Annotated in this window: 49 protein-coding genes and 1 pseudogene (1 of these 50 cut by a window edge); 17 read left to right on the top strand and 33 right to left on the bottom strand. The window is 71.5% G+C overall.

Annotated elements, in window-relative coordinates:
- Window positions 1–258, bottom strand: partial view of an alpha/beta fold hydrolase gene (locus tag NUM_RS04385; protein WP_207123238.1) — the 5' portion only. It extends 564 nt beyond the left edge of the window; the window shows 258 of its 822 coding nt (coding positions 1–258); the start codon lies at window positions 256–258; the stop codon falls past the left edge of the window.
- A gap of 215 nt (window positions 259–473) precedes the next feature.
- On the opposite strand from NUM_RS04385, the gene NUM_RS04380 reads away from it, so the two are divergent.
- From NUM_RS04380 to NUM_RS04340, 9 genes are all read left to right on the top strand, one after another.
- Window positions 474–1,271, top strand: a complete 798-nt coding sequence (locus tag NUM_RS04380) for a helix-turn-helix domain-containing protein (RefSeq protein ID WP_207123237.1) — start codon at window positions 474–476, stop codon at window positions 1,269–1,271.
- 222 nt (window positions 1,272–1,493) lie between these two features.
- Complete coding sequence (locus NUM_RS04375) at window positions 1,494–1,748, top strand: Scr1 family TA system antitoxin-like transcriptional regulator (RefSeq protein WP_207123236.1); 255 nt, start codon at window positions 1,494–1,496, stop codon at window positions 1,746–1,748.
- A 16-nt stretch (window positions 1,749–1,764) separates the two neighbouring features.
- On the top strand, window positions 1,765–2,028 hold the full coding sequence (locus NUM_RS04370) for a DUF397 domain-containing protein (protein ID WP_207123235.1): 264 nt from the start codon (window positions 1,765–1,767) through the stop codon (window positions 2,026–2,028).
- Window positions 2,029–2,137: 109 nt separating this feature from the next.
- Window positions 2,138–3,637: an Hsp70 family protein gene (locus tag NUM_RS04365; protein ID WP_207123234.1), complete on the top strand. Its 1,500-nt coding sequence runs from the start codon at window positions 2,138–2,140 to the stop codon at window positions 3,635–3,637.
- 93 nt (window positions 3,638–3,730) lie between these two features.
- Window positions 3,731–4,204, top strand: a complete 474-nt coding sequence (locus tag NUM_RS04360) for a hypothetical protein (protein WP_207123233.1) — start codon at window positions 3,731–3,733, stop codon at window positions 4,202–4,204.
- 11 nt (window positions 4,205–4,215) lie between these two features.
- Entirely contained in the window at window positions 4,216–5,580 is a 1,365-nt protein-coding gene (locus NUM_RS04355; protein ID WP_207123232.1) for a WXG100 family type VII secretion target, read from the top strand.
- A gap of 10 nt (window positions 5,581–5,590) precedes the next feature.
- Window positions 5,591–7,063: a type VII secretion-associated serine protease mycosin gene (mycP, locus tag NUM_RS04350; protein ID WP_207123231.1), complete on the top strand. Its 1,473-nt coding sequence runs from the start codon at window positions 5,591–5,593 to the stop codon at window positions 7,061–7,063.
- A 126-nt stretch (window positions 7,064–7,189) separates the two neighbouring features.
- Window positions 7,190–8,113, top strand: a complete 924-nt coding sequence (rarD, locus tag NUM_RS04345) for an EamA family transporter RarD (RefSeq protein ID WP_207123230.1) — start codon at window positions 7,190–7,192, stop codon at window positions 8,111–8,113.
- Between the two features lie 77 nt (window positions 8,114–8,190).
- Entirely contained in the window at window positions 8,191–8,583 is a 393-nt protein-coding gene (locus NUM_RS04340) for a VOC family protein (protein ID WP_207123229.1), read from the top strand.
- A gap of 270 nt (window positions 8,584–8,853) precedes the next feature.
- Here NUM_RS04340 and NUM_RS04335 read toward each other — a convergent pair whose 3' ends face one another.
- Together NUM_RS04335 and NUM_RS04330 are read right to left on the bottom strand one after the other, a co-directional pair.
- Window positions 8,854–9,603 (bottom strand): DUF2127 domain-containing protein, encoded by a 750-nt coding sequence (locus NUM_RS04335; protein ID WP_207123228.1) that lies wholly within the window; start codon window positions 9,601–9,603, stop codon window positions 8,854–8,856.
- Window positions 9,604–9,941: 338 nt separating this feature from the next.
- Window positions 9,942–10,625 (bottom strand): alpha/beta fold hydrolase, encoded by a 684-nt coding sequence (locus tag NUM_RS04330; RefSeq protein WP_207123227.1) that lies wholly within the window; start codon window positions 10,623–10,625, stop codon window positions 9,942–9,944.
- 106 nt (window positions 10,626–10,731) lie between these two features.
- On the opposite strand from NUM_RS04330, the gene NUM_RS04325 reads away from it, so the two are divergent.
- On the top strand, window positions 10,732–11,517 hold the full coding sequence (locus tag NUM_RS04325) for a hypothetical protein (protein WP_225918322.1): 786 nt from the start codon (window positions 10,732–10,734) through the stop codon (window positions 11,515–11,517).
- Between the two features lie 73 nt (window positions 11,518–11,590).
- On the opposite strand, the gene NUM_RS04320 is transcribed toward NUM_RS04325, so the two are convergent.
- The 23 genes and pseudogenes from NUM_RS04320 to NUM_RS04210 all read right to left on the bottom strand — a co-directional run bounded on the left by NUM_RS04320 (window position 11,591) and on the right by NUM_RS04210 (window position 40,139).
- Window positions 11,591–12,577 carry a polyprenyl synthetase family protein gene (locus NUM_RS04320; protein WP_207123226.1) on the bottom strand — a complete coding sequence of 329 codons (987 nt, stop codon included), beginning with the start codon at window positions 12,575–12,577 and terminating at the stop codon, window positions 11,591–11,593.
- A gap of 272 nt (window positions 12,578–12,849) precedes the next feature.
- Window positions 12,850–14,418: an NADH-quinone oxidoreductase subunit NuoN gene (nuoN, locus tag NUM_RS04315; RefSeq protein WP_225918321.1), complete on the bottom strand. Its 1,569-nt coding sequence runs from the start codon at window positions 14,416–14,418 to the stop codon at window positions 12,850–12,852.
- A complete protein-coding gene (locus tag NUM_RS04310; protein WP_207123225.1) occupies window positions 14,415–15,974 on the bottom strand; it encodes an NADH-quinone oxidoreductase subunit M in 1,560 nt (519 codons plus the stop codon). The genes nuoN and NUM_RS04310 overlap by 4 nt, the downstream gene beginning before the upstream one ends.
- A gap of 52 nt (window positions 15,975–16,026) precedes the next feature.
- Complete coding sequence (nuoL, locus tag NUM_RS04305; protein WP_207123224.1) at window positions 16,027–17,958, bottom strand: NADH-quinone oxidoreductase subunit L; 1,932 nt, start codon at window positions 17,956–17,958, stop codon at window positions 16,027–16,029.
- Between the two features lie 9 nt (window positions 17,959–17,967).
- Window positions 17,968–18,267 carry an NADH-quinone oxidoreductase subunit NuoK gene (gene nuoK, locus NUM_RS04300; RefSeq protein ID WP_207123223.1) on the bottom strand — a complete coding sequence of 100 codons (300 nt, stop codon included), beginning with the start codon at window positions 18,265–18,267 and terminating at the stop codon, window positions 17,968–17,970.
- Window positions 18,264–19,076 (bottom strand): NADH-quinone oxidoreductase subunit J, encoded by an 813-nt coding sequence (locus NUM_RS04295; RefSeq protein WP_207123222.1) that lies wholly within the window; start codon window positions 19,074–19,076, stop codon window positions 18,264–18,266. The genes nuoK and NUM_RS04295 overlap by 4 nt, the downstream gene beginning before the upstream one ends.
- Window positions 19,073–19,657: an NADH-quinone oxidoreductase subunit NuoI gene (gene nuoI / locus NUM_RS04290; RefSeq protein ID WP_263975103.1), complete on the bottom strand. Its 585-nt coding sequence runs from the start codon at window positions 19,655–19,657 to the stop codon at window positions 19,073–19,075. The genes NUM_RS04295 and nuoI overlap by 4 nt, the downstream gene beginning before the upstream one ends.
- 3 nt (window positions 19,658–19,660) lie before the next feature.
- Entirely contained in the window at window positions 19,661–21,046 is a 1,386-nt protein-coding gene (gene nuoH, locus NUM_RS04285; RefSeq protein WP_225918320.1) for an NADH-quinone oxidoreductase subunit NuoH, read from the bottom strand.
- Window positions 21,043–23,637 carry an NADH-quinone oxidoreductase subunit G gene (locus NUM_RS04280; protein ID WP_207123221.1) on the bottom strand — a complete coding sequence of 865 codons (2,595 nt, stop codon included), beginning with the start codon at window positions 23,635–23,637 and terminating at the stop codon, window positions 21,043–21,045. Before NUM_RS04280 ends, nuoH begins: the two co-directional genes overlap by 4 nt.
- Window position 23,638: 1 nt before the next feature.
- The gene (nuoF, locus tag NUM_RS04275) at window positions 23,639–24,952 is read right to left on the bottom strand and encodes an NADH-quinone oxidoreductase subunit NuoF (protein ID WP_207123220.1); all 1,314 of its coding nucleotides are present in this window, start codon (window positions 24,950–24,952) and stop codon (window positions 23,639–23,641) included.
- Window positions 24,953–24,966: 14 nt separating this feature from the next.
- Window positions 24,967–25,656: pseudogene (gene nuoE, locus NUM_RS04270) on the bottom strand (NADH-quinone oxidoreductase subunit NuoE); the annotation flags it as partial.
- Window positions 25,656–27,008 carry an NADH-quinone oxidoreductase subunit D gene (locus NUM_RS04265; protein ID WP_207123218.1) on the bottom strand — a complete coding sequence of 451 codons (1,353 nt, stop codon included), beginning with the start codon at window positions 27,006–27,008 and terminating at the stop codon, window positions 25,656–25,658. The gene NUM_RS04265 and the pseudogene nuoE, both read right to left, overlap by 1 nt.
- Window positions 27,005–27,670, bottom strand: coding sequence for an NADH-quinone oxidoreductase subunit C (locus NUM_RS04260; protein ID WP_207123268.1), 666 nt, complete (start codon window positions 27,668–27,670; stop codon window positions 27,005–27,007). Before NUM_RS04260 ends, NUM_RS04265 begins: the two co-directional genes overlap by 4 nt.
- Before the next feature lie 221 nt (window positions 27,671–27,891).
- On the bottom strand, window positions 27,892–28,575 hold the full coding sequence (locus NUM_RS04255) for a NuoB/complex I 20 kDa subunit family protein (RefSeq protein ID WP_030446642.1): 684 nt from the start codon (window positions 28,573–28,575) through the stop codon (window positions 27,892–27,894).
- A gap of 14 nt (window positions 28,576–28,589) precedes the next feature.
- A complete protein-coding gene (locus NUM_RS04250; RefSeq protein WP_030446641.1) occupies window positions 28,590–28,949 on the bottom strand; it encodes an NADH-quinone oxidoreductase subunit A in 360 nt (119 codons plus the stop codon).
- Between the two features lie 135 nt (window positions 28,950–29,084).
- Window positions 29,085–30,404, bottom strand: coding sequence for a geranylgeranyl reductase family protein (locus tag NUM_RS04245; RefSeq protein WP_207123267.1), 1,320 nt, complete (start codon window positions 30,402–30,404; stop codon window positions 29,085–29,087).
- 388 nt (window positions 30,405–30,792) lie between these two features.
- On the bottom strand, window positions 30,793–31,500 hold the full coding sequence (locus NUM_RS04240; protein ID WP_370466922.1) for a demethylmenaquinone methyltransferase: 708 nt from the start codon (window positions 31,498–31,500) through the stop codon (window positions 30,793–30,795).
- Window positions 31,501–31,706: 206 nt separating this feature from the next.
- Entirely contained in the window at window positions 31,707–32,960 is a 1,254-nt protein-coding gene (locus NUM_RS04235) for an SGNH/GDSL hydrolase family protein (RefSeq protein WP_207123217.1), read from the bottom strand.
- 229 nt (window positions 32,961–33,189) lie between these two features.
- On the bottom strand, window positions 33,190–34,512 hold the full coding sequence (locus NUM_RS04230; RefSeq protein WP_207123216.1) for an SGNH/GDSL hydrolase family protein: 1,323 nt from the start codon (window positions 34,510–34,512) through the stop codon (window positions 33,190–33,192).
- 348 nt (window positions 34,513–34,860) lie between these two features.
- Complete coding sequence (locus NUM_RS04225) at window positions 34,861–35,595, bottom strand: dienelactone hydrolase family protein (protein ID WP_207123215.1); 735 nt, start codon at window positions 35,593–35,595, stop codon at window positions 34,861–34,863.
- Between the two features lie 327 nt (window positions 35,596–35,922).
- Window positions 35,923–37,800, bottom strand: coding sequence for a glycoside hydrolase family 15 protein (locus NUM_RS04220; RefSeq protein WP_207123214.1), 1,878 nt, complete (start codon window positions 37,798–37,800; stop codon window positions 35,923–35,925).
- A 122-nt stretch (window positions 37,801–37,922) separates the two neighbouring features.
- On the bottom strand, window positions 37,923–39,110 hold the full coding sequence (mqnC, locus tag NUM_RS04215; protein WP_207123213.1) for a cyclic dehypoxanthinyl futalosine synthase: 1,188 nt from the start codon (window positions 39,108–39,110) through the stop codon (window positions 37,923–37,925).
- A gap of 111 nt (window positions 39,111–39,221) precedes the next feature.
- On the bottom strand, window positions 39,222–40,139 hold the full coding sequence (locus tag NUM_RS04210; RefSeq protein WP_207123212.1) for an NAD(+)/NADH kinase: 918 nt from the start codon (window positions 40,137–40,139) through the stop codon (window positions 39,222–39,224).
- A gap of 223 nt (window positions 40,140–40,362) precedes the next feature.
- On the opposite strand from NUM_RS04210, the gene NUM_RS04205 reads away from it, so the two are divergent.
- Complete coding sequence (locus NUM_RS04205; protein ID WP_207123211.1) at window positions 40,363–41,019, top strand: hypothetical protein; 657 nt, start codon at window positions 40,363–40,365, stop codon at window positions 41,017–41,019.
- A gap of 49 nt (window positions 41,020–41,068) precedes the next feature.
- On the opposite strand, the gene NUM_RS04200 is transcribed toward NUM_RS04205, so the two are convergent.
- Both NUM_RS04200 and NUM_RS04195 read right to left on the bottom strand, forming a co-directional pair.
- Window positions 41,069–42,418, bottom strand: a complete 1,350-nt coding sequence (locus tag NUM_RS04200) for a carbohydrate-binding protein (RefSeq protein WP_207123210.1) — start codon at window positions 42,416–42,418, stop codon at window positions 41,069–41,071.
- Between the two features lie 252 nt (window positions 42,419–42,670).
- A complete protein-coding gene (locus NUM_RS04195; RefSeq protein WP_207123209.1) occupies window positions 42,671–43,744 on the bottom strand; it encodes a trypsin-like serine peptidase in 1,074 nt (357 codons plus the stop codon).
- A gap of 132 nt (window positions 43,745–43,876) precedes the next feature.
- On the opposite strand from NUM_RS04195, the gene NUM_RS04190 reads away from it, so the two are divergent.
- The gene (locus NUM_RS04190) at window positions 43,877–44,611 is read left to right on the top strand and encodes a class I SAM-dependent methyltransferase (protein WP_207123208.1); all 735 of its coding nucleotides are present in this window, start codon (window positions 43,877–43,879) and stop codon (window positions 44,609–44,611) included.
- Between the two features lie 120 nt (window positions 44,612–44,731).
- Here NUM_RS04190 and NUM_RS04185 read toward each other — a convergent pair whose 3' ends face one another.
- Window positions 44,732–45,916: an NAD(P)/FAD-dependent oxidoreductase gene (locus NUM_RS04185; protein ID WP_207123207.1), complete on the bottom strand. Its 1,185-nt coding sequence runs from the start codon at window positions 45,914–45,916 to the stop codon at window positions 44,732–44,734.
- Between the two features lie 282 nt (window positions 45,917–46,198).
- Between NUM_RS04185 and paaA the strand changes: the two genes are divergently transcribed.
- The gene (paaA, locus tag NUM_RS04180) at window positions 46,199–47,248 is read left to right on the top strand and encodes a 1,2-phenylacetyl-CoA epoxidase subunit PaaA (RefSeq protein ID WP_207123206.1); all 1,050 of its coding nucleotides are present in this window, start codon (window positions 46,199–46,201) and stop codon (window positions 47,246–47,248) included.
- Between the two features lie 7 nt (window positions 47,249–47,255).
- Here the strand turns inward: paaA and NUM_RS04175 are convergent, their stop codons facing one another.
- The 4 genes from NUM_RS04175 to NUM_RS04160 form a co-directional block, all read right to left on the bottom strand.
- Window positions 47,256–48,422 (bottom strand): NAD(P)/FAD-dependent oxidoreductase, encoded by a 1,167-nt coding sequence (locus tag NUM_RS04175; RefSeq protein WP_207123205.1) that lies wholly within the window; start codon window positions 48,420–48,422, stop codon window positions 47,256–47,258.
- Entirely contained in the window at window positions 48,415–49,530 is a 1,116-nt protein-coding gene (locus tag NUM_RS04170) for a monodechloroaminopyrrolnitrin synthase PrnB family protein (RefSeq protein WP_207123204.1), read from the bottom strand. The genes NUM_RS04175 and NUM_RS04170 overlap by 8 nt, the downstream gene beginning before the upstream one ends.
- 7 nt (window positions 49,531–49,537) lie before the next feature.
- Window positions 49,538–50,743 carry an ABC transporter substrate-binding protein gene (locus NUM_RS04165; protein WP_207123203.1) on the bottom strand — a complete coding sequence of 402 codons (1,206 nt, stop codon included), beginning with the start codon at window positions 50,741–50,743 and terminating at the stop codon, window positions 49,538–49,540.
- A 76-nt stretch (window positions 50,744–50,819) separates the two neighbouring features.
- On the bottom strand, window positions 50,820–51,548 hold the full coding sequence (locus NUM_RS04160; protein WP_207123202.1) for an alpha/beta hydrolase: 729 nt from the start codon (window positions 51,546–51,548) through the stop codon (window positions 50,820–50,822).
- Between the two features lie 199 nt (window positions 51,549–51,747).
- Between NUM_RS04160 and NUM_RS04155 the strand changes: the two genes are divergently transcribed.
- The 4 genes from NUM_RS04155 to NUM_RS04140 all read left to right on the top strand — a co-directional run bounded on the left by NUM_RS04155 (window position 51,748) and on the right by NUM_RS04140 (window position 57,537).
- Window positions 51,748–52,200, top strand: coding sequence for a PaaI family thioesterase (locus NUM_RS04155; RefSeq protein ID WP_225918319.1), 453 nt, complete (start codon window positions 51,748–51,750; stop codon window positions 52,198–52,200).
- 144 nt (window positions 52,201–52,344) lie between these two features.
- Window positions 52,345–53,157, top strand: coding sequence for a class I SAM-dependent methyltransferase (locus NUM_RS04150; RefSeq protein ID WP_207123201.1), 813 nt, complete (start codon window positions 52,345–52,347; stop codon window positions 53,155–53,157).
- Window positions 53,157–54,785: an AMP-dependent synthetase/ligase gene (locus tag NUM_RS04145; RefSeq protein ID WP_207123200.1), complete on the top strand. Its 1,629-nt coding sequence runs from the start codon at window positions 53,157–53,159 to the stop codon at window positions 54,783–54,785. Before NUM_RS04150 ends, NUM_RS04145 begins: the two co-directional genes overlap by 1 nt.
- Window positions 54,786–54,942: 157 nt before the next feature.
- Complete coding sequence (locus tag NUM_RS04140; RefSeq protein ID WP_207123199.1) at window positions 54,943–57,537, top strand: sensor histidine kinase; 2,595 nt, start codon at window positions 54,943–54,945, stop codon at window positions 57,535–57,537.
- Window positions 57,538–57,671: the final 134 nt, after the last annotated feature.

Here is a 57,671-nt window from a genome sequence, read left to right as displayed (position 1 = left end):
CAGATCCAGCTCGGTGAGCAGGCTGTGGATGTCGTCGGAGAGCGTGTCCAGGTCGTACCCGCCGGACGGCCGCTCGGACCGGGCGTGGCCGCGGCGATCCAGCATGACGCAGCGGTACCCCTCGGCGACGAACCGCGGCACCTGGTGCTCCCACATGTCGGCCGACAGCGACCAGCCGGCGATGAACACGATCGGCGCGCCCACGCCGTACTCCTCGTAGGCGAGGCGGGTGCCGTCGGTGGCGGTCACGGAAGCCATCTCGTACTCCTCGGATCGGACCGGCCGGTGGTTCCGGCTCGGTGCTGCCACCACTGTGGTCGAGCCGCCGCATGACGTCGATGACCTCCGAGGTCATGTCCCCGCGCCACCACCGCTCGCATCGCTCCGGCACGGCGTGGCGATGCGCTGCGACGCGAGCCGTCGATCTCCGCGGACATGGCGGGCGCGACGACGCCTCGCCTACCGTGGCGGCCATGACCACGAACGTCCTAGACCGGCCGGCGCCGGTCGGCAGCCTGCTGCGCGAGTGGCGGCAACGCCGCCGGCTCAGCCAGCTGGAACTGTCGCTGTCCGCCGACGTCTCGACCCGCCACCTCAGCTACGTGGAGACCGGCCGGTCCCGGCCGACCAGCCAGATGATCCTCAAACTGGCCGAACGGCTGGAGGTACCGCTGCGCGAGCGCAACGCGCTGCTGCTCGCCGGCGGCTACGCCCCCGCGTACCCGGAGCACGACCTGAACTCGCCGGACCTCGGTTCGGTGTGCTCGGCGCTGCGGCAGGTGCTGGCCGGACACCGGCCGTACCCGGCGGTCGTCGTCGACCGGACCTGGACGCTGATCGACGCCAACCCGGCGATCGAGATCTTCACCGACGGCGTCGCCGCGCACCTGCTGGAACCGCCCGCCAACGCGCTGCGGCTCACGCTGCACCCGGACGGGATGGCGCCGCGCATCGCGAACCTCGGCCAGTGGCGCGCCCACCTGCTCGGCCGGCTCCGGCACCAGGCCGAGGCCACCGCCGACGTCGCCCTCGCCGAGCTGTACCGCGAACTCGCCGACTACCCCTGCGCCGACCCGGAACCGGAGATCGACATGGCCGGGCCGGGCAGCGTCGTCGTCCCGCTGCGCTACCGCTACCGCGACGTCGAGCTGTCCTTCTTCTCCACCACCGCGGTCTTCGGCACCCCGCTCGACGTCACCGTCGCCGAACTCGCCATCGAGTCCTTCTACCCCGCCGACGACCCCACCGCCACCTACCTCCGCAACCGCTGACCAGCCCACCATCGACCGGGTTCCGCGGTACACCGGCGGGTAGCCTCGGTCACGGCGCCGCCCGGTATCTCCAAGGCCGGGCGGCACCGCGGGGCGCGGCACGGGCTACCAACTCCATCGCCGCGCCCCGCTCCACCAGCGCCGAGGCGCCGACAGGCTCGCCGGACGGGCGCGCTCACAGCCAGGTGAGGCGCAGCGGGCAGAGCATCGACCAGCGGTCCAGTGCGCCTCATTCAGATCGTCCCGTTCGAGCACGGCGGCTACCCCGGGACCCGCGGTTCGTTCGTGATCTTCGAATTCCCAGAAGATCTGCACAGCCCCGTCGTCTACATCGAGGGACAGGGCGGCAACCTCTACTTGGAGAAGAGCAACGATCTCCGTCGTTGTAGCCTGAGCTTTCAACACCTCCTTGGCGCCGCGCTGAGCCGGCAGAAGTCCGTTGCTCTCCTCAAGGAGGTTGCCCGGCACCGCGAGTGACTAGGAGCCGCCCACAATGATCCCGGACCTCAGCAACGCCAGATGGCGGAAGAGCAGCCGATCTCAGAACGGCGGCAACTGCGTCGAGGTCTCGACGGTTCCGGTGGCATGGCGCAAGAGCGCTCGCTCTCAGACGGGCGGCAACTGCGTCGAGGTGGCGGATGCGGGGACCGCCGTCGCGGTGCGGGACTCCAAGGACCCTGATGGCTCCGTGCTCGTGGTCGGGCCGTCGGCGTGGGCCGCCTTCACCGCCGCGATGAGGTGCGACACCCTGGCCTGAGAAGCGCCGCCGAAACCGGTTCGTGACCGGGACGTGCGGCCGTGTCGGGTGACCGCCCGGCGATGGCGACGCTCTGCGTTGTTGTGGTTGCGCCCTAGGATGCGGGATCGTGTCTGCCGGTGAAGTGATTCTGAGCGTCGACTACGGCACCTCCAACACGGTCGCCGTGGTGCAGGTCGGCAGCGGCCGGGCCGAACCGTTGCTGTTCGACGGGACGCCGCTGCTGCCGTCCGCGGTGTGGTTGGACGACGCCGGCCGCCTGCTGACCGGCCGGGACTCATTGCACACGGCACGGCTCGATCCGACCCGGTTCGAGCCGAACCCGAAGCGCCGCGTCGACGAGCAGGTGCTGCTGCTCGGCTCGACCGAGGTACCGGTCGTGGACGCCATCACTGCGGTGCTGTCCCGGGTGTCCGCCGAGGCGGTCCGCACCGCAGGCGCGCCGCCGGACCGGCTGCGCATGACGCACCCGGCGCAGTGGAGCTCGGTACGCAAGCAGGTGCTGCTCGACGCCGCGGGCAAGGCTTGCCTCCCGACGCCCGAACTGGTCGCTGAACCGGTCGCCGCCGCCATCTACTACACCCAGGTACTGCAGAGCCCGATCAACCCCAGCTGCCACATCGTGGTGTTCGACTTCGGCGGCGGCACGCTCGACGTCGCAATCGTCGCCCGTAGCCCCAACGGATTCGACGTCGTCGCCGTCGACGGGCGCGACGACCTGGGCGGCCTCGACATCGACGCGATGGTCGTCGAGTGCATCGCCGACGGGCTGCCACACGACGTGCAGGACGCGTGGCAGCAACTGGTGGCACCGAGCACCCCTCAGCAGCGCCGCGCGGCCCGCATGTTGTGGGAGGACGCCCGTACGGCCAAGGAGATGCTGTCCCGACAGGCCACCGCACCGGTGCAGGTACCGCTGCTCGACCGCGACGTGCACGTCACCCGCGGCGAGCTGGAAACCAAGGCTCGGCCCCGCCTCACCGAAGCGGCCACGCTCACCGCCGAGCTGATGCGCCGCGCCGGCATCGGCCCGTACGGCACCGGGCTGTTCCTGGTAGGCGGCGCCTCCCGCATCCCGTTGGTGGCAACGACCCTGCTCCGCGCCACCCACGTCAACCCCACCGCCCTCGACCGCCCCGAACTGGTAGTAGCCACCGGCGCCCTCACCCCGATCGCCCCGATTACCAACACCGTCGTCGCCGCGCCCAGCCTCGGCACCCTCCCCCCGCCAACTACGTTCCCCAGCACGTCCCCGAACGCCGCGCCCGTCTTCGGTGGCACATCCGGTGTGCCATCGAACGCCAGACTCGAAACGATGCCCTCGCCGCCCCTCCGTGCCCTCGCGGCTCGGGGCGAACCTGCACCATGGCCGGCTGCGCTGTCGGGCGACGGCTCTCCGGAGCAGCAGGTACCTGCCAAACGGGCTCCCAGTGGGCCGCCACGAGCACCCCACAAGGACACGCCTCGGCTCCCTTCCTGGTGGGCCCTCGACGTACAGCGTGCGAATCGGCGGCGAGAAGTGCGCAACATCGGCCTCGGCCTGCTGATCGTCGTCGCCGGCATGGGGCTCTTCGGCGTCCTCGTCAGCCTGTTGTCCTCAGGGTCCTAGCGATCACTTCGTTCGAGCCGGGCCGCGGCGCGTGGTTGTGCGAGTGCGATACGTTGCCTTCCGGCTCGGCCTGACGGTTTCGGGAGGTTTCCAGTGGGCGACGGCGCACAACAGGTCTACCCGGCGGACCTGCGGCGAGCCGCGGAACAGGTCCGCACCGCGATCAAGCATCTCACCAGCGGTATGGACGAGTTTCGGGACGGGATGCGTAACTACTCGATGGCCACCATCGACAAGGTGACGACCGAACGCGGTAAACGCATCCGCGGCGAGGACTACGACAAGTCGATCGCGGAGCAGGACGGGTTGCAGCATTCGGGCGCGACGTCCGACTGGCTCAACCCGTTCGGCCGCTTCACCGAGGCAGACCGTCTGCAGTACCACGTCGACGACGTACACCAGTCGGCCCTCAACGACGGCAAGTCGCTGGCCGACGCGCTGAAGCGGCTGTCCGGCGCGCTCGACAGAGCGGCCGACTTCTATGAGCAGAACGAGGGCAAGAACTCCGCCCTGTCCAAGAAGATGATGCAACAACTCCTCACCGGCACTGCCAGTACGAAGGCGTAGGAGGGCCTGTCATGGAAGCAGCCGCGACCGACGGCGGCGCCGGGCCAACCGGCGAGTATCTGCCATGGGAACGTCCGATCCGCCAGATCACCCTCGCTGCCAGGGCTGACGTCCTGGACGACATGGCACATCCATGGAAGAAGTACATGGAGGCGCTCGACGACTGCCGCACCCAGCTCGGCGATATCTGGGACAAGGTCCTCGACAAAAACTGGAAGGGCGACGCGGCGGAGGCTTGCCATCGATACTGGGCAACGCTGCAGCAGGAGATTTCGGGCTTCCGGGAAAACTATGACGTCATGGCCGACAAGCTGACCTCAACCGGTGTCGCCATCAGGGAAGCAACGCACACCATCCCGATACCGGTTTTCACCGGCAATAGCCTTCCTGGCGAGAACGGAACCGGCGGCGACGGAGCAAACGTCGACGGAAACATGCTCTACGACGACTACCAAAACTACCGCGGCGGCTATGCGGATTACGCTTTCCTGAACAAGGCACTTGAGGAGCATGTCAACCCGAGCGGCGAGCGGACATACTCCAAGGCGAGCGGCTACAGCACGCAACGCAACGACGACAAGAACTATTCTGCCCACGACGAAGCAGTCCGCAACGCCGCCATCGAAGACTGGTACAACAAGAACCAACAGACCGCCAGCAAAGCCCACGACAAACTAGCGACGGACTACACCGTCCTGATTCAGGACTTGCCGAAGCCGTATGGGAAATTTCACGATCCAACCGGTTCGGACGGAGATGGAAAGCATACCGGAGACGGCCAACATCCCGGGGGTGGTGGCGATGGTTCTGACCTGAGTTATGGAGCTGGATCATTCGGTGCGGTGGGCGGCGCCGGTTTGGGCGCGAGCGCCGTCCACGCCACACTGCCAGCGACGAGGCATGTAGCAATGCCATCGCCGCCATCCTCAGTCACCGACGGAATCCGATTGGCCGGCGACGGGGATCCGAGCAGCGCGGGGTCAGTCGGCGGCAGCAGCCTATCTGGCGGCAATGGGTCGCGGCTCCCCATCTCATGGTCGACCGCAGGCGGCTCTGGCGGGGCAGGGGGCTTCGGCGCGGTTGGCACCGGCGGTGGGTTCGGAGGCTCCAGTGTGCCGGCAACCGCAGTGCCAGAGGATGGCTGGTGGAACCGCCCTTCCGCCGGCCCGGTAGGGCCAGCCGCTCCGACTCCGACAGCGAAGTTGGCGGCTGCGCGGCCGGGCGCCACCGGAGCGAGCGGAAGCAACGGCGTCGGGATGATGCCGCACGGCGGCAACGGAACCAGCCGCCAGCGTGATGAGCGCCAGACGTGGCTGACCGAGGACGATGAGGATATCTTCCGGGCGAAACCGGCCACCCCCGGCCTCATCGAATAGGGTGGCGGACGTGTTCGCACACACCCCCCCGGGCAAGGCGTACCGACGTCGCGCCGCGTTGGCAGCCACGAGCGTTGGCTGCTTGGTGGCCCTCGGCAGCGCCATGCCAGCGAACGCGGCGCCGGACGGGCAGTGGTACCTCGAAGCCTTGCAGGCACATCAGGCTCAGAGGATCAGCACCGGCACTGGCGTCACGATCGCAGTCATCGACTCTGGCATCGACAGCAGCCGTCCCGCATTGAAGGATCAGCTGGTCGCGGGCAAATGCTTCGGCACTGCTCAAGACATCGAACCAACGTGGGACCCAAATGGGCATGGCACCGCCATGGCCGGTTTGATCGCGGGTAACGGGAAGGACCCTCGCCATATCCTCGGCGTCGCACCTGGCGCTAAGCTGATGCCACTGTGCGTGAGCGGGGAAAACGTAACCGACAACACTCTATTCAAAGACATCACCCCTGCTATCCGTTATGCGGTCGATCACGGCGCCAAAGTCATCAATCTGTCACTCGGCGCCGATGAATCTCGCGCCGACCGTGGCACCGTCGCGAAACTGCATGCCGCGATCTCGTATGCCGAACACCACGATGTCGTGGTCGTCGCAGCGGCAGGCAACACGGGTCAGGATGAAAAGACACCAAGCCCTGCACGTTTACCCGGCGTGGTCGCAGTCGGTGGATCGACTCAGTCAGGCGCACATTGGAAGGGTTCGGTTCCGGGTACCGAAATAGCGTTGACTGCACCGGCTGAGAACCTACTCACCACCGACACGAAAACCGTCGAGGACCCGGAGAAGGGACCGCGCGATACAACCGGGTACAAGACGGCTGGCGGTACAAGTAGTGCGACGGCGCTGGTATCGGGGGCGGCGGCGTTGGTGCGGGCGAAGTATCCGACGTTGGATGCGGCGAACGTGATCAACCGGCTGATCAAGACCGCCGATCACAAGGGAGCGCCGGGGCGGAACCCGCAGTACGGGTACGGGATCGTCGATCCGGTCAAGGCGCTCACCGCGCACGTCGACCCGGTGAAGAGCAATCCGCTGGGGCAGCTCGACGCGCCGGCCGCCGGCAGCAGTTCGTCGAAGGCGGCCGCGGCACCCGCCGAGACAAGCAGCAGCGGCAACGTCGGTGTCTGGATCGCGGTCGGTGCCGCCGTACTGGCGATCATCATCGTCCTGATCATCGTGCTCGCCGTCCGCGCCCGCCGCCGCAAGGCCGTCGCGCAGGATGGCTGGCAGCCCGGCAGTCAGCCCACGCGCGGACCAGGCCAGACGCCGAGCGCAAGCCTGGACGGCAGCGCAGCGGCGTCTCCCGGACAGCCGTCGAACGGTCCACCGGGCGTACCTGCTCGTCCGGTGCAGGCCACGCCGCTGACCGGCGCGCCGCCGGCGACAGGCTCCACGCAGCCGGCCCAGCCGGGTCAGCCGAGTGGGCTGGAGGGGCCGCCGGGGCAGTACGAGATTCGGTGGCGTGAGCCGTGAGCCTCGACGGCCATCCGGCGCCTTCCTGTCAGGACCGCTGAGGCTCGTCCCGAGGGGTGGTACGGGGCGGGTGAGGTCGGGCACACGGTCAGGGCCGGGAAGCGTTGTGGTGCTTACGGTGTGCGCGTGGACGAGACGCGGCGCGGATACCTGTACGGGCTGGTCGCGTACGGGTTGTGGGGGCTGTTCCCGATCTACTGGAAGCTGCTGCGACCGGCCGGCGCGGTCGAGATCCTGGCGAACCGGATCCTGTGGTCGGCGGTCTGCTGCGCGCTGCTGCTGGTGATCCTGCGGCAGTGGCGGTGGATCGCCGGGGTGCTGCGCCGTCCGCGTACCGTGGCGAAGCTGGTCGCGGCGGCGGGGCTGATCGCGGTCAACTGGGGCACGTACATCTACGGCGTCAACTCGGGGCACGTGGTCGAGACCGCGCTCGGGTACTTCATCAATCCGCTGGTGTCGATCCTGCTCGGCGTCGCGATCCTGCGGGAGCGGTTGCGGCGGCTGCAGTGGGTGGCGATCGTGTTCGGGCTGGCCGCGGTCGTGGTGATCACCGTCGACTACGGCCGGCCGCCGTGGATCGCGCTGACCCTGGCCGCGTCGTTCGGGCTGTACGGGTTGACGAAGAAGACGTTGCGGCTGCCGGCGGCGCGCGGCCTGTTCGCCGAGTCGGCGCTACTGGCGCTGCCCGCCGCCGGTTACCTGGTCTACCTGTCCGCGACCGGTACCGGCACGTTCGGCACGATCTCGGTCGGGCACACGCTGCTGCTGGTGGGCGGCGGGCTGGTCACGATGGTGCCGCTGCTGTCGTTCGCGTCCGCGGCGAACCGGCTGCCGCTGACGGCGATCGGAGTCCTGCAGTACCTGACGCCGACGATGCAGCTGTGCTGCGGCCTGATCCTGTACGGCGAGCCGATGCCGGCGCCGGAGCTGATCGGCTTCGTCCTGGTGTGGATCGCGCTGGCGGTCTTCACCGCCGACCTGGTGCACCAGGCCCGGCGCAGCCGCCTGACGCCCGTCACCGTCCAGGCCGCCGAGACCGCCGAACTCTGATCGCCCGTACCCGAGTGGCCGCCCAGTCGCGTTCGGCGGGAGGCCGGATCGTCGGTGCCCCGGTCTAGGGTCGCGGCATGCTGTCGGTCTTTCTCGCCTGCGACGACCCGTACCGGTCGGCCGAGCTGTTCACGACGCGGCTCGGCTGGCGGCTGTTGTTCGCCACACCACCCGACTCGGACGACCGGCTCGCGTGCGTCGGGCTCGGCGATGCCGAGGTGCTGCTCGGCACCGCGGACGAGCAGTTCCTGCCGGCCGCGTCCCGGTCGCACCGGGGCGCCGGCGTCACCGTGTACCTGCGGCTGCCGGTCAGCGAGCCGATCGAGCCGGTCCACGCCCGGCATGCGGACGCCGGGGTGGTCACCGCGCCGCTGAGCGAGCGGGCCTGGGGCGAGACCGCGTTCGACGCCGAGATCGAGGGCTACCGCTTCCTCATCGCGCAGCCGCTGCCGCCGACGCACCAGCCGTAACGGCGCCGGGTGCACCGTCGATCGAGGCGCAGCGCCCGCCCCGTCGATCATGGAGTCGTCTCGGCGTGTCGGCAAGGAACCGCCGACCGCAAGTCGCAACTCGACGCAGCTCGACACAGCTTGGCGCCCCAAGTCCACGATCGGCGCAGCTCGGCGCCTCAAGACCCCGATCGACCCAGCTTGGCGCACCAAGACCACGACCGACGCAGCTTGGCGCCGCGAGTTCACGGGCGACGCGGGATGGTGCCGCAGGGAGGAGATCGGCGGGGGTCAGACTGCGGCGCGTTCCACCTCCAGGAGGGAGTCGCCGAGGAGGGCGGCGTGCGCGGCCTTGGCGCCGCCGCGCAGGCCGAACAGTCGCTTGGTGATCAGCAGGTAGATCACCGCGGCGATGTTGAACAGCAGCGCGCCGATCCGCAGCCAGGTGACCTTCTCGGTCAGCTCGTAGATCTCCAGCGGCAGGAACGCCGCCGTGGCCACCACGGTGAAGTACTCGGCCCACCGCTTCACCAGCCACAGCCCGATGCCCTCGACGAGCTCGATCAGCGCGTACGCCAGCAGGGCGGCGGCGATGACGATCAGCACGGTGTGGCTGAGCGTGAAGCTTTTCCGGATCTCGTCGACGATCGGCGAGTCGGTCAGGTCGTACCCGAACTTGTCGGCGAGCGGGCGCACCAGCGGCAGGTCCGACTCGAACACCCGGCTCAGGTTGGCCTGCGAGTCGCGGAACCACCAGACCGCCACGGCTGCCGCGGCGATCAGCAGCCCGCGGACGAACCGTTCCACCGCGAGGATCCGGATGATCAGCCGGTCCCGGATCGCGCCGCCGCGCGGGATCAGCGGGGCGTGGTCGGCCGGTCCGGCGCCGGCGGCCGCCCCGATCGCGTACGTGCCGCAGCGCAGGCACCGCCACGCCTCGCCCTGCGGCGTCGTGGCGTGCAGCCGGTCGCGCAGCTCCGCCTCGTCCGGCGCGTACGTGACGTGCCCGTGCCGGGCGCAGGAACGCAGGTTCCAGTCCATGCCGGCACAATATGCGCCGCAGGCGAACGCACGGCTGCGCCGGGCCACGTTCGCCGCGCTGCTGGTCGAGCCCGTGAGCCGGCCACGTCCCGGCGAGCGGCCCCTGCACGGCTGCGCCGGGCCACGTTCGGCGCGCTGCCGGTCGAGCCCGCGAGCCGGCCACGTCCCGGCGAGCGGCCCCAGCACGGCTGCGCCGGGCCACGTTCGGCGCGCTGCCGGTCGAGCCCGCGAGCCGGCCACGCCCCGGCGAGCGGCCCCGGCAGGGCGCACCCGACGCCGGTACCTACCCGGACCTCCGCCGTGCGAACGACGACCGGACCCGGGGGCGCGCGTCGAGGTCACCGCCGGGACGTCAGCCAGGGGACGACCTCGGAGAGGAACCGGTCCGGCGCCTCCCGGTGGATGTCGTGGCCGACGGGAATCTCGACCAGCCGGGAGCCGGGCACCGCGGCGTGCGCGTCGACCAGTACCTGTTGCGGCACATGGCTGCTCGGGCCGCCGGCCAGGATCAGCGTCCTCGCCGTGACCGTGCCCAGCCCCGCCCACCAGGCCGGATCCGGATCGGCCAGCTGGGCGAGCACCGCCACCGTGGCAGCCCAGTCGTACGGCGGCTCGGGGTCGGGACGCGGCCCGGGGTCGACGACGAACGGTTCCCTGGGCGGCGCGCTGTCGACGACCACCAGGTGTGAGACGCGGTCGGGTTGACGCTGGGCCAGCAGCCACGCCACGGTGCCGCCCAGGGAGTGCCCCACCACCGAGAACCGGCTCGCGCCCAGCTCGGCCATCAGTCCGGCCACGTCGTCGCGCATCAGCTCCAGCGAGTACGACCCGGGTCGGTCGCTGTCGCCGTAGCCCCGCAGGTCGACCGCGTACACCCGATGCGACCGGCCGAGCGTCGGTGCGGTGGCGTCCCAGGCGGACCGGGTGGACCCGCCACCGTGCAGCAGCACCACCGGCGGGGCCGCCGGCTCACCCCACACCGACAGCGCCAGCCGCGTTCCGTCGACGTCGATCAGCTGCATCCGCGGACCCCTCTCCGGGAACGAAGCCGCGCCCCGGCCGGCAACTGTAGCCGCCCGGGCCCGAAAAGGCGGTGAGTCCAGGCTGGGCGCCTGGGAACATGGCGCGGTGAACAGAACGCTGCTCGCGGCGCGCAACAACGCCGACTGGTGCCGAGCGATGTGCCGCGCGCACGGCCTGACCAGCCACGACTCCGACGTGGTGTGGAGCTGCGGGGAGCGCACCCCGCCGTACTATCCGGACGCCGTGACGCTGCGCCCGGAGGTCACCGCGGACGAGGTGCTGGCCGGCATCGACGCCGGGCCCGGCTGCTCGGTCAAGGACAGTTTCGGCACGCTCGACCTGTCCCCCGCTGGCTTCGTGCCGATCATCGAGGCGACCTGGTTGTACCGGGAGGTCGGCGCCACCGCCGCCGGCACGGACGAACCAGCGCACCGCCCCGCGGACGGGCCGGAGCGGCACCGCGCCGACGATCCGGCTCGGCGCCCAGCGGACGGCGCGGTGTCGCGCCCCGCGGATGAGCTGCGGTGGCGTCGTATCGACGATGCCGGCGCCTTGGCCGCCTGGGTCGCTTCGTGGGGTGGTGGCGCCGGGATCTTCCGGCCCGAGCTGCTCGCCGACCCGGACGTCGCGGTACTCGCCCGCTACGACGGCGACACGGTGACCGGCGGTGCGGTGGCGAACCGCAGCGCGGGCAGCGTCGGCATCAGCAACCTGTACGCGTCGACCGGCGATCCCGCCGACGTCTGGCGCGGCGCCGTCGCCACCGCGTACCGGGTCTTCGAGCCGCTTCCTGTCGTCGGGTACGAGCACGGCGACGACCTCGCCGCCGCCGTCCGCGCCGGCTGCACCCCGCTGACCGCTCTGCGCATCTGGCTCAACCCGCCCCGTTGATCATCGAACCGTCCGGGCGGCAAGCGCTTGCCAGACCGCGGACACCCCGGCCACCGCAGGCCGAGACGGCAGGTCAGCGGGTGCGAGCGGCGACGTGGGAGCAGAGATGGTCGAGAGCGGCTCGGGCGGGAACGTCCGGCAGCGCCTCCAGCTGGGCGCGGGCGCGGTCGGCGTAGTCGCGGACGGTGGCGCGGGCGCGGTCCATCCCGACCGAGTCGCGCAGCAGCGTCAACGCCTCGGCGTGCAGTTCGTCGTCGGTGACCGGACCCTGGACGATCTCGGCGAGCCGGCGACTGTCCGGGTCGTCGGACCCCAGCGCGTACAGCACCGGGAGAGTCAGCACGCCCTCGCGCAGGTCGGTACCGGGGGTCTTGCCGGACTGGTCGGTGTCCGAGGCGATGTCGAGCAGGTCGTCGGACAGCTGGAACGCCATCCCGAACGTCTCGCCGAACTCGGCGATCGCGGCCACCATCGCCGGGTCGGCGCCACCGAACATGGCACCGAACCGGGCCGAGGTGGCGATCAGCGCGCCGGTCTTCTCCGCCAGCACGTCCAGGTAGTGCTGCACCGGATCGGCGCCGCGCGGGCCGGCCGTCTCGCGGATCTGGCCGTGTACCAGTCGGGCGAAGGTGCGGGCCTGGATCCGCACCGCCTCCGGCCCCAGCTCGGAGACGATGTCGGAGGCGCGGGCGAACAGGTAGTCGCCGGTCAGGATGGCGACGCTGTTGCCGAACCGGGCGTTGGCGCTCTGCGCGCCGCGGCGCACCGACGCCTCGTCCATCACGTCGTCGTGGTAGAGCGTGGCCAGGTGGGTCAGCTCGACGACGACGGCGGCCTGCAGCACCTCGGGCACGTCCGGCTTGCCGAAGTGCGCACCGAGCAGCACCAGCAGCGGCCGGGTGCGCTTGCCGCCGGCGTAGGTGAGGTGCCGGGCCATCTCCGTGACGTACGGGTCGGCGCCGGACACGGCGGCCAGCAGCGCCTGCTCCACCTCGCCCAGCCCGGTGGTCAACGCGGAGCTCAGCTCGGCGTCGTCGAAGTCCAGCTCGGCAGCGGCCATCGTCGCCTCCGTACCGGCGACCACACGGTCTGCCTGCGTCGTCCTCGCCACGGCACCCACGATGCCACACCGCCTCACTGCCCGAACGGTGGAGCCCGTCGGAAGCCGTCCAGCACACACACGCAAAGAGGCCGTCGGGCCTCGGATCGAGCGAGCCGATCACGAGGGCCCAACAGCCTCGGCGCCCCGTACGGAACGGGCGCCTGGCCGCGGGCCGCGGGTGGCGGCAGCGGCCGAGGCGGCCACCGGCGGGCCCGCCGGTGGCCGCCGGATCAACCGACGAACGTCGCCGCGCCCTGCGCCACGTGCAGCACCAGGCTCGGCGCCAGGCCGAACACCAGGGTCGCGACGGTACCGAGGGCCAGCGCGGTCGCGGTCATCGCGCCCGGCACCGCCACGGTGGGCGCGTCCTCGGCCGGTTCCTGCAGGTACATCAGCACGATGACGCGCAGGTACGGGAAGGCGAGCAGCACGCTGGAGATCACACCGAAGATCACCAGGGCGGTCTGGCCGCCGTCCAGGGCCGCGCCGAACACCGCGAACTTCGTGGTGAACCCGCTGGTCAGCGGGATACCGGCGAAGGAGAGCATCAGGAAGGCGAACGTCCCGGCGAGCAGCGGCGACTTGCGCCCGAGCCCGGCCCAGCGGGACAGGTGGGTCGCCTCCCCGTCCGCGTCCCGGACCAGGGTCAGCAGGCCGAACGCCGCCACCACCGTGAACCCGTACGCGACCAGGTAGAACAGCGAGCTGGTGATGCCGGACTTCTGCATCGACAGCACGCCGGTCAGCACGTACCCGGCGTTGGCCACCGACGAGTACGCCAGCAGCCGCTTGATGTCGGTCTGGGTCACCGCGAGGACCGCGCCGATGAGCATCGTCGCGACCGCGATCACCGCGAGCACCGGGCGCCAGTCCCACCGGCTGTCCAGGAACGCCACGTACAGCACCCGCAGGATGCCGCCGAACGCGGCGATCTTGGTGCAGGACGCCATCAGCGCGGTGATCGGCGTCGGGGCGCCCTGGTACACGTCCGGGGTCCACACGTGGAACGGGACCGCGGCGGCCTTGAACAGCAGGCCGATCGCGAGCATCGCCAGGCCGACGAACATCAGCAGGTCGCTCTTGTTCGACGACAGCGCGGCGGTCGCGATGCCGTGCAGCTCCACCGTGCCGGCGAAGCCGTAGAGCATGGCCATGCCGTACACGAAGAAGGCCGAGGCGAACGCGCCGAGCAGGAAGTACTTGACCGCCGCCTCCTGGGACAGCAGCCGGCGCCGGCGGGCCAGCCCGCAGGCCAGGTACAGCGGGAGGGACAGAACCTCCAGCGCGACGAACATGGTGAGCAGGTCGTTCGCCGAGCAGAACAGCATCATGCCGCCGAGCGCGAACAGCGTCAGCGGGAACACCTCGGTCTGGCTCGGCTGGTGCCGGGCCTGCTTGGCGTCCGCCTCGGTGCCGGCGACGACCGCCGCCTCGGCGACGAACGCGCCGCCCCGCTCCAGCCGCCGGTCGGCGATCAGCAGCGTGGCGAGGATGCCCAGGATCAGGATCGAACCCTGCAGGAACAGCGCCGGGCCGTCCACCGCGAGCGCGTCGTTGGCGGTCAGCGTCGGGTTCGACGCGTAGTGCCGGACGCCCTCGACGATCACGATGACCAGCGCCGCGACCTGCGCCGCCAGGGTCAGCAGCACCTGCACCAGGTAGCGGTAGGCGCGCGGCAGGGCCGCCTCGGCGAGGACGCCGAGCGCGCCGACACCCAGCACGATCAGCAGCGGCGCGATCGCACCGTAGTTGATATGCGGCGCCGAGATCTGCGCCGCCAGCACGTCGCCGGTGCTCACTTGTTGTCTCCTACCGCGCTAGAGCCGCCGGACCCGTTGTCCACGGCGCGGGTCGCCGGCACCGGGTCGCTCTTGCCGACGTCGTGCATGGTTGCCGCGACCGCCGGGCTGATCACGTCGATCACCGGCTTCGGGTAGACGCCGAGGATGAAGATCAGCGCGATCAGCGGCGCCACCACCCACTTCTCCCGGCCGGTCAGGTCGTGCTTGAAGCCGGACGAGGTGGACAGCTCCGGGTTCAGGTTGCCCTGCATGGTCCGCTGGTACATCCAGAGGATGTAGCCGGCGGCCAGGATCACGCCCGAGGTGGCCACGATCGCCAACGCCTTGTGCGTGCTGAACGTGCCGAGCAGCACCAGGAACTCGCTGACGAACGGCGAGGTGCCCGGCAGCGCCAGCGACGAGAACCCGACGACCAGGAAGCAGCCGGCGAGCACCGGTACCAGCTTGGCCGCGCCGCCGAAGTCACGGATGTTGGCCGAGCCGCGCCGCTGCACCAGCATCCCGACGATCAGGAACAGCGCACCGGTGGACAGGCCGTGGTTGAGCATGTAGAGCACGGCGCCGGTCCCGGCCTGGCTGGTGAACGCGAAGATCCCGATGCCGATGAAACCGAAGTGCGCGATCGAGGTGTACGCGACGAGCCGCTTCAGGTCGTTCTGGCCCACCGCGAGCAGCGAGCCGTAGATGATGCCGACCACCGCGAGCGCCAGCCCGAGCGGCGCGAAGAACCGGGTCGCCTCCGGGAACAGCGAGAAGCAGAACCGCAGGATCCCGTACGTGCCGACCTTGTCCAGCACGCCGACCAGCAGCGCCGCGGCCCCGGCGGGGGCGGCACCACCGGCGTCCGGCAGCCAGGTGTGGAACGGGAAGAACGGCGCCTTGATCGCGAACGCCAGGAAGAACCCGAGGAACAGCCACCTGCCCGTACTGGTGGACATGGAGATGTGACTCAGCGCGTTCCAGTCCAGGGTGTGCCCGCCGACGACCCACAGCCCGATCACCGCGGCCAGCATGAACAGCCCGCCGAACAGCGAGTACAGGAAGAACTTGACCGCCGCGTACTGCCGTCGGGCGCCACCGAACGACCCGATGAGGAAGTACATCGGGATGAGCATGACCTCGAAGAACGCGTAGAACAGGAACACGTCCGCGGCGGCGAACACGCCGATCATCGTCGCGTCCAGCGCGAGCAGCAGGGCGAAGTAGTTGTTCACCGAGCGCTTGGTCTTGTCCGCGTCGTGCCAGCTCGCCGCGATCACGATCGGCACCAGCACCGCGACCAGGCCCAGCATCACCAGCGCGATGCCGTCCGCCTGCACGGTGAGCCGGATGCCCCAGGCCGGAATCCACGGGTACGACTCGCGGAACTGGAACCGCGGGCCGTTCGCCTTGAACGTCACGCACATGACCGCCGTGATCGCCAGCAACGCCAGCGACCAGACCAGCGCCACGATCTTGGCCAGCCGCGGGTTGCTGCGCGGCAGCAACGCCACCACCAACGCGCCCACCGCCGGCGCCACGGTCAGCACCGACAGGAACGGGAAGTTGTTCACGACCGCGCCTCGCTTCGCTCGGATGTCACACGGGTTGTTCGCTTCTGCTCGCTCACCCGAGCTTCACCGCCATCAGCGCTGCCACCACGACGAGCGCACCTCCGAGGATCGTCAATGCGTACGACCGGACGAAACCGGTCTGGAGCCGGCGCAGCCGGCTGGAGCTGCCGCCCACGATCGCGGCCAGGCCGGTGACGATGCCGTCCACGCCCTTGCCGTCCATGAAGACCGCCGCCCGGGTCAGCAGCTTGCCGGGCAGTTCGAAGAGCGTCTCGTTGAGGACGTCCCCGTACAGGTTCTCCCGGGCGGCGCGGACGATCGCGGTCCGGGCCGGCTGCTCGGTCTCCGCGGTACCGCGGCGGAACAGCAGCCAGGAGATCACGACGCCGAGCAGCACCACGACGATGCTGATGCCGGTCATCAGCGCCTTGCTGTAGTGCACCGCCTCCGGCACCTCGGTGGTGCCGAACACCGGCTCCAGCCAGTCGGTGAACCCCCCGTACACCAGCAGGCCGCCGGCCGCGACCGAACCGATCGCGAGCAGGATCATCGGTACCTGCATGACCGCCGGCGACTCGTGTGGGTGCTCGATGTCGTCGGTCCACCGCTTCTTGCCGTGGAACGTCAGCACGAACAACCGGGTCATGTAGAACGCGGTCAGCCCGGCGCCGAGCAGGGCGGCCAGGCCGAACACCCAGCCCTGCCAGCCGCCGCGGGCGAACGCCGCCTCGATGATCGGGTCCTTGGAGAAGAAGCCGGACAGCGGCGGGATGCCGATGATGGCCAGGAAGCCGAGGCCGACGGTGATCCAGGTGACCTTCATGTACTTCCACAGGCCGCCGAAGCGGCGCATGTCGGTCTGGTCCTTCATCCCGTGCATCACCGAGCCGGCACCGAGGAACAGGCCGGCCTTGAAGAAGCCGTGGGCCAGCAGGTGCAGGATGCCCAGCGCGTAGGCGCCGCCGCCGAGGCCGACGGCGAGGAACATGTAGCCGATCTGGCTGACCGTCGAGTACGCCAGGACGCGCTTGATGTCGTCCTTCGCGCAACCGATGATGCACCCGAGCAGCAGGGTGAACGCGCCGACCGCGACCACGATGGTGGAGCCGATCGTGGTGGCGTCGAAGATCGGGTGCGCGCGGGCGATCAGGTAGACGCCGGCGGTGACCATCGTCGCGGCGTGGATCAGCGCCGACACCGGGGTCGGGCCCTCCATCGCGTCCGGCAGCCAGGCCTGCAGCGGGAACTGGCCGGACTTGCCGCAGGCACCGCCGAGCAGGCAGAGCGCGATCGCCAGGGTCACCCCGTGCGGCAGCGCGCCCACCCCGTTGAACACGGTGGCGAAGTCGGTGCTGCCCAGGTAGCCGAACATCAGGAACATCGCGACCAGGAAGGCGGCGTCACCGACCCGGTTCATCAGGAACGCCTTCTTGCCGGCGGTCGCCGCGCTCGGCCGGTCCTGGTACCAGGAGATCAGCAGGTACGACGCGACGCCGACGCCCTCCCATCCGATGAACGTCATCAGGAAGTTGTTGCCGAGCACCAGCAGCAGCATCGCCGCGGCGAACAGGTTGAAGTACCCGAAGAAGCGGCGCCGGCCCGGGTCCTCCTTCATGTAGCCGATCGCGTACACGTGGATCAGGAAGCCCACGCCGGTGATCAGCAGCGCGAAGGTCGCGGACAGCGGGTCGTACAGGATGCCCCAGTCGACCTTGTAGCCGCCGACCTGGATGAAGCTGCCGAGGTGCTCGGACACCGCCTTGTGTCCCAGCCCGCGCAGCGCGAAGAAGTACCAGACCGCGAGGACGAACGAGGCGCCGATGCTGGCGCAGCCGAGGATGTGCCCCCACCGGTCGGACCTGCGTCCGGCCAGCAGCAACACCACGGCGCTCGCCAACGGGATGGCGATCAGCAGCCACACGCTCGACAGCGCACCGCTCGCCGTCGCGTAATGCACCTGTTCAGCCAGTGCCGGCTCAGTCATCGAAATTCCTCAGTACTTCAGCAGGTTGGCGTCGTCGACGGAGGCGGAGCGCCTGGTCCGGAAGATCGACATGATGATCGCAAGCCCGACCACGACCTCCGCGGCGGCCACCACCATCACGAAGAACGCCATGATCTGACCGTCCAGGCTGCCGTTGATCCGGGCGAACGTGACCAGCGACAGGTTGCCCGCGTTCAGCATCAGCTCGATGCACATGAACACCACGATGGCGTTGCGGCGGATCAGCACGCCGACGGCGCCGATGCAGAACAGCGCCGCGGAGAGCACCAGGTAGTAGGTCGGGGTCACTGGTCGCCTCCGGTGAGGGTGTCCTTGGGCCGGGTGTCCTCGGCGGTCAGCTCGCGCGGCGGCACCAGCGGCGAGATGCTCCGCGCCGACTTCGTACCGTCCGGCAGGATCGCCGGGGTGGCCACCGAGTTGCTGTGCGCGAACACGCCGGGGCCGGTCTTCGGCGCCGGGTAGCTGCCCTCGGCGAACCGCTCCCGGGACAGTTCCTTCTGCGTCTTCTTCTCGCCCCGGCGCTGGACGTGCGCCAGCACCATCGCGCCGACCGCGGCGGTGATCAGCAGCGCCGAGGTGACCTCGAACGCGAACACGTACCGGGTGAACACCAGCGCGGCGAGGCCCGGCACGTTGCCGCCGTTCGCGTTGTTCGCCGTCTCCAGACCACGGGCGTCGACCGCGCCGAGGCCGCGGGCCAGGCCGGAGCCGAGCAGCAGCGCCAGCCCCAGGCCGATCAGGATGCCGGCGGTACGTTGCCCGCGCAGCGTCTCGATCAGCGAGTCGGAGACGTCCCGTCCGATCAGCATCAGCACGAACAGGAACAGCATCATGATGGCGCCGGTGTACACGATGATCTGCGCCATGCCGATGAACGGTCCGGCCTGGATGATGTAGAAGATCCCCAGGCAGAACATGGTCACCACGAGGAACAACGCCGAGTGCATCGCGTTGCGGGCGGCGACCATGCCGATCGCGCAGCCCAGCGCGATGATCCCGAGCACCCAGAACGACACCTTCTCGCCGGTACCCATGGCGCCCGGGCTGGCGACCGCGAGCAGGTGGGTGGCCAGCGGGTGGGCGAGCACGTGCGTCATGCCGCACCTCCGTTGCCCTGCTTCGCGGCGGTCTCGCGGGCGCTCTCCTGCTGCGGCGAGTACTCCGCGCCGGCCGAGGCGCCCGGGTTCTGCATGGCGCCGACGTAGTAGTCCTGCTCGTCGTCGCCCAGCCGCAGCGGGTGCGGCGGCTGCTCCATGCCCGGCAGCAGCGGCGCCAGCAACTGCTCCTTGGTGAAGATCAGGTCCTGCCGGCTGTCGTTGGCCAGCTCGTACTCGTTGCTCATGGTCAGCGAACGGGTCGGGCAGGCCTCGATGCACAGGCCGCAGAAGATGCAGCGCAGGTAGTTGATCTGGTACGTCCCGGCGTACCGCTCACCGGGCGAGTAGCGCTCCTCGTCGGTGTTGTCGGCACCCTCGACGTAGATCGCGTCGGCCGGGCAGGCCCACGCGCACAGCTCGCAGCCGACGCACTTCTCCAGCCCGTCCGGGTGCCGGTTCAGGATGTGCCGGCCGTGGTACCGGGGTGCCGTCGGCCGCATCTTCTCCGGGTACTTCTCGGTCACATGCGGCTTGAACATGTTCGCGAGGGAGACCCCGAAACCCTTGATGGGTTCGAACACGACTCATTCCTCCTTGCCGGACGTACCGGCCGAGCCCGTACCGGCCGAGCCACTGCCGCCGGCCGCACCGGGCGATTCGCTGGTACCGCTGGGCGCGCCGACGGTGGCCGCCTCGCGCTGTGCCTCGATCCGCTTGAGGTGCGGGTTCGGCGGCACGACCAGGTCGACCGGTGGGGTCGGATACCCGCCGACGCCGGTGTCGACCCTGCGTTTGGCCTGGGTCTTCTCGTCCTTCTCCTTCTCCGGCCAGAGCAGCACCAGCAGCAGCAACGTGACCACGATCCCGGCCAGCACCAGCCAGCGGGTCTGGTCGTAGTTGCGTGCGGTCAGCCGCAGCCCGGCGAGGATCAGGATCCACACCAGGTTGACCGGCATGAGGACCTTCCAGCCCAGCGACATCAGCTGGTCGTAGCGCACCCGGGGCAGCGTCGCCCGGATCCACACCAGTACGCCCATGAAGATGATCGTCTTGGCCAGGAACCAGACGATGGTGATCCAGCCGGAGTTCGCGCCGTCCCACAGCGAGATCGGCCACGGGGCGCGCCAGCCACCGAAGAACAGCGTCACGCACAGCGCGGAGATCGTCACCATCGCGATGTACTCGGCCAGGTAGAACATCGCGAACTTGAACGACGAGTACTCGGTGAGGTAGCCACCGGTCAGCTCCGACTCGCCTTCCGGCAGGTCGAACGGGGTCCGGTTGCCCTCACCGAGCGCCGAGATGAAGTAGATGATGAAGCTCGGCAGCAGCGGGATGAAGTACCAGGTCTTGATCTGGCCGTTGACGATCTCCGAGGTGGACATCGAGTGCGCGGTCATGAACACCGCGACCATCGACAGCCCCATCGCGACCTCGTACGAGATCATCTGCGCCGCGGCGCGCATCCCGCCGAGCAGCGGCCAGCTGGTGCCGGAGGCCCAGCCGGCGAGCACCGTGCCGTACACCGCCATCGACGACGCGGCGAGCACCACCAGTACCGCCACCGGCACGTCGCCGACCTGCAGCATGGTCGTGTGCCCGAACAGGCTGACCTGCGCGCCGATCGGGATCACCGCGAACGAGATGAACGCGACCGCGCCGGAGATGACCGGCGCGATGAAGTAGACCGGCTTGTCGGCCAGCGCGGGAATGATCTCTTCCTTGAACGCCAGCTTCAACCCGTCGAACAGCGACTGCAGCCAGCCGAAGCCGCGCGCCTTCCGGTTCGGCCCGGGACGCACCTGGAACGCGCCGATCACCTTGCGCTCGAACACGACCGCGAACAGGGTCAGCAGCAACAGCAGCACGAACGCGGCGACGACCTTGATCAGGACGATCCACCAGACGTCGTGCCCGAACCCAGCGGGCTGCCCCGCCTCGGCCAGCCGTACGAGGCCGGAGGTGTTCACTGGTCCTCCTCTGTGGACTGCGCGTGCCGGGCTCCGTGCCCTGCGCCGTCGGCGGTACTGTGCCCCGCGCCGTCACCGGTGCCGTGCCCCGCGCCGTCGCCGGCCTGCCGGGCACCGCCGTCGGTACGGATCGACACCACCGCGCCCGCGTCGGTGCCGAGGGTGCGGCGGACGGTGCTGCCGGCCGAGTTCGTCGGCAGCCACACCACCCGGTCGGGCATCGCGCTGATCCGCAGCGGCAGCGTGATCGCGCCGCGCTCGGTCGAGACGGTGACCTGCGCGCCGTCCTGCGCGCCGATCTCCGCCGCGGTCGCCGCGGACAGCCGCACCACCGCGGGCCGGGCCGTACCGGCCAGGAACTCCGCGTTGTCCTGCAGGCTGCCCAGGTCGAGCAGGTGGTGCCAGCTGGCCAGCACGGCCTGCCCGGCGTCGGGCTTCGGCAGCTCGGCGGCCGGGTAGCTCGGCGGCGTCGGCCGCACCTCGTGCGCCGGCAGCCCGGCCAGCTCGGCCCGGATCCGCCGCGGGTCGCCGGTGCCGAGGGCGATGCCCATCTCGTCGGCGATCGAGTTCAGCACCCGGGCGTCGGTCATCGCGCCGGTGGACAGCACCGTGTCGAAGATCCGCAGCCGGCCCTCCCAGTTCAGGAACGAACCGGCCTTCTCGACGACCGGCGCCACCGGCAACACCACGTTCGCGTGCTGCGGCACCCAGCCGTCCCGCAGTTCCAGCGAGACCAGGAAGCCGACCGCCTCCATCGCCTGCTCGGCGGCGGCCGGGTCGGGCAGGTCGCCCGGGTCGACGCCGCCGACGACCAGCCCGGCCAGCTGCCCGGTGGCCGCCGCGACCAGCATCTCCGCGGTGTCGCGGCCCGGCGCGGACGGCAGCGAGTCGACCCCCCAGTACGAGGCGAGCTCGACCCGGCCGCTCAGATCCGAGACCGGCCGCGCGCCCGGCAGCAGCGTCGGCAGGCAGCCGGCGTCCACCGCGCCGCGGTCACCGGCCCGGCGCGGCACCCAGGCCAGCCGGGCGCCGGTGGTGTCGGCCAGCAGCGCCGCCGCGGACAGCCCGCCGGGCACCGCCGCCAGCCGCTCGCCGACCAGGATGATCGCCCCGTCGGTACGCACCGCGGAACGGGCCTGCTCGGCCTCCGCGGACGGCCCGATCGCGTCGCCGGCCAGCGCGGTCAGCAGCTCCGCCTCGCCGCCCGGTACGACCGGCAGCAGGGTGCCGTTCGCCTTGGTCACGCCCGGGCTCGCGAACGGCTGCACCGAGAACAGGCGCAGGCCGTGCTTGCGGTTTCCCTTGCGCAGCCGCAGGAACAGCGACGGCGCCTCCTCCTCGGCCTCCAGGCCGACCAGCAGCACCGCCGGCGCCTGCTCGACGTCGGTGTAGGTCACGCCGCCGTTGTTCGGGCTGACCCCGGCCGCGTAGTCGGCCAGGAACGCGGTCTCCTCGGCCGAGTGCGGTCGCACCCGGAAGTCCACGTCGTTGGTGGCAAGCGCCACCCGGGCGAACTTCGCGTACGCGTAGGCGTCCTCGACGGTGACCCGGCCGCCGGTCAGCACCCCGACCCCGCCGTTGTCCCGGGCGGCGGCGAGCCCCTCGGCCGCCACCAGCAGCGCCTCGGACCAGCTGGTCTCGCGCAGCGTGCCGTCCTCGTCCCGGACCCGCGGGTAGACCAGCCGGTCGCTGCCGTTGGCGTACCGGAAGGCGAACCGGGTCTTGTCGCTGATCCACTCCTCATTGACCGCGCTGTCCTCACCGGACAGCCGGCGCATCACGCTGCCGCGCCGGTGGTCGACCCGGATCGCGTCGCCGCCGGCGTCGTGCTCGTTGATCGACGGCGTGCTCACCAGGTCGAACGGCCGGGAGTGGAACCGGTAGTCCGAGCCGGTCAGCGCGCCGACCGGGCAGATCTGGATGGTGTTGCCGGAGTAGTACGAGTTGAACGGGTCGCCGGAGGTGTTCGTCGCGGCGTGGTCGCCCTCGAGGTACGGCGTGTCGGAGAAGACGCCGATCTGCTCGGCGGCGCCGCGCTCCATCAGGTCGATGAACGGGTCGCCGGCGATCTCCTCGGAGAACCGGGTGCAGCGCTGGCACAGCACGCAACGCTCCCGGTCGAGCAGCACCTGGGTGGAGATCGCGAGCGGCGTCGGGTACTTCCGCTTCTCCTCCACGAACCGGGAGTCCGACCGGCCGTTGGACATCGCCTGGTTCTGCAGCGGGCACTCGCCGCCCTTGTCGCAGATCGGGCAGTCCAGCGGGTGGTTGATCAGCAGGAACTCCATGATCCCCTCCTGGGCCTTCCTGGCCACCGGAGAGGTCAACTGCGTCTTCACCACCATGCCGTCGGTGCAGGTGGTGGTGCAGGAGGTCATCGGCTTGCGCTGGCCCTCCACCTCGACCAGGCACTGCCGGCAGGCGCCGGCCGGGTCGAGCAGCGGGTGGTCGCAGAACCGCGGGATCGCGATGCCCAGCGCCTCGGCGGCCCGGATCACCAGGGTGCCCTTGGGCACGGTGGTCTCGATGCCGTCGATGGTGAGCGTGACCGTCTCGACGATCTCGCCGTCCTTCTGCTGCGTGACGGTCATGTCAGTGCGCTCCCACGAGTTCGCGAGCGTCGAGCAGCGGCTTCTTACGCCCCTCGATGTAGTCCAGGTAGTCCTGCTTGAAGTACTTGATCGACGAGGTCACCGGGGAGGTGGCGCCGTCGCCCAGCGCGCAGAACGACCGGCCGAGCAGGTTGTCGCACGCGTCCAGCAGGGTGTCGAGGTCGTCGTAGGTGCCCGCGCCGGACAGGATGCGGCGCAGGATCCGCGCCATCCAGTAGTTGCCCTCCCGGCAGGGGGTGCACTTGCCGCACGACTCGTGCGCGTAGAACTCGATCCACCGGTACGTGGCGTAGACCGGGCAGTCCTGGTCGGAGAAGATCTGCGTCGCCGTGGTGCCCAGCATCGAGCCCTGCGCCGCCACCGAGTCGAAGTCCAGCGGGACGTCCAGGTGCTCGGCGGTGAACAGCGGCGTCGAGGAGCCGCCCGGGGTCCAGAACTTCAGCTCGTGGCCGGGCTGCATCCCGCCGCACAGCTCCAGCAGCTCGCGCAGCGTGATGCCCATCGTGCACTCGTACTGGCCCGGGTTCACGACCCGGCCGGACAGCGAGTAGATCATCGGGCCGGACGACTTCTCGGTACCCATCTGGCGCCACCAGTCGACGCCGCCGAGCACGATGTACGGCACCGAGGCGATGGTGCCGACGTTGTTCACCACGGTCGGCGACGAGTAGAGCCCGTGCGTCGCCGGGAACGGCGGCTTCAGCCGCGGCTGGCCGCGGAAGCCCTCCAGCGAGTCCAGCAGCGCCGTCTCCTCGCCGCAGATGTACGCGCCGGCGCCGCTGTGCACGACCAGCTCCACGTTGAGGCCGGTACCGAGGATGTTGCGGCCCAGGTAGCCCCGCGCGTACGCCTCGGCGACCGCGTGCCGCAGCCGCCGCGCGGCGTGCACCGCCTCGCCGCGGATGTAGATGTACGCCCGCTCGGCCCGGATCGCGTAGCAGGTGATGACGATGCCCTCGATCAGCGCGTGCGGATCGTTCATCATCATCGGCAGGTCCTTGCAGGTACCCGGCTCGCCCTCGTCGGCGTTGACCACCAGGTAGTGCGGCTTGCCGTCGTTCTGCGGGATGAACGACCACTTCAGCCCGGTCGGGAAGCCGGCGCCACCGCGGCCACGCAGGCCGGAGTCCTTCACCAGGGCGATCAGGTCGTCCGGGTGCGACTTCAGCGCCTTCTTCAGGCCCAGGTAGCCGTCGAGCTTCTCGTACGTGTTGATCCGCCACGCGTCCGGCGACAGCCAGCGCTTGGTGAGCACCGGGGTGAGCTTCTGCAACACCTCTGGAGAGGGGCTCATGCCTACTTACCCTCCTTCGAGGGGATCGGTGTGTTCGGGTCGAAGCCCGGCACCGAGATGTCGTTGTCGGCGGCCAGCCGGATGCCGCGCAGCGTCGGCTCGCCGGTCGCGTTGTCGGCGACCGCACCGGGCCGGCCGTCGCCGTACCCGGCGAGCTGCTCGCCGATGCCGGCCAGCCCGGCCGGCTCCGCACCCCGGTCCGGGTGCGGCACCTCGCCGGCCTGCAGCCGCTGCACGATCTCCAGCCCCTTGGCCTCGTCGACGTTGTTGTAGAACTCGTAGTCGACGGTCAGCACCGGCGCGTAGTCGCAGGCGGCCAGGCACTCGGCGTGCTCCAGCGTGATCGTGCCGTCCTCGGTGGTCTCCTCGTGCCCCACCCCGAGGTGCTTCGACAACGCCTGGTAGGTCTTGTCGCCGCCCATCATCCCGCACAGCGTGTTGGTGCAGACGCTGACCAGGTGGTTGCCGGTCCGGCCACGCTTGTACATGGTGTAGAAGGTGGCCACGGCGCCGACCTGGGCCCGGGTGATGCCGAGCTGCTCGGCGCAGAACCGGATGCCGTCCGGCGTCACCTTGCCTTCCACCGACTGCACCAGATGCAGCAGCGGCAGCAGCGCGGAGCGCTCCCGCCCCTCCGGGAAGCGCGCCCTGATCTCGGCCGCGCGACCCCGGTTCTCCTCGGTGTCCAGCTCTTCGTACGACATCAACGATCAACCCCACCCATGACCGGGTCCAGAGAGGCGCCACCGGCGACCACGTCGGCGAGCAGGCCGCCCTCGGAGATCGCGGGCAGCGCCTGCAGGTTCACGAAGCTGGGTTCGCGCACGTGTACGCGGTAGGGCCGGGTGCCGCCGTCGGACACGGCGTGGCAGCCGATCTCGCCGCGCGGCGACTCGATCGACGTGTACACCTGGCCGGCCGGTACCCGGAAGCCCTCGGTGACCAGCTTGAAGTGGTGGATCAGGGCCTCCATCGACTGGCCCATGATCTTCGCGACGTGGGACAGCGAGTTGCCCATCCCGTCGGTACCGATCGCGAGCTGCGCCGGCCACGCGATCTTCTTGTCCTCGACCATCACCGGGCCCGGCTCCAGCCGGTCCAGCACCTGCTGGACGATCTTCAGCGACTCCTGGCACTCGTGCCACCGGACCATCCAGCGCCCGTACACGTCGCAGGTGGTCTCGGTCGGCACCTCGAAGTCGAACTCGTCGTAGCCCAGGTAGGGCATGGTCTTGCGCAGGTCCCACGGCAGACCGGCGGAGCGCAGCACCGGGCCGGTGACGCCCAGCGCGAGACAGCCCGACACGTCCAGGTAGGCGACGCCCTTGGTACGGGCGTGCAGCACCGGCTGGCCGTTCATCAGGTTCTCGTACTGCTTGAGCCGCTTCGGCATCACCTTGAGGAACTCGCGGATCGCGTCGATCGCGTCCTGGGTGACGTCCTGCGCGACGCCGCCGGGCCGCACGTACGCCATGTTCATCCGCAGCCCGGTGATCAGCTCGAAGATCTCCAGGATCATCTCGCGCTCACGGAACCCGATGATCATCATCGTGGTGGCGCCGAGCTCCATGCCGGTGGTGGCGAACCAGACCAGGTGCGAGGCGATCCGGTTGAGCTCCAGCATCAGCACCCGGATCAGCCGGGCCCGCTCGGTGATCTCGACCCCGAGCAGCTTCTCGACCGCCAGGCAGTACACGGTCTCGTTGGCCACCGGCGACAGGTAGTCGGCGCGGGTGACGAACGTGGAGCCCTGCGTCCAGGTGCGGTACTCCATGTTCTTCTCGATGCCGGTGTGCAGGTAGCCGATCACCGGACGAACGTCGGTGACCGTCTCCCCCTCCATCTCCAGCACCAGCCGCAGCACGCCGTGCGTGGACGGGTGCTGCGGGCCCATGTTGATGACCAGCTTCTCGTGGTGCAGCGGGTCGTCGGAGCCGACGATGGTGTCCCAGTCGCCGCCGGTGACGGTGTAGACCTTGCCCTCGGTGGTGTCCCGCGCGGTCGCCGCGAACGGGTCCTTGGCCGAAGCCCGGCTCGACGTTGAATGCTCGGTCACTTGTACTGCCTCCGCTCGTCCGGCGGTGGGATCTCGGCGCCCTTGTACTCCACCGGAACCCCGCCCAGCGGGTAGTCCTTGCGCTGCGGGTGGCCCTCCCAGTCGTCCGGCATCAGGATCCGGGTCAGGTTGGGATGGCCGTCGAAGATCACGCCGTACATGTCGTAGGTCTCCCGCTCCTGCCAGTCGGCGGTCGGGTACACCTTCGTCACCGACGGCACGTGCGGGTCGTCGACGCTCACCGCGACCTCCAGCCGCACCCGGCGCCGGAACGTCATCGACAGCAGGTGGTACGTGACGTGCAGCCGCCGCGCCTCACCCAGGTAGTCGGTGCCGGACACGTCGGAGCAGAACTCGTACCGCAGGGCCGGGTCGTCCCGCATGGTCTGGCAGACCTGCGCGATGAACTCGGGCCGGATGTGGATGGTCAGCTCGTCGCGGTCCACGGTGACCGCCTCGACCGCGGCGTCGAACTGCGGGAACGCCGCGGCGAGCGCGTCGACCGTCTCGTCGAAGTAGGACCCGTACGGCCGCTCCGCCGGTGCCGCGGTCGGGCGGCGGCGCACCAGCCCGCCCATCCCGGAGGTGTCGCCGGAGCCGATCACGCCGAACATGCCGTGCTGCACCGGATTGCTGGTCGGCGCGCCGCCACCGGAGACCATCTCGTCCAGGTCGTCGGTGGCCTGCAGCCGGTCGATGCTGTCGGTCGGGTGCTTGACCGGCAACGGATCCGGCTCGCCGGCCGCCGCGTGGCCCGGGTAGACCTTCTCGTCGGCCGGGCCCTCGGACACGTCCGTGCTCTGCGGCATCCGCTCGCCGGCGGGCTTGGCGTCGGCGGACGGCTTGTCCTCCGCAGGATGCGGAAGCTTCTCGTCGGCCACGACTATCCCTTCCACCGGTCGCGCGCCACCGGCGCCTTGTCGTCGTTCTCGTGCATCCAGTTCTCGATCCGCAGCTGCTCCTCGCGGCCCTCGGCCGCGGCGGCGGTCCACTGCCGGCGCTTCGCCTTGTTGTACCGGTAGCTCGACGGCATCGTGCCGGGCCGCACCGCGGGCGCCGGCTCGGTCAGCGCCTTCTCCGCCAGCTCCAGCCGGCGCTTCTCGCCCAGCGGCTCGTGCATGATCTTCTCGTGCAGCTTGAGGATCGCGTCGAGCAGCATCTCCGGCCGCGGCGGGCAGCCCGGCAGGTACATGTCCACCGGTACGACGTGGTCCACACCCTGCACGATGGCGTAGTTGTTGAACATGCCGCCGGAGCTCGCGCACACGCCCATCGACAGCACCCATTTCGGGTCGGCCATCTGGTCGTAGATGCGGCGCAGCACCGGGGCCATCTTCTGGCTCACCCGGCCGGCGACGATCATCAGGTCGGCCTGCCGCGGCGAGGCGCGGAACACCTCCATGCCCCAGCGGCCGGTGTCGTAGCGGGCCGCGCCGGTGGTCATCATCTCGATCGCGCAGCAGGCCAGGCCGAACTGCGCCGGCCACATCGACGACCGGCGTACGACGTTCACCAGCTTCTCGACCGAGACCAGCAGGATGCCGGGCAGGTTCTCTTCTAGGCCCATGTCGTCACGCCCCCTCAGTCCCAGTCCAGCCCACCGCGTCGCCACACGTAGGCGTACGCGATGAACACCGTGACGATGAACAGCACCATCTCCACGAAGCCGAAGAAGCCGAGCATGTCGTACGACACGGCCCACGGGTACAGGAAGATGATTTCGATGTCGAAGACGATGAACAGCATCGCCGTGATGTAGTACTTGACCGGGAACCGGCCGGTCGGCGCGGGAGCGGGCTCGATCCCGCACTCGTAGGCCTCCATCTTCGCCCGGTTGTAACGCTTCGGGCCGACGAACGGCGCGATCGTGCAGGAGAAGAGCGCGAACAGGCCGCCGAGGACGAACAGCCCCGCAATCGGCACGTACGGCGCGATCGACATCGCCTTGTCTCCAGTTCCCGGCGCACCGCGAGGGCGCGCACGTCCACCTATTGCGATCTCTTCAAAACCGACTCACCCTATTGCGGGTCGGCGTCCGCCCTGCTATCGGGGGTGCGCCGGGCCCGCGATCCGGCCCTACACCGCGGGCGCGACGCGGGTCAGCGTGTTGATGATCCGGTCCATCGCGTCACCCCCACGAGGGTCGGTGAGATTTGCCAGCAGTTTGAGTACGAACCGCATCAGCATCGGGTGCGGCATGCCGTGCCGGGTGCAGAGCTTCATCACGTCCGGGTTGCCGATCAGCTTCACGAACCAGCCGCCCAGCCGGTAGTAGCCGCCGTACCGGTGGGACAGCTCGCGCGGGTACCACCGGAGCATCCGCTCGCGGGCCGGGCCGGACCGCGCGGACAGCGCCTGCGCGGCGACGTCGGCGGCCAGCTCGCCGGACTCCATCGCGTACGCGATGCCCTCGCCGTTGAACGGGTTGACCATGCCGGCGGTGTCGCCGATCAGCATCACCCCGCGGGTGTAGTGCGGCACCCGGTTGAACCCCATCGGCAGCGCGGCGCCGCGCACCGGCCCGGTCGCGTACTGCTCGTCGTTGAGCTGCCACTCGTCCGGGGTGCCGGCGAGCCAGTCGGTCAGCATGGTGCGGTAGTTCGCCTGGCCGAAGCTGGCCGACGAGTTGAGCACGCCGAGGCCGACGTTGACCCGGCCGTCACCGAGACCGAAGATCCACCCGTACCCGGGCAGCAGGGTGTCCTTGCTGCTGTCCCGGCCGTCCCGCAGCTCCAGCCAGGACTCCAGGTAGTCGTCGTTGGTGCGGGACGGGCTGTCGTAGTAGCGCCGCACCGCGACGCCGATCGGCCGGTCGTCGCGCTTCGCGATGCCCAGCGACAGCGCGAACCGGCCGGACACCCCGTCCGCGGCGATCACCAGCGGGGCGCGGAACTCGACCGGCTTCTTGTCCTTGCCGACGGTCGCGGTGACCCCGACGACCCGGCCGGCGGTGTTGGTGATCGGCCCGGTGACGGTGGTCGAGGTACGCAGCCGCACGCCGGCGCCGACCGCCCGGGCGGACAGGATCTCGTCGAAGTCGAGCCGGGTCCGGGTCAGCCCGAACTCGGGGTAGCTGGCCAGGTCGGGCCAGTCGAGCTGCAGCTTGATGCCGCCGCCGATGACCCGCAGGCCGCGGTTGCGCACCCAGCCCGGCGCGTCGATGTCGACGCCCATCTTGATCAGCTGCTTGACCGAACGGGGGGTCATCCCGTCGCCGCAGACCTTCTCCCGGGGGAACTCGCTCTTCTCCAGCTGGAGCACGTCGAGCCCGTGCTGCGCCAGGTAGTAGGCGGCGGCCGAGCCGCCCGGGCCGGCGCCGACGACGATCACGTCGGCGGAGCCGCCGGTCTCCTCGGCGGAGCCGAGCGGCTTCTCCTCGGCGACGGTTGCGGTCACGGCAGCGGCGTCGGCCGCGGTCGCGGCCGGTGCCGCCTCGTGGCGGGCACTGCCGGCGTCGGTCACGATGACCTCTCAAACGAACGATCGATGGGGGCGATCGGGCCGCTTGTGAAGACTTTCACGAGCGCCGATGCCGAGTCTAGGACGGACAGCGGGAGCACGGCCGGTTAGGCCTACCTAACTTCGACCCGGAGCAGCCCGCGGCCGCCCTGCCCCCACGAACCGCGGACCGCGCATCCACGTCGATGCGACCTGCGGTTCCCCCTCACCATGTCATCACCGGGACGCCGCCCCGCACACGGGTACGGTCCGCCGGCCGCGCCGGCACCGTCGCACACCGGTCCGTCACGGCCGGACCGCGCGATGCAGCGTCACATCCGGTCCGTCACGGCCGGACCGCGCGGTGCAGCGTCACGATCCCGTCCAGAAGATTGCGCCACGCGACCTGACCCCAACCCGCGGTACCGATCCGGTGCGCGAGCTCCGCCTGCCCCGGCCAGTCCCGGATCGACTCGGCGAGATAGACGTACGCATCCGGATTGGACGAGACCCGCCGGGCGACCCGGGGCAACGCCGCCATCAGGTACTCCTCGTACACCAACCGGAACGGAGCGAACGTGGGGTGGCTGAACTCCGCCACCACCAGCCGGCCGCCCGACCGGGTCACCCGGGCCATCTCGGCCAGCGCCGCGTCGATGTCGGCGACGTTGCGCAGCCCGTACGAGATGGTCACCGCGTCGAAGCTGTGGTCGGCGAACGGCAGCGCCATCGCGTCACCGGCCACCATCGGTACCGAGCGGCCACGCTGCCGGCCGGTCCGCAGCATGCCCTGGGAGAAGTCCGCCGCCACCACCGTCGCGCCCGACCGGGACAGCTCGACGGTCGACACCCCGGTCCCGGCCGCCAGGTCGAGGCATCTGTCGCCCGGCCCGAGCCGCAACGCCCGCCGGGTCGCCTGCCGCCACCACCGGTCCATGCCGAAGGTCATCACGGTGTTGGTCAGGTCGTACCGGTCGGCGACGCCGTCGAACATCGCGGCCACCTCGTGCGGCTGCTTGTCCAGGCCCGCCCGGCCCACAGGAGACTCGATCACGTCGACCACTCTCGCAGACCGCACCGGCACCCGCGCCGGACGGTCGAACATCGAGTACCCGGAGCGGTCGGTCACCGAAGGCGGTGCCGAGTGCCCTCCCGCGGTCGACGCCGGCAGGCGGGCCGCAGGGGCTGCGGGGGACCTCGCGATCGGCTGCGCCGGGCCCGTCCACCCGCTCGCCCGATCGAAGGCCCCCCGACCGCCTCTCAGCGCAGCAGGGACAGGTCGATCGCGTCCGCCATCGCCCGGTAGCCGGCGTCGCTCGGGTGCAGGTGGTCACCGCTGTCGTACGCCGGCAGCAGCCGGCTCGGGTCGCTCGGATCGGCGGTGGCCCGGTCGAAGTCGATCACCCCGTCGAACGCGCCGCTGGTCCGGATCCACTGGTTGAGCGCCTGCCGCTGCTGCTCGCCGAACGCGGTCCCGTAGTCGCCGCCGTACTGCCCGTTCGAGCCGCCGAACGGCGTCAGCGTGGCGCCGATGATCCGCACCCCGTGCGCGTGCGCGCGGGCGATCAACTGCTCGTCCCCGGCGATCAGCTGCTCGGCGGTGGCGGACGCCGCACCGATGTCGTTGATGCCCTCCAGCACGATCACGTCACGCACCCCGGCCACCTCGAACACGTCGCGGTCCAGCCGGTGCAGCGCGCTCGGCCCGTACCGCACCGGTACCCGGTCCTGGAGGATCTCGTTGCCGCTGATGCCGGCGTTCGCCACCGACAGGGTGCGGCCGGGTCGGGCGTCGAGCCGGCGGGCCAGGCCGTTCGGCCAGCGACTGTCGGTGTTGCGGGTGGACGCGGTGCCGTCGGTGATCGAGTCGCCGAGCGTGACGACGGTACCGGCGACCCGGTGCGCGGCGGTCACGTCCACCGCGTCGAGGAACAGCGAACAGTCGATCGTCGTGTCGTACCCGCCGGCACCGGCCGACGTGGCGTCGCCCGCGCCGAGGTAGCTGTCCTGCAGGCCGCGCGGGTGCTGGGTGGCCGGGCCGGTAGCGTCGGGCAGGTAGACGCTGACCGCCAGCTGGTGCAGCGCCGGTACGGACAGCCGGACCGGGTCGCTGACGATCCGCTCGCCGGCCGGGATCGTCACCGCGCGCCGCCCGTGGAAGGTGACGCCCCGGGTCGTGCCGGGCACGGTGTCGGCGCCGGCACCGCGCAGCGCGAGGGTGGCCCGCCCGACGTGCAACGGCGTCGTGCCGAACACGTTGGTCAGCCGGATCCGGACCCGGTCGCCGCCGGTGGCGGCGGTCAGCACGTCGCGCACGGTCTGGTCGGTCAGCCCGGTATGGGCGGGGCAGTCGGCCGCGTCGGTCGACGCCTGGGTCGAACTCGCCTCCCAGGCCGCCACCCAGTGCGGTCGGGGCCCGGCGTTCGCCGGCGCGGCCACCGCGATCGGGGCCAGCACGGCGGGGACCACGGCCAGGGTTCCGAGCAGGGTACGGATCGCAGTTCTTCGCAGCACGACGGGATCCTCTCGTTATCTTCCGATATCGATAACAAGGGATCATGTCGTTGTGAACACGCCTTGTCCAGATCCATGCCGGCATTCGGGACCGACCGGCCCCCCGGCGGCCCCGGCGCGCGGCGCCCGGACGGCACGGCGCGCGGAGCCCGGACGGCACGGCGCGCAGCGCCCGGACGGCACGGCGCGCGGCGAGCGCGCCCCGCTGCCGACCGGACGCCAGCGTCCGTCAGGTCAGCAGGGAGAGGTCGACGGCGTCGCCCATCGCCTGGTAGCCGGCGACGCCCGGGTGCAGGTGGTCGCCGCTGTCGTACGCCGGCAGCATCCGGCTCGGGTCGGCCGGGTCGGCGACCACCCGGTCGAAGTCGACGACCGCGTCGAACGCCCCGCCGGTACGGATCCAGTCGTTGAGCGCGCGCCGCTGCGCATCCCCGTACGCGGTGCCGTAGTCGCCGCCGAACTTCGCGTTCGAGCCGACGAACGGGGTCAGCGTGGCGCCGACGACCCGGATGCCGCGGGCGTGCGCGGCCGCGATGATGCGCCGGTCCGCGGCGATCAGCTCCGCCGCGGACGCGCTGTCCGCGCCGATGTCGTTGATCCCCTCCAGCAGGATCATCGTGCGCACCCCGGTCACGCCGAACACGTCCCGGTCCAGCCGGTGCAGCGCGCTCTCGCCGTACTGGACCGGGACCCGGTCGACGAGGACCTCGTTGCCGCTGATCCCGGCGTTGGCCACGGACAGCGTCCGACCGGCCCGGCCGGACAGCCGCTGCGCCAGCTCGTCCGGCCAGCTGAAGATGGTGCCGCGCACCGAGGTGGTGCCGTCGGTGATCGAGTCGCCCAGCGTCACCACGGTGCCGGTGACCCGCCCGGTCGCCCGCACCTCGACCCGGTCGGTGAACATCGAGCAGCTCAGCACCTGGTACCCGGTGGCCGCCGGGTCGCCGGCCCGATCACCGCTGGCGAGGTACGCGCCCTGCCGACCCCACGGGTGCTGCGTGACCGGCCCGGTCGCGTCCGGCAGGTACACGCTGACCGCCAGCTGCTGCAGCGCCGGCACCGCCAGGCGCACCGGATCGCTGCGCAGGCTGGCGCCGGCCGGCACGGTCACCGCACCGTGGCCGTGGAAGGTGAGCCGGCGCATCGTGCCCGGCACCGCGTCGGCGGTCGCGCCGCGTACCGCGACGGTGGCCCGGCCGACGTGCAACGGCGCGGTGCCGAACCGGTTCGTCACGTCGATCCGCACCTCGTTGCCGCCGGCCGAGACCGTGGTCACGGTACGGACGGTCTGGTCGTGCAGCCCGCTGAACGCCGGGCAGCCGCTGGCGTCCTTCGCTGCCGTGGTCGAGCTCGCCGCCCACCCGGTCACCCAGTGCCTGGTCACGGCGCCCGGCCCGGCCTGCACGGCGAGTCGCGCCGGGCCGCGCTGCCCCGCCGCGCCGCCCGGCGCACCCGCGGCGTCCTGCGCGGCCGCCGGTACCGCCGGGACGACGACGGCCACCGCGAGCACCGCCGCGCCCGCCGCCGCCCGTAACGCGAACCGTCCAGCCACGGCCGTCCTCCTTCGCCCGCTACGCGAACTTCGCCGACACCGCCCGATACTGTCCTGCCGGCGGTCCGATGTCCAGATCGAGAGGCCAGCTACCGGCGTGCCGGGACCGCGACCCTCGGCGTCCTCGGCCCGCATCGGCCGCCGGCGTCCGCGGCCCGCATCGACCGCCGGCATGGTGGCCCGCTTCGGCCGTAGGCGTCCGCGGCCCGCTTCGGCCGCCCGCATGGTGGCCCGCTTCGACCGCCGGCGTCCGCGGCCCGCTTCGGCCGCCCGCATGGTGGCCCGCTTCGGCCGCCGGCGTCACGGGCTGCGCCGGTCCTCGGCCGGGTGGGGGCCGCGCCGGCCGGGTCAGCCGGTGCCGACGGTGCGGTGCAGGAACGGGATCAGGCGGTCCCAGTGGCGGCGCAGCCCGCTGGCGCTGAAGGCGTCGGTGTCCGACATCGTGAAGCCGTGGACGGTACCGGGGTAGATCTCGGAGACGTAGCTGACGCCCGCAGCGCCCAGCGCCCCGTTGAGCTCGTCCAGCGCGTCCGGGGTCAGGTCGCTCTCGGCGTGGCCGAGCAGCACCTCGGCGGTGAGCGGCGCGAACAGGTCGGGCCCGTCGGCACCCACCGGGCCGTGGAACGCGGCCACCGCCGCCACCCGGTCCGGGTGCGCCGCCGCGGTGCGCATCGCCAGCAGTCCCCCGATGCAGTACCCCGTGACGGCGACCGGGCCGGCGGCGACCCCGGGCTGCGCGGTGAGGAACGCGAGGTAGGCGGCGGCGTCCCGGCGCGAGCGGTCAGCGGTGTGCGTACCGAGCAACGGCATCAGCTGCCCCATGACCCGAGCCCGCGCATCCGCATCGATGTGCTCGGGCAGGTCGATCACCGGGGTCGGGCCGTGCCGGTAGAGGAAGTGGGGCACGAGCACGTGGTACCCGTGACCGGCCAGCTCGCCGGCCAGCTCGCGCACCACCGGCCGGATGCCGAAGCCGTCCGGGTACATCAGCACCCCCGGGTGCGGCCCGCCGTGGTCGGGGACGGCGGCGAACGCGTCGGCCACGCCGTCCTCGGTGGGAATCTGCAACATCGTGCTGGGCATGGATTCTCCTGTCGTGGTTGATGGTGAGCCCGTGATCAACACGACGGAGGCGGAGCCCGCGCGGCCGCGCGGGATCCCGGATCGAACGGCGGGCCGGCGCCGGCCCGGCCGGCGCTCAGAACGGCACCGGGTCACCGATCCGTGCGTGGCGTGACGCCGTCCCGGTAGTCATCGGCACAACCTAACCCACCGACCGCGGCAACCGGTGCTCGCCCACATCCCGGCCGAGCGGTCCGGCCCGCCGCGTCAGCGGTGCGGCGGGACTGGCGTGGGGGCCCGATGGCGCGTCCGCGGTGGCGGGACCGGCATGCGGGGCCGGGTGGCGCGTCAGCGGTGCGGCGGGACCGGCATGCGGTGGCCGTCCAGCTGGGCCAGGGTGAGCACGGCGAGCGAGTCGGTCCAGGCCAACGGGGCGACCGAGGCCGGGTAGCCGGCGGCGGTCAGCTGCTCCGGGAACGCGCCGAGCCCGGTGCGGTGGTCGGCCAGCCAGTCGACCAGGTCGGCGGCCCTGGCCCGCTCCCCGGTGCTGGCCCAGGCCAGCGCGAAGAACATCGTCTCCGGCGTCCAGGTGGTCGCACCGGTCCACGACTCGCCCGGTACGACGCCGCCGTTGGGCCGGCGCAGCAGGTCGAAGCTGTGTTGCAGGGCCGGGCCCAGCCCGGCCGGGGCGATCGAGAACGGCGGGGCGAGGAACGCGATCGCCGAGTCGGCGCCGCTGCCGTCGGTGACCGTGCGCTGGTAGCCGTTGCGGCCGAAGGTGGCCGCGATGCCGTCGGTCAGCCGGTCGGCGGCGCGCTGCCAGCGCCGGGCGTCGCCGGCCTGACCGAACCGGCGCGCCAGGTCGGTCGCCGCGCGCAGCCCGGCGAGCAGCGGCGCCGCGGTGCCGAGGTTGGGCGCGTCGGTACCGATCTCCCAGTAGTCGGGGCTCGCCGGCGGCAGGCCGTTCGCGTCCAGGCTGGCCGCGGCGTAATCGGCCGCCTTGCCCACGGCCGGGTAGAGCGCCTTCGTGCGGTGCGGGTCGCCGCCGGCGCGCAGCCACTGCCAGACCGCCCACGGCACCCAGCCGTTCGCGTCCAGCTGCCACTGCCGGCCGTCCGGCGGGCCGGCGCCGTCCAGCGTGGTACGCGCCTCCCAGGTGCCGTCGGCCCGCTGGGTGGCCGCGTCGAAGGCCAGGATCCGGTACGCCTCGGCGAGGTGCCCGGTGCGCAGCAGCGCGGCGGCGACGAAGCTGGAGTCGCGCGGCCAGGAGTAGGTCCAGGCGCCGTACCACGCGGCGGCGACGGCACCGTTGCGCTGGGTCAGCAGCCGCATGTCGAGCAGCGCGCGGGCGGACATCTCGCGCTGCTGCGGGGTGCGGCCCGGCACCGTACCGGCGGCGAGCCAGGCCCGGCTCTCCCGGATCGCCGCCGCGGCACCGGGATCGTTCGCGGGCACGGTGGCCGGGGCGGTGGCGCCGGTCGGCAGGTAGCGCAGCCGGCCGTCCGGCAGCCGCAGCACGGAGCTGCCCGGCACGTACGACGCGCCGGCCGCTTCCAGCGGGCTGAGCGCGACCACGTGGTCGGCGTTGCCGAGCAGGCCGGCGGTGGTGACCGACAACTCGCTCGCCGGCAAGTGCTTGTAGCAGGTGTTGTCGGCGGCGCAGTCGACCGCGTCGTTCACGCCGAACGCCAGGTGCCGGCCGGTCTCCCGGTGCCAGCCGCCCCAGTACGGCTCGTCGTAGTTCCAGCTGGGCAGCGCGCCACCGGCGGCGGACCGGGTGCCCTGCCAGACGACCTTGTCGTCCGCACCGGACACCGAAACGACCAGGTAGTAGGTCTGCCCGGCGGCGACGGTGGCGGACACCGGCACGCGCACCCAGCCCATGCCGGAACCGCCGAGCTCGGCGAGGTCGACGTGGCCGGCGCCGACGGCACTGCCCGGATCGTCCACCGCGGTGCGCACCGAGACGTCGACGGAGCCGACCGAGGCGTTGCTGACCAGGAACACGCTGACCGAGGTCAGCTCGCCGGCGTCGGTGTCGAACTCCTGCGCGCCGGCGTGGTCGGGGGCGCCGATCAGGTAGAGCGCCGCGTCGTACGCGAGCTGCCGGTCGTGCCCGCCGGCGGCATGGGCCACCCCGGACCCCACCACGACCCCGGACCCCACCGTCACCAGGGCCGCGGCAAGCCCGGACACGACCTCACGACGTCGCCAGCCAGCAGCCATCGTTTCCACCTTCCGGGCACGGACAGCACGGGCAGGAGGAAACCTAGCGACGGATCGGCGATCTGGGAAGGACGCCGCCCAACCTGTGGACAACGCCTGTGGACAACCCTGTGGACGGTGGATCAGGTGGCGTCGGCGAGGTCGAGGCTGGTGCGCTCGCCCGGGTCCAGCGCGATCGACGAGACGTGCGAGTGCACCCGCTCGTCGGTCGGGTCGTCCGCCGGGGTGCGGTGCACCCGCAGGTGCCGGTACAGCGTGTCGCGCTGGGCCGGGATCCGGTCCGCGTCGCGGATCATCCACACCAGTTGCAGCAGGTTGGAGCGGTGCCGGGCGCCGGCGGAGGAGATGACGTTCTCCTCCAGCATGATCGAGCCGAGGTCGTCGACGCCCATGTGCAGCGACAGCTGGCCGACGTCCTTGCCGGTGGTCAGCCAGGACGACTGCAGGTGCGGCACGTTGTCCAGGAACAGCCGGGCCACCGCGAGCAGCCGCAGGTATTCCAGGTTGGTCGCCTGGGTGCGGCCCTTCAGGTGGTTGTTCTCCGGCTGGTACGTGTACGGGATGAACGACCGGAAACCACCGGTCCGGTCCTGTACCTCCCGGATCATCCGCAGGTGCTCGATCCGCTCCGCGTTCGTCTCCCCGGTACCCATCAGCATGGTCACGGTCGACTCGATGCCCTGCCGGTGCGCCTGCTCCATCACCTCGAGCCACCGCTCGCCGGACTCCTTGAGCGGCGCGATCGCGGTACGCGGCCGGGCCGGAAGGATCTCCGCGCCGGCGCCGGCGAGCGAGTCGAGCCCGGCGGCGTGGATGCGGCGCAGCGCCTCCTCGGTGGACACCCCGGAGATCTTCGCCATGTGCACGATCTCGCTGGCCCCGAGCGAGTGGATCACCAGCTGCGGGTAGTGCTTCTTGATCGCGGCGAAGTGCTCCTCGTAGTACTCCACGCCGAAGTCCGGGTGGTGGCCGCCCTGGAACATGATCTGGGTGCCGCCCAGCTCCACGGTCTCGGCGCAGCGGGCCAGGATGTCGTCGAGGCTGCGCACCCAGCCCTCGGCGTGCTTCGGCGCCCGGTAGAACGCGCAGAACTTGCACGCGGTGAGGCAGACGTTCGTGTAGTTGATGTTGCGCTCGATGATGTACGTGACGATGTCGTCCGGGTAGCGCCGGCGCCGCACGGTGTCGGCCGCCGAGCCCAGCGCGTGGAACGGCGCGTCGGTGTAGAGCAGCAGCGCCTCCTCGGGCGTGATCCGCCCGCCGTCCGCCGCACGCTGCAGAATCTCGTCGATCTCCCGGTGCTCAGTCACGACCCCGAGGGTACGCGTCGCCGCACCGGTCACCGCTGCACCGGGGCGCGGATCACGCCCCCGCCCACGGCCCGTCACGACGGCCCGAACGGGCGGTACGCGGGGCGACGGTCACGGTGACTCGCGGCGCGCCAGCTGGTCCCGGACCTGCGGGGGCAGCAGTTCGCGCAGCTGGTCGGGCAGCAACGGCAGGTCGAGCAGGCTCAGCTTCGCCTGGCTGCGCTGCCGGTGCCGGCGGACGTCCAGCCGCACCACCAGGCCGGCGTCCCGGCGCAGCTCGGCCCGTACCGTCCGGCCGGGTTCCAGCTCGCCCAGCACCTGGCCGTCTGCCTCGATCACCGGCCTCCCCACGTCGGAGAGCAGGGAGAACTCGACCCGCTCGCCGGCGCCGAGCACCAGCGGACGGCTGATCCCGGACATCGGCGCGACCGGGGTGATCACCACCGCGTCGGTCACCGGGGACAGCAGCGGCCCGCCGGCCGAGTAGCTGTGCGCGGTGGAGCCGGTCGCCGTGGCCATGATCACCGCGTCGGCCCGGAAGTACCCGTACTGCTGGTCGTCGATGGTGAGGATCGCGTTGACCGTGCCGTCACCGGGGCGGCGGGACAGCGCCAGGTCGTTGAACGCCATCCGGGAGGAGTCCCCGGAGGTGACGCGCAGGCAGCTGTGATGTTCGAGGGTCACGTCACCGGCCGCGAGCCGGTCCAGCGCGGTGACGAGCTCCGGCGGTTCGATCTCGACGAGGAAGCCGAGCTTGCCCATGTTGACCCCGAGTACCGGTCGGGGGTCGTCGGACACCAGCCGCAGCGCGCCGAGCATCGTTCCGTCGCCGCCGATGCTGAGGATCGCGTCGCTGCCGGCGAGTTCGTCTTCCGGTACCGCCCGCGCACCGGCGGCGCGGTCGGCGTCCGCGGCGCCGACCCGTACCGCGACGCCATGGTCGGCCGACCAGCCGAGGACCGCCGACACCACCGACGTCACGTCCCGGGTGGGGTGCAGCACCAGTCCGAGCGTTTCCACCTTCGCCATCTGCTCAGCTCACCACACCGGGCCCGGATCGTGCGCGGGACCGGCCGGGGTGCCGGAAAGCTCCGGCGACGGCGCCGCGCGGGCTCCCACCCGGGAGGGAGCGGCGGTGCCCTCCGCGGCGGGAGGCAGGAGCCGGCGCCCCCTCCGCAGCGGGAGGCGCGAACCGGTGCCGTCGGACATGCTCGAACCGCCCCCAACCATCACGAGATCTTCGGGAGTCTCCATGCACCGCAACGGAACTCGACTGCGTACCGCGATCGGCGTGACCGTCGCCGCCGCACTGGCGGCGGGTCTGGTGTCGGCGGGCGCGGCGGGCGCCGCGCCCGCGCACCCGGACGCGGCGCCGGACCGGCACCGTGCGACGCACGACCGGCAGCCGGCCAGCGTGGACGGCTCGGCACGGGTCTTCTACGCGTACTCACCGAACGACACCATCCGGTTCGCGTTCGACGCCACGGCGAAGCCGTTCAGCCGGCCGATGCCCGGGCTGCCGGGCGGCCTGCCGACCGACGCGACCGGTACGGTGCGGATCTCGCACCACGTGGCCGCGCAGAACGTCACCGTGACCGCCGAGGGGCGGGTCGACTGCCTCGTCACAGGCGGCCGGACCGCCACGTTCACCGCGGTGATCACCCGCGCCGATCCGCAGGTGTCGGACTGGGTCGGCACCCGCCGCGGGTTCAGCGTCACCGACGGGCGCGGCCGGGTACCGGACCGGATGGGCTTCTCCTGGGACATCGTCAACGTCGACACCGACGACGCGGGCAACCCGATCCAGCCGTCGGCCGGTACCTGCCTGGCGCCCGCACCGTTTGCGCCGGTCCTGGACGGCGGGTTCCGGGTGCACGCCACACCGCTGCCGCCGGTACCGACGTCCTGAGAGGTCTGGCAGAAAGGGCGCACGTCGGGCGGTCGTGCCCGCGGCCGGGTCAGCGGCCCTCGATCGCCTTGACGTTGTCGCCGAAGGTCCAGCCCTTCGCGCCGTCCCAGTTGATCGACCAGGTCATCAGGCCCTTCAGCGAGCTGTCTGCCTGCCACGCCGAGGAGACCAGCGACGGTGACATGTACCCGCCGCCCGCGCCCGGCTGCGCGGGCAGTCCCGGCACCTGCTTGTCGTACGGGACGCGGATCGTGGTGCCCTGCACGGTGAGCCCGGCGTTCAGGCAGTCGGTCTGCTTGGTGAAGCCCTCGACCGTGCCCGCCTGGTACGAGTCGCCGGAGCAGCCGTACATGCTGCCGTTGTAGTACTGCATGTTGAGCCACCACAACCGGCCGTTGTCCACGTACTTCTTGACGATCGGCAGGTACGCGCCCCAGATCGAGCCGTAGGTGACGCTGCCACCGGTGACGTACGCGGTCTCCGGCGCCATGGTGAGCCCGAAGTTGGCGGGCATCTGCGCCAGGATCCCGTCGATGATGCGCTCCAGGTTCGCCTGCGAGGTGGACAGCGTGTCGATGTCGCCGCTGCCGGTCAGGCCGGTCTCGATGTCGATGTCGATGCCGTCGAAGTTGTACTGCTTGAGGATCGGCACGATCGTGTCGACGAACCGGTCCGCCACCTGCGCGGAGCCCAGGTCGATGCCGGCGGCCGCGCCGCCGATCGACATCAGGATCGTCGCGCCGGACGCCTTCGCCGCGCACATCTCCGCCGGCGTCGGGACCTTGACGGTCGAGTCCATGCCGTCCTGCCACAGCACCGTGCCATCCGACTGGATCACCGGGAACGCCGCGTTGAGCACGTTGTAGCCGTGCGCGCCGATCCGCGAGTCGGTGATCGGGATCCAGCCCATCGGCGGGTGCACACCGTTGACCGCGCCGTCCCAGTTCTCCCAGTACCCCTGGAGCACCCGGCCGGCCGGCCGCGACTTCACCGGGCAGGTCTCGGTACCGGTGGTGGGCGTCGGGGTGGGCGACGTCGGGGTCGGTGCCGCGGTGGGTGACGTGCTGCCGGTCGGCGACGGGGACGCGGTACCGGTCGGCGAGGGGCTGCTCGTGCCGTCGCAGGGGCCGAGGTCGGTCCACAGCGACGGGGTCGCGGCCGGGTTCCACCCGGCGCCGGCGGGCGCGGTGTGCGCGACCAGCGCCCGGTACGCCCGGCCGTGGTAGCTCACCTGGTCACCGACCGCGTACGCGGTGCCCTCCGACCAGGTCGCCGCCGGACAGGCCAGCTGCGGGGTGTCGGCCATCGCCGGGCCGCCCGCCGATCCCACCAACAACGCCGCGGCCAGCACCAGGGCCGCGCCGAGCACCACGACGATCACCGAACGTCGAGCTCTCATGGCTTCTCCAAACCGGTACGGAGTGGACAGGCCGTGAGATTAACAGTAAAGATTCTTAAACGTAATCGGGTGGCGGCAACCCGCCAGCCCCGCCCCGACCCGACCGCCGGCCGCACCGCCCGGGCCGCCGCACGACCGGGTGATCGGGCGGCGGTCGGACCGCCCCGCGGGCGGCGCCGTCGCCGCGTCGGCGGCGTGGCGGTCAGGCCGCGTCGGCGGCGTGGCGGTCAGGCCGCGTCGGCGGCGTGGCGGTCAGGCCGCGTCGGCGGCGTTGTAGGCGGCGTGCGCCTCGGACCCGTAGTACGGATGCCACTCGTTGTCGCCGCTACTGACGCTGATGTTGCCGATCTGGGTACCGATACCGGTCGAGGTGTCGAAGTTCTGCAGGAACGGACCGCCGGACGAGCCGCCGGTCTGCACGCAGTCGATGCCCCAGATGCCGCCGCCGGGGTGTCCGCTCTCGAAGAACTCGGTACCGGCGCACCAGTTGAGCTGCTCGCCGTTGCCCTCGGCGTCGGAGCCGCCGTAACCGAACGAGTAGACGTACTGACCGGGGGCCTGGTCGAAGCCGATGCCCTCGCCGCCGACCGCGTCCACGAGCTTCGTGCCGTTCAGCGGGCTCATCGTGGCGAACGCGGCGTCCCAGGTGGGATCGGGGTCGCCGATGCGCTGCGACATCCAGTGCAGCGAGCTGGCCGTGAACGTCCCATGTGGACGGTTGCCGTGGTCGTAACCGGGGATGAACACCCAGTTCTGGTACACCTCACCGGTGTTCGCGTCGACCACGCAGTGCCCGGCGGTGGCGACGATCGACTTGTTGCCGCTGTTGACCGCGTCGCCGGAGCAGGCGTACGTGCCGGACGAGTTGGAGAAGAAGACCTTCCCGGCGGTACTGGAGACGAGCCCGCCGCCGGTCCAGTGCTGCGGCGAGGTGGCCTGCGGACGTACCCCACCGGTCGCCGGCGCCCCGGTGGCCGGCAACGCCGGGGGTACCGCGGACGGGGTGCCGGTGGCCGCGGGTCGCGTTCCGGTACGGCCGGGCGAGGCGGCGGTGGGCAGCGCGTCCCGGCCGATGCCCGGGGCAGGCATGGCATCTCGGGCGGCACCCGAGGTGGGCAGCGCGTCCAGGTCGACGGCCGCGGCGAGGCGGGCCGGGGTCCAGAACGCGCGCGCGGCCCGCTGGTCGGCCACGTCGATCTGCGCCGAGTGCTGCCGAACCGAGGTGGTCGGCCCGGCGGGCGGGGCAGCGTGCGCGACGGTCGTGGCGGGCGCCACCGCGGCGGCGGCGAGGCCGACGGCGAGCAGGAGGCGGGGGATCTGTCTCATGTCGATCACCTTCGAGGGGGTGTGGTGACAACGATGTCATCCAGTAAGGCGCATCGGACAAATCCTGTCAACACCCCGATAACCGCCGGAAAGCGGTTGCCGCCGCACCGGGCCGGCCTCGACACTGCCCGCGTGTACTCCGACGCGGACGCCGCCGCCCTCTACGACCTGGTCAACCCCTGGGACCCCGGCACCTACCGCGGGGACGCCTTCCACCACGAACTGGTGATGGCCGCCGCGTCGGTGCTCGACGTCGGCTGCGGTACCGGCTCGATGCTCGCCTACGCCCGCGAGCACGGCCATCGCGGCCGGCTCGTCGGCCTGGACCCGGACCGCGCCGCGCTCGACCGCGCCCGGCGCCGTACCGACATCGAGTGGCTCCAGGCCACTGCCGCCGAGGCCGACGCGCGTACCGGGTGCGGGTTCGACCTCGCCGTGATGACCGGCCACGCGTTCCAGGTGCTGGTCACCGACGAGGACCTCCGCGCCTCGCTGACGGCGATCCACGCGGCGCTGGCGCCGGGCGGCCGGTTCGCCTTCGAGACCCGGCATCCGCAGGCCCGCGCCTGGCGCGACTGGATTCCCGCCAACGCCGGGGACGTGGTCGACGCCGCGGGTCGGACGCTGCGCACCTGGCACGACGTCGAGTCCGTCGAGGCCGGCGTCGTCACCTTCACCGAGACGACTGCCGACCAGGACGGCACCGTACTGCGGGTCGACCGGGCCCGGCTGCGCTTCCTCGACGTGCCGCCGCTCCACCGTTTCCTGGCCGACGCCGGTTTCACCGTCGAGGCGCAGTACGGCGACTGGCAGCGCGGTCCGATCACCCCGGCCAGCCGGGAGATCGTCACCATCGCCCGCCGCTGAGACGCCGACAGCTCCGTTCGCCCGGAATTCCTGGGGAACGACGCGACGAGCGAGCCCGGCACAGAACGACACGGCGAACGGCCCGGCACAGCCGGGTGACCGGCCTGGCGGACACCACCCCTACGCGTGCCGGTCGTGGTCCAGTGCGGTGTAGCGGGGCGAACCGGCGGCGAACCGGTCCACGGTGAACCGTCCGATCCGGTCGGTGGCCGCGGCGTCGCCGGCGAGCGCGTCGGCCACCAGCCGCCCGGTCAACGCCGACAACAGGATCCCGTAGTACGAGTGGCCGGTCGACCACCACAGCCCGGGAACCCCGCTCGGCCCCAGCACCGGCGCGTCGTCCGGCGCCACCGGCCGCTGCCCGACACACCAGGCGTCCACCTCGCAGCCCGCCAACGCCGGCACCGCCTCGACCGCCCGCTGCACCACCTGGTACGTGCCGAGCACGGTGTTGCGGTCCCCCGGCGCCGCGTCGTCCTCGACCGTGCCGGCGATCATCAGCCGCCCGTCGCCGCGCGGCACCACGTTGATCCCGGCGCGCAACACGGTGCGTACCAACGGGTTCCCGGGTCGGTCCCGCACCAGGACCGACTGCCCCTTCACCGCGCGGAGCGGAAACCGCGCCGCCGCCGGCACTCCCGGCAGCGCGCAGCTCGCCGCGCCGGCGGCCACCAGGACCACGTCGGCGGCGAGCACCGAGCCGTCGACCAGCCGCACCCCGCTGATCCGGGCCGCGTCACCGCACAGCTCGGCGACCGGCGCGCCGGACCAGACCGTACCGCCGCGGGCGTGGATCCCGGCGACCAGCGCCCGGCCGGCCGCCTCCGGGTCGACACAACCCTCCCCCGGTACGTGCAGCCCACCGAGCGCACCGCGCAGCTCGGGTTCGAGTGCCGCGGCCGCCGTCGCATCCACCAGCGACGACTCGATCCCCAGCTCGGCGTGGAACTCGCGCAGCGCCGCCACCCGCGCCAGCCCGTCCTCGTCGGTGGCCGCGACCAGCGACCCGATCCGCCGGTACGCGGGGTCGATCCCGGTCTGCTCGACCAGCTCGGCGGCGAACGGCGCCCACTCGCGTTGCGCGTCCAGCCGCAGGTGCAGGAACGCGTCGTCGGCCGGCTCGCGGTACCCGACCGGCGCGATCATCGCCGCCGCGGCGCGGGAGGTGAACCGTACCGGCGCGTCCCGCTCGACCACGGTGACCCGGCCGCCGCGGCCGGCGATCCGCCACGCCGCCGCCAGCCCCACCAGCCCACCACCGACCACCACGACGTCGCCCATTCGCCCCCGCCTCTCCGTCGCCACGCCAGCACCCTCGCACATCCCACCGACTCCCGGCCCGCGCATCGCATCACGTGGGACGGAGCCCTGCACGCGCCGACCGCGGGGCGGACGCCGACGTGTGGACCAGCCGGGTCACCGAGCCGGCCATCCGGTCCCGCGACCGTCCACTTCGGACCTCGGTACCGGGTGGGGTGGCGGCGAGGCGTGGCAGGTCCCTGTCGGTTCGTTGACAGGGATGGGCGGTTCGGTTAGAAACATCACGTCGGTCACGTTGTTCCTGCATCGCCGCCGGGGAGAGAAGCCATGCCACAGGGTCCCCACGACGCGGGCGGTGAACGGCTCCGGCTGGTCGGTCCGGCCGAGGCGAGCCGGGAGCAGGCCGGCCGCGCCGGTTCGCCGGACGTTGCGGCCGGTGCGGACGAGGCCGTGCTGCAGCGGTACTTCGAGGACATGGTCGCCGCCGACGCGAAGATCGAGCCCCGCGACTGGATGCCCGACGCGTACCGGTCGATGATGATCCGGCAGATCGCCCAGCACGCGCACTCCGAGCTGATGGGCATGCAGCCGGAGTCGAACTGGCTGAGCCGGGCGCCGAGCCTGCGGCGCAAGACGGCGCTGCTGGCCAAGGTGCAGGACGAGGCCGGCCACGCGATGTACCTGTACGCGGCGGCCGAGACGCTCGGGGTGACCCGCCGCGAACTGCTCGACCAGTTGCACGACGGCCGGCAGCACTACAGCGTCGTGTTCAACTTCCCGGCCGCGAGCTGGGCGGACATCGGCGCGATCGGCTGGCTGCTGGACGGCGCGGCGATCGCCAACCAGGTGCCGCTGTGCCGCTGCTCGTACGGGCCGTACGCGCGGGCGATGGTCCGGATCTGCAAGGAGGAGTCGTTCCACCAGCGGCAGGGCTACTCGATCCTGCACACGCTGTCCGGCGGCACCCCGGCACAGCACCGGATGGCGCAGCAGGCCGTCGATCGCTGGTGGTACCGGGCGCTGGCGCTGTTCGGCCTGCCCGACCGCGCGTCGCGCAACACGTCCCGCTCGATGGCGTGGAAGATCAAGCGGCTGACCAACGACGAGGTACGGCAGAAGTTCGTCGACGTGATCGCCGAGCAGGTGGGCTCGCTCGGCCTGACGCTGCCGGACCAGGCGCTGCGGTACGACGCCGAACGCGGCCACTGGGACTTCACCCTGCCCGACTTCGATGCGCTCACCACCGTGCTCAAGGGGTACGGGCCGTGCAACCGGCAACGGATGGAGCGCCGCCGGCGCACCCACGACGAGGGCGCCTGGGTGCGGGAGTCCGCGCTGGCGCACGCGGAGAAGCAGCGCCGCCGCCGCGCCGGCTGACCGGTCGTCACGGTGGGGCCATCCGGTCCTGGAACGGGTGCCCGCACAGCGAACGGAAGAAGCCGGCCGCCTGCTCCGGATCCTCGGCGGCGGCCCGCAACGACGCGAGCCGGCGGGCCGACGGGGCCAACCGGGCGAGCTTCAGGGTGTGCCGGTACTCGTCGGTCAGCAGCTCGTCGCGACCGCGCTCGAACCGCCGCAGCGCGGCGCACAGCCGGTCCGGATCGTGCAGGTCCAGACCGGAACCGACGCTGTCGGCGAGCAACCTCGCCTGGTGGAACGCGTCGGTGATGCCGCGCGCGGTCAGCGAGTCCTTGTGGTGGCCGGCATCGCCGACCAGTACCCAGCCGGGGCCGGCCGGTTGCCGGAAGAAGTTGAGCTGCGCGCCGGTGCCGTAGATCCGTTCGGCGCGCCGCACCGCCACCATGCGGGCGTGCACGTCCGGCGCCGTGTCGCGCACCGCGGCCAGGTACACGGCGCCGGCGTCGAGCCGCACCCCCCGGTACGCGGACTGCGGGAAGTACGCGGCGACCAGGGTCAGGCCGTCGTTGCTGGGCACCACGCCGATCCAGCTGCCGGGTGCCTCGTGGATCTCGAACCGGTCCGAGACACCGGGCCAGTAGCTGTAGTAGACGCAGGTCCGGGGCGGGTCGGTGACGTGCACGGCGGCACCCACCCGGGACGCCACCACCGAGCGCATCCCGTCCGCGCCGACGACCAGCGGCGCGCGCAGCTCGTACGGGCCGCCCTCGGTGCGCAGCCGTACCCCGACCACGCGGTCGTCCTCGACGATCAGGTCGGTGACCCGGTGACCGGGGCGGAAGTCCACCCCGGCGGCCACCGCGGCGTCCACCAGCAGCTGGTCCAGCAGGTACCGGCGCGGGCCGAGCGCGTAGCCGATGCCCTCGAACGTCCACATCGGACCGTCGATGGCGACGTCGGCCACCCGGTACCGCAGTTGCGCGATGGGCGGGCAACCGGTGCCGAGCACGGCGTCCAGCAGCCCCCAGTCGCGCAGCAGCGCGACCGCGGGCTGCTGCAGGTAGTGCGTGGACAGGGTGTCCCGCGGGAACCGGGCCCGATCGACCAGGGTGACGTCGTAACCGGCCCGCGCCAGCAGCATCGCCGTCGGCGCGCCGGCACAGCCGGCGCCGACCACGACGGCGTCAGGCACGAGACATCCGCTCCGGATCGGCTCGCTCGGCCCGCCGCGGCCGGACCACCCGGGCGTTGTCCCGGGTCAGCCGCACGATGCTGGCCAGCAACTCCACGCTGCCCCCGCTGCTGCCCACCGGGAACAGCCGGACGTCCTCCTGGTAGGACTTGCGGGCGACGGTGAGATGCTTGGCACGAAACGAGAGCAGGGCGCGCAACGACTGCTCGACCGCGGTGGCGGCGGCCCACAGCCGGTCGTCCATCGGGCCGTCGCCGACCTCGTCCAGGGCCGCGGTCACCCGCGCGACGAGCGACGGCACCCCGGCCAGCTGGGCGTACCGGCGCCGCCATTCCGGCAGGGCGTAGGCGACTCCACCGGCCCAGAACTCCGCGTAACCCACGGAGTCCTCGTCGTCCGGATCGTGGTCGGCCGCCCACAGCGTCAGATCCAGCAACGGCATCGGCAGCCCGGCGCCGGCCCCGCCGCGCCAGACCCGACCGTCGACGGTCACCTCGTCGAAGTACGGCCGCAGCTCGTTCGCGAAGAACGCCGGCGTCACCCGGCCGATCACCAGTTCGATCGCCTCGTCCAGGGAGGCCAGGTGGGCGCGGAAGCTGCCCATCGCGGTGAGGAACTCCGGATCGGTCAGCTCGGCCCGCGTCAGCGGATCGCACAGCTCGACCGCCTGCGACAGCCGGGGCAGGCTGAGCCGGACCGAGTCGATCAGCGCGGTCTCCTGCGACGATCCAGTGTAGCTCCGTTGCCGCTCGCCGTACGGGTTCCAGACGCTGTAGTGATGCACGGTGTCCCGGGGCACCACGTCGCCGCGGGCCGCGAGGCGCAGCAGCACCGGCTCGGCCTCCGGTACCGCCGTCACCGGCTCCACGCCGTGCCGCTTGACCGAACCGAGCAGCAGGCCGAGATCGCGCATCGCGGCGCGGCACTCGTACGGCGAGCCGTCGGTCACCGCCGCGGCGTTGCCGGCCAGCCGGCGCAACGCACCGACCAGTGCGGGCACGTCGGCGGCGGCGTTCATCTCGGGTAGCCGGCGGTACGTCTCGTCCGCGTCGAGCGGATCGAGCTCGCGCACCAGCCTGCTGTCGCGATGGTTGCCCGGCCCGGACATCGCGGCGTCACTCCCCGATCGTGGGTAGCTCGTTGACGAGGACGTTGGACAGCACGGAACCGTCCATCCGCACCTGGCGCAGGTAGAACTTCTGCACCGGCGCGTGCTTCTTGCTGAACTGCCAGCTCCCGCGCGGATCGTTCTGGATCCCGAGGTTGGCGATCGCGGTGTTCACCGCCTTGCCGGTCAACGCCCGGCCGTCCGCGGTCACCGACGAGATCGCCTGGTCGAGAATGGACGCCGCGCTGTAGCCGTACGCCGCGGGCTCGTTCGGCGCGGTCCCGTACGCGTGCTGGTAGGCGACCACGAACTCCCGGTTCGCGTCGTTGTCCAGCGTCGGCGTGTAGTCCAGCGAGCTGTAGATGCCCAGCGCCGCACTGCCCTCGACCTGCAGCAGGTCGCAACAGGTGAGCGGCCCCGAGGCGTACACCTTGATGCCCTGCGACTTGAGGTCGAGCTTCTGGTACTCCTTGACGAACTGGACCGCCTGCATCCCGGTCGCCCAGACGTAGATGGCCTTGGCGCCGTTCTGTTGCGCCTCGGTCAGGTAGGACCGGTAACTGGCCTTGTCGCTGTACGGCGCGTAGGTGGGCTGCCCGTCGGGGTTGGCGAGCTTGCCGCCGGCGGCCTTGAAGGTGCGGACGAACGTCTGCGTGGTGTCGCCCTTGGCGGGGCCGAGATCGGTACCGAGGACGTAGACCCGCCCGCCCGCGTGCTTGGCGACGTACGCGCCGAGCGCCTCCGGCGGATCGGAGGTGAGGTTGGAAGCGCACCACAGGTAGGTGAGGTCGGGTACCTGGTCGGTGCAGGCCAGCGTGCTGACCAGCGGCAGCTTGCGCTCGGTGACCGGCTTCTGCATGGCGAGCACGGTGCGCACGTCGCTGATGCCGGTGATGGCGAGCAGATCCCGCTGGTTCAGCAGGCTCTGCTCCGCCTTGGCCGCCTTGGTACTGGTGGGGTCGTCGCCGGCGTCGCGCTGCACGACCTGCACCCGCCGTCCACCGAGCCGCCCGCCGTGCAGCTTGAGGTAGAGGTCGAGACCGTCGCGCATGGACCGGCCGATGCCCTTCTGGTTCCCGGACATGTCGGCGATGAAGCCGATCCTGATCGGGGCGGCCGACACGCTCTTGCCGCCGTCGCTGGTGCAGCCGGCCGCCAGGAGCAGCAGCACACCTGGTACCGCGAGTCCGGTCAGCACTCTCCTGACGCCCAAGACGCTTCCCTCCGACAGGCACGACGTTGCCACGGGCCGGCCACCGTGGCCGACCCGTTCTCTCCACTGTGGACTGTTACCGCCCGGCGACCACCGAGCCGATGATGTCGGCGATCCGCTTCGGCGCGGCCAGCATCGGCGAGTGGCAGGAGTCACCGAGCTCGATCACGGTGCCCGCCCGCTTGCACAGCTCGCGCTGCACCACGGTCGGCGTCGCGTTGTCCTGGCCGGTCAGCACGTAGGTCGACGGGATGTCGCGCCACGCGATCGCGGTCGGGGTCTGAGACAGCACCGCGGCGGACATCGGCCGCAGCTGCGCCACCGCCGCCTCGGCGGCCTCCGCCGGCATGCCGTTGTAGAACAGCGTCGCGGCCCGGTCCGTCCGGACGCCCATCATGCCGTTCTCGCCCATCGTCAGGTCGGCCGGCGGGTTGAGCACGTCCGGCCCCGGGTTCGGCACCGCGTAGCCGCCGAGCGACTCGCCCTCGTCGGCGTTGTACGCGGCGACGTAGACCAGGTGCCGCACCGCCGGATGGCCGGCCGCCCCCTCGGTCGCCGGGATCCCCCCGTACGAGTGCGCCACCAGCACCACGTCCTCGTAGCGGTCCAGGGTGTTCCGGATCTCGGCGGCGTCGGCGTGCATGTCGCCGGCCGGCGCACCGTCGACGGTGCGGCAGCTCGGCAGGTCGACGGTGACGCTGTGGATGCCGTACTGGTCGAGCTCGGCGACCACCGGGTTCCAGCACCACGGGCTGTGCCAGGCGCCGTGTACCAGGACCACCGTCGTGTTGTCGTTGCTTGTCATGCTCTTCGCCTTCCGTGCGTTCTCGGGCCGGTTGCGAGATACGAACCGCGGTCGCGTCGGGAATCCCAGACGATGCTTTTGCACGGTTCCTGGCGAGCGCCTATTTTGCCTACGCCACGTCGTCCCCGAAAGACCCCCGGCGAAACTCCGTCGCGCGGCGCGGCGATCACGAGGGGAAAATATCGAAGGAGGACCGCCCGTGCAGCCGTTCGATCCGAACGCCATCGCCGGCATCGGCCCGCTCGGTCCGGCCGTCGAACGCACCGGCATCGAGATCCGGCAGGCCGACCCCGACCGCGTGGTCGGCAGCATGCCCGTCGCCGGCAACACCCAGTCGTACGGGATGCTGCACGGCGGCGTGTCCTGCGTGCTGGCCGAGACGCTCGGCACCATGGCTGCGGCCCTGCATGCAGGGCCGACGCGGCGCGCGGTCGGCGTCGAGATCAACGCCACGCACCACCGGCCCGCGGTGCGCGGCACCATCACCGGGACCGCGACCCCGGTGCATCGCGGCGACACGCTGGCCACGTACCGGATCGTGCTCACCGACGACGACGGCCGGACGGTCTGCACGGCCCGACTGACCTGTCTGATCCGGGATCTCCCTAGACCTTCGACGGTGGCCCGCGGGGACGAGATCTCGGCGCGGTAACGGGCGCCGGCGAGGGTTGCGGACGGGGTACCGCTGGTCAAACATTGCAAATCCCGGCTCCGAGCGCATCCACCGCATAGCGCGCGAGGCGGCAGGTACGCGTATCCACTTCCCGAAGGGAACGTTCGGACTGGAGCCGCCCAGATGCCTACCGGATACAGCTTCGACAACGCCGGCCCGGCCGGCGCGAGACAGCTCGATCAGCTCGGCGAGGCGTTCGACGGCCACACCACGTCGATCCTCACCGAGTACGGGGTGGGCCGCGGCTGGCGGTGCCTGGACATCGGTGCCGGCGCCGGCTCGATCGCGGGCTGGCTCGCCGACCGGGTCGGCCCGGAGGGGCACGTCACCGCCACCGACGTCGATCCGCGGTACCTCACCGAGCGCGACAACCTGACGGTGCTGCGGCACGACGTCCGCCGCGATCCGGTCCCGGCGGGCGAGTACGACCTGATCCACGCCCGGATGGTGTTCGTGCACCTGCCGAACCGGAACGAGGTGCTGGGCCGGCTGGTCTCCGCGCTGCGCCCGGGCGGGCTGATCGTGCTGTCGGACTGCGACTGCCGGGAGCGCGATCCCGTCCTCGCGGTCCCGGATCCCGCCGATGCGAAGACGTTCGAGCTGTTCAACGACATCATCCGGAGCGTCGGCCGGCGCAACGGCGCGGACCTCGGCTGGACCAGGTACGCCTACGCCGCGATGCGCACCGCGGGGCTGGCGCCCGAGCGTACGGTCGTGTTCGGCCGTTCCTGGCCGGGCGGCAGCGCGGGATGCGGCCTGTACCAGGCGTTGGCGTACCAGATCGAGCCGACGCTGCGCGCCGACGGGATGACCGACGAGCAGCTCGGCACGCTGCACCGACTGCTCGACGATCCCGGCTTCGTGATCTCGGCCTGGCTGATGCACACCACGGTGGGGCGGCGTCCGGGCGGCGACCCGGGTCGGGGTGAGCGCTGATGCGCGAGTACCAGACGCCTGCCGTGTCGGCCGCGAGCGGCCTGTCCAGCATGGCCGATCCGGTGTACCGCAACGCGGTCGAGCAGCCGGCCGCGGTCGCGTTCGCACCGTCGCAGGGTGCCGGCCGGGTCACCGCGGCCGAGTTCGCCGACCGGGTGACCGCCGTCGGCAAGGGGCTGATCGCCGCGGGCGTCCGCGCCGGCGACCGGATCGGCCTGCTGTCCGCGACCCGGTACGAGTGGGCGGTCTGCGACTACGCGCTCTGGTCGATCGGCGCGGTCAGCGTGCCGGTGTACGACACCGCGAGCGTCGAGCAGGTCGCCTGGATCCTGCGTGACTCCGGTGCCGGCTGGTGCTTCGTCGGCAACGCCGACGAGGCGCGCGTCGTCGAGGCGGCGGCCCGGGCGGTCGACGGCCCGGCGCCGCGACTGCTGCGACTCGACGACGGCGTACTGGACCGGCTCGCGGAGCGGGCGGCGGAGGTCGACGCCGAGGTGTTCGAGCAGCGCCGGAAGGTACCGCCGGACTCGGTCGCGACGGTCATCTACACCAGCGGGACCACCGGCCCGGCCAAGGGCGTGGCGATCACGCACGACAACTTCCTGTCCAACCTGGACGGGTTCCTCGACCGGCTCGGCCCGGTGTTCTCGCCCGGCGGCGCGATCGTGCTGTTCCTGCCGCTCGCGCACATCTTCACCCGCACGATGCAGTGCGCCGCGGTGCTGCGCCGGGTCCGCATCACCCACCTGCCCCGTACCGCGGAGCTCGTGGCGGGCCTCGCCGCGGTGCGGCCGACGGTGCTTCCGCTGGTCCCCCGGTACATGGAGAAGTTGCGCGACGCGGCACCGGACGGCGACGCCGCGGCGGTGCTCGGCGGCCGGTGCGGCGCGATCGTGGTCGGGGGCGCCCCGCACGACGAGCGGATCGGCCACTTCTACCGGTCCGCCGGCATCGCCGTCTACGAGGGGTACGGGCTGACCGAGGTCGCCGGCCCGGCCACCATCAACGGCCCGGACGCGACGCGCCTGGGTACGGTGGGCCGGCCGCTGGCCGGGGTCTCGGTCCGCATCGCCGCCGACGGCGAGGTGCTGGTCCGCGGGGACTGCGTGTTCGGTGGCTACCACCGTAACCCGGCGGCGACGGCCAGCGCCCTGGTGGACGGCTGGCTGCACACCGGCGACCTCGGGGTGCTGGACGACGACGGCTTCCTGTCCCTGACCGGGCGCAAGAAGGATCTGGTGATCACCGCCGGCGGCAAGAACGTCGACGTGACGACGCTGGAGAGCCGGCTGCGGGCGCACCCGCTGATCAGCCAGGCGGTGGTGGTCGGCGACCGGCGGCCGTTCGTGTCCTGCCTGGTCACCCTGGACCCGGCGGTGCTGCGCGAGCGCGGCCGGCCGGACGGCCCGTTCGACCGGGATCCGGCGCTGCGGGCGGAGGTCCAGGCCGCGGTGACCGCGGCGAACGCGGCGGTGTCCCGCGCCGAGTCGATCCGGGCCTTCCGCATCCTGGACGGCGAGCTGACCGTGTCGGGCGGCGAGCTCACCGCGTCGCTGAAGGTCCGACGCGAGACGGTGAACTCGCGCTACCGGGAGGAGATCGACGCCATGTACCCACCGGATTCGTAACGAAACAGCGGGCAACGCCCGGAAGAGATCGACAACGGTCTTTATTCGCCCAGACATTCATGATGCAATCCAGCGGTTCATCGCTCTTGCGATGTTGGCTCCGCATCACAGCATTCATCGTTGCCTGCGTTGTATGTCCGTCTCGGAGGGTTGGCCGGTGACAGAACGGCAGAGCACCAGAGGGCGGCCGACCACGGACCGGCGCCGCGGTCCGGTGGCCCGCCTTCGCGACGCGCGCATCCGTACCAAGCTCGGGCTGATCCTGATCGTGCCGATCACCGCGCTGATCGGGGTCGCCGCCGTCCAGCTGGTCGGTACCGGTCAGGACGTGATGCAGGCCCGGCAGGCGATCCGGCAGGCCCGGCTCGCCGACCGCGCCACCGCGCTGACCACCCAGCTGCAGACCGAGCGGACGCTCGCCGCGACCCTGCTCACCACGCCGAAGCAGAAGCAGAGCGCCGCCGCACGCGCGTACCGGGACCAGATCGCCAAGGCCGACAAGCAGCTCCGGGAGTACCGGGCGGCGCGCGCCGGCGTGGACAGCTCGGAGCGCAGCCTCAGCGACCTGCTGGGGCGCATCGACACCCAGCTCGACGAGCTCGACCCGCTGCGCCGGACGATCGAGAAGCGCGACATCATCCCGCTGTCCACCGCGGTGTTCAGCTACCGCAGCCTGATCGCCGACCTGCTGGCCTACCGGCAGACGCTGGCGAACGTGGCGGGCTCGGACGAGGCGGCCAACCTGGCCCGTGGCGCCAGCGCGATGGCCTCGCACACCGAGATGACCTCGCAGGAGCAGGAGGTCGGCATCGTGATGCTGGCCGGCGCCTCCGACGTGACCTCGGCCCAGCACGAGTCGTTCCAGGCCAACCTGGAGGGGCAGGCCGAGGCGCTGCGCGCGTTCCGGGACGCCGTCGACGGCGACCACGTCACCGCGATGGAACGCACCATCGCCGGCCGCGGCGTCGGGGCGAACACCGACACCCCGCTGCCCGGCGACCGGCACACCATGACCACCGCACAGACCCAGAACGACATCATCGCCGCCCAGCGGTACGAGGGTGACCTGAGCCGGGCCAGCGCCGGCGACTCCGGCACGGTCTCCGGCGACGTCGGTACCGCGCAGTGGACCAGGGCGATGGGTACCCGGGTGGCGCTCAGCGGCCTGGTCGAGACCCGGCTCCGGGAACAGTTCCGTTCCCTCGTCCAGCAGCAGGAGAACGACCTGCTCCGCCAGCTCGTCGCCGAGTCGGCGGCGGTGTCGCTGATGGTGCTGGTGGCGATCGCGATCGCGCTGCTGACCGCCCGTTCCATGGCCAGGTCGCTGCACCGGTTGGAGGCCGGCGCGCTGTCCGTCGCGTACCAGGAGCTGCCGGAGACGGTGGCCCGGCTCCGCGACCCGGGCACGCTCGGCACGCTCACCGCCGACGACCTCGCCGCCGGCGTCGAGGACGTGGTGGCCAGACCCAGCCAGGACGAGATCGGGCAGGTGTCCGAGGCGTTCAACGTGGTACACCGGGAGACCGTCCGGATCGCGGCCGAGCAGGCCACCCTCCGCAGCAGCGTCTCGACGATGTTCGTCAACCTGGCGCGCCGCTCGCAGCTGCTGGTCGACCGGCTGATCCGGCGCATCGACCAGATGGAGCAGGGCGAGCAGAACCCGGACCGGCTCGGCCAGCTGTTCCACCTCGACCACCTGGCCACCCAGATGCGGCGCAACGACGAGAACCTGCTGGTCCTGGTCGGGGTCGACGTGAGCCGGGCCCGCCGCGAGTCGGCGGCGCTGGGCGACGTGCTGCGCGCCGCGCAGTCCCAGGTGGAGCAGTACACCCGGATCGAGCTCGGCGTGGTCGACATGGGCGTGGACGTGGCCGGTCGCGCGGTCAACGACCTGGTCCACCTCATCGCCGAACTGCTGGACAACGCGACCTCGTTCTCGCCGCCGGACACCATCGTCACGGCCGAGGCCTGCTGGATCGGCAACCGCGTCTACGTCACCATCACCGACGCCGGTACCGGCATCCGCGCCGAGCGGCTGACCGAACTCAACCGGCGGCTGGCCGACCCGCCGTCGGTGGATGCGTCGCTGTCCCGGAACATGGGCCTCGCGGTGGTGAGCCGGCTGGCCAAGCACATCGGCGCGACCGTCGAACTGCGCTCCGCACCGACCGGCACCCTGGCCGAGGTCGTCATCCCGCAGGACATCCTGGAATCCCCCGGGTACCGGGCGATGCCCGATCCGGCGTCGGCGCGGCAGCCGGTCGAGGCGACCCGGGCGGTACGCGCGGCGGCGCCGGCACGGCCGTCCATCGGGCTGCCGCCCCGCCCCGCCGCGACACCGGTGGCCGACCCGCCGGTCCGCCGGGCCGAGCCGGAACCGCGCCCGGCCGGGTCCGCCTGGTTCCAGCTCCCGGCGTCCCGGCCGGAGCAGGCGGTCGGCATCCAGGAGGAGACCCGCGACGCGGCACCGCCGCGTTCCGCGGCGACGGGCCGCTGGGAGTCCCCGGCGGACGACGGTTGGCGGCTGGCCGCGGCATCCTCGCGCTTCACCGACCACCCCACCTCCGGCGGTCTGCCCCGGCGGGATCCGCAGGCGCAGCTGGTACCGGGCAGCGTCACCGGCCGGGCGGCGCCGCCGCCGGTGCGCCGGCACCGTTCGGCCGAGGAGGTCCGGGGCACGCTGTCGTCCTACCACCGCGGCCTGCAGCGGGCCCGGGTCGGCGAGCTCTACCAGCCCGGCGAACCGGAGTGATGCCGGGCCGGGTTTCCCGAGGCTCGAAACCCGGCCCTCTACTCGTCGTCGTCGGCGGCCAGCCGTGGCCGGCCGTCAGCGGTGTGGTCGATGCTTGGCGGTCGGTGCTTGGCGGTCGGTGCTTGGCGGTCGGT

This window comes from Actinocatenispora comari, assembly GCF_017312725.1.
GTDB classification, from domain to species: domain Bacteria; phylum Actinomycetota; class Actinomycetes; order Mycobacteriales; family Micromonosporaceae; genus Actinocatenispora; species Actinocatenispora comari.
Note: the sequence above shows the minus strand (reverse complement) of the source record. Positions and strands in the feature narration are given on the sequence as shown.

What these genes read in the sequence shown, in the direction of transcription:
- NUM_RS04380 (WP_207123237.1), top strand. Translation starts at nt 474, where the DNA reads ATGACCACGAACGTCCTAGACCGGCCGGCGCCGGTCGGCAGCCTGCTG.
- NUM_RS04370 (WP_207123235.1), top strand. Translation starts at nt 1,765, where the DNA reads ATGATCCCGGACCTCAGCAACGCCAGATGGCGGAAGAGCAGCCGATCT.
- NUM_RS04355 (WP_207123232.1), top strand. Translation starts at nt 4,216, where the DNA reads ATGGAAGCAGCCGCGACCGACGGCGGCGCCGGGCCAACCGGCGAGTAT.
- NUM_RS04340 (WP_207123229.1), top strand. Translation starts at nt 8,191, where the DNA reads ATGCTGTCGGTCTTTCTCGCCTGCGACGACCCGTACCGGTCGGCCGAG.
- NUM_RS04335 (WP_207123228.1), bottom strand. Translation starts at nt 9,603, where the DNA reads ATGGACTGGAACCTGCGTTCCTGCGCCCGGCACGGGCACGTCACGTAC.
- NUM_RS04330 (WP_207123227.1), bottom strand. Translation starts at nt 10,625, where the DNA reads ATGCAGCTGATCGACGTCGACGGAACGCGGCTGGCGCTGTCGGTGTGG.
- NUM_RS04320 (WP_207123226.1), bottom strand. Translation starts at nt 12,577, where the DNA reads ATGGCCGCTGCCGAGCTGGACTTCGACGACGCCGAGCTGAGCTCCGCG.
- nuoL (WP_207123224.1), bottom strand. Translation starts at nt 17,958, where the DNA reads ATGACTGAGCCGGCACTGGCTGAACAGGTGCATTACGCGACGGCGAGC.
- NUM_RS04295 (WP_207123222.1), bottom strand. Translation starts at nt 19,076, where the DNA reads ATGACGCACGTGCTCGCCCACCCGCTGGCCACCCACCTGCTCGCGGTC.
- NUM_RS04280 (WP_207123221.1), bottom strand. Translation starts at nt 23,637, where the DNA reads ATGACCGTCACGCAGCAGAAGGACGGCGAGATCGTCGAGACGGTCACG.
- nuoF (WP_207123220.1), bottom strand. Translation starts at nt 24,952, where the DNA reads ATGAGCCCCTCTCCAGAGGTGTTGCAGAAGCTCACCCCGGTGCTCACC.
- NUM_RS04260 (WP_207123268.1), bottom strand. Translation starts at nt 27,670, where the DNA reads ATGGTCTCCGGTGGCGGCGCGCCGACCAGCAATCCGGTGCAGCACGGC.
- NUM_RS04255 (WP_030446642.1), bottom strand. Translation starts at nt 28,575, where the DNA reads ATGGGCCTAGAAGAGAACCTGCCCGGCATCCTGCTGGTCTCGGTCGAG.
- NUM_RS04250 (WP_030446641.1), bottom strand. Translation starts at nt 28,949, where the DNA reads ATGTCGATCGCGCCGTACGTGCCGATTGCGGGGCTGTTCGTCCTCGGC.
- NUM_RS04225 (WP_207123215.1), bottom strand. Translation starts at nt 35,595, where the DNA reads ATGCCCAGCACGATGTTGCAGATTCCCACCGAGGACGGCGTGGCCGAC.
- NUM_RS04220 (WP_207123214.1), bottom strand. Translation starts at nt 37,800, where the DNA reads ATGGCTGCTGGCTGGCGACGTCGTGAGGTCGTGTCCGGGCTTGCCGCG.
- NUM_RS04210 (WP_207123212.1), bottom strand. Translation starts at nt 40,139, where the DNA reads ATGGCGAAGGTGGAAACGCTCGGACTGGTGCTGCACCCCACCCGGGAC.
- NUM_RS04205 (WP_207123211.1), top strand. Translation starts at nt 40,363, where the DNA reads ATGCACCGCAACGGAACTCGACTGCGTACCGCGATCGGCGTGACCGTC.
- NUM_RS04200 (WP_207123210.1), bottom strand. Translation starts at nt 42,418, where the DNA reads ATGAGAGCTCGACGTTCGGTGATCGTCGTGGTGCTCGGCGCGGCCCTG.
- NUM_RS04195 (WP_207123209.1), bottom strand. Translation starts at nt 43,744, where the DNA reads ATGAGACAGATCCCCCGCCTCCTGCTCGCCGTCGGCCTCGCCGCCGCC.
- paaA (WP_207123206.1), top strand. Translation starts at nt 46,199, where the DNA reads ATGCCACAGGGTCCCCACGACGCGGGCGGTGAACGGCTCCGGCTGGTC.
- NUM_RS04170 (WP_207123204.1), bottom strand. Translation starts at nt 49,530, where the DNA reads ATGTCCGGGCCGGGCAACCATCGCGACAGCAGGCTGGTGCGCGAGCTC.
- NUM_RS04160 (WP_207123202.1), bottom strand. Translation starts at nt 51,548, where the DNA reads ATGACAAGCAACGACAACACGACGGTGGTCCTGGTACACGGCGCCTGG.
- NUM_RS04150 (WP_207123201.1), top strand. Translation starts at nt 52,345, where the DNA reads ATGCCTACCGGATACAGCTTCGACAACGCCGGCCCGGCCGGCGCGAGA.
- NUM_RS04145 (WP_207123200.1), top strand. Translation starts at nt 53,157, where the DNA reads ATGCGCGAGTACCAGACGCCTGCCGTGTCGGCCGCGAGCGGCCTGTCC.